The sequence below is a fragment of the Streptomyces sp. NBRC 110611 genome (genome assembly GCF_001590865.1).
In the GTDB taxonomy this organism is placed as follows: domain Bacteria; phylum Actinomycetota; class Actinomycetes; order Streptomycetales; family Streptomycetaceae; genus Streptomyces.
The window spans coordinates 1,774-59,326 of sequence record NZ_BBUY01000015.1 but is presented as its reverse complement, the minus strand read 5'-3'; the positions used below and the strand labels follow the sequence as shown (position 1 = coordinate 59,326).

The 57,553-nt window shown below is 70.6% G+C and carries 51 protein-coding genes, 3 tRNA genes and 1 pseudogene (1 of these 55 cut by a window edge); 32 read left to right on the top strand and 23 right to left on the bottom strand.

Annotated features, from left to right (window positions below):
- The 10 genes from AZE13_RS25375 to AZE13_RS25330 form a co-directional block, all read right to left on the bottom strand.
- On the bottom strand, nt 1-263 hold the start of the coding sequence (locus AZE13_RS25375) for an APC family permease (RefSeq protein ID WP_066936525.1). The gene continues 1,711 nt to the left of window position 1, outside the view; only the first 263 of its 1,974 coding nucleotides appear in the window; it begins with the start codon at nt 261-263; the stop codon falls past the left edge of the window.
- A gap of 267 nt (nt 264-530) precedes the next feature.
- Nucleotides 531-1,457 carry an oxidoreductase gene (locus AZE13_RS25370; protein WP_066936522.1) on the bottom strand — a complete coding sequence of 309 codons (927 nt, stop codon included), beginning with the start codon at nt 1,455-1,457 and terminating at the stop codon, nt 531-533.
- A gap of 72 nt (nt 1,458-1,529) precedes the next feature.
- On the bottom strand, nt 1,530-1,931 hold the full coding sequence (nirD, locus tag AZE13_RS25365) for a nitrite reductase small subunit NirD (protein WP_066936755.1): 402 nt from the start codon (nt 1,929-1,931) through the stop codon (nt 1,530-1,532).
- A 26-nt stretch (nt 1,932-1,957) separates the two neighbouring features.
- A complete protein-coding gene (nirB, locus tag AZE13_RS25360) occupies nt 1,958-4,600 on the bottom strand; it encodes a nitrite reductase large subunit NirB (protein ID WP_066936519.1) in 2,643 nt (880 codons plus the stop codon).
- A gap of 222 nt (nt 4,601-4,822) precedes the next feature.
- Nucleotides 4,823-6,910: a glycoside hydrolase gene (locus AZE13_RS25355; RefSeq protein ID WP_079124351.1), complete on the bottom strand. Its 2,088-nt coding sequence runs from the start codon at nt 6,908-6,910 to the stop codon at nt 4,823-4,825.
- Nucleotides 6,911-7,034: 124 nt separating this feature from the next.
- On the bottom strand, nt 7,035-8,225 hold the full coding sequence (locus AZE13_RS25350) for a DUF2306 domain-containing protein (RefSeq protein ID WP_258527987.1): 1,191 nt from the start codon (nt 8,223-8,225) through the stop codon (nt 7,035-7,037).
- Between the two features lie 256 nt (nt 8,226-8,481).
- On the bottom strand, nt 8,482-9,000 hold the full coding sequence (locus tag AZE13_RS25345) for a helix-turn-helix transcriptional regulator (protein ID WP_066936516.1): 519 nt from the start codon (nt 8,998-9,000) through the stop codon (nt 8,482-8,484).
- 234 nt (nt 9,001-9,234) lie between these two features.
- Nucleotides 9,235-10,491, bottom strand: coding sequence for a M20 family metallopeptidase (locus AZE13_RS25340; RefSeq protein WP_079124350.1), 1,257 nt, complete (start codon nt 10,489-10,491; stop codon nt 9,235-9,237).
- Nucleotides 10,488-10,781 (bottom strand): DUF397 domain-containing protein, encoded by a 294-nt coding sequence (locus tag AZE13_RS25335; RefSeq protein ID WP_066936513.1) that lies wholly within the window; start codon nt 10,779-10,781, stop codon nt 10,488-10,490. Before AZE13_RS25335 ends, AZE13_RS25340 begins: the two co-directional genes overlap by 4 nt.
- Complete coding sequence (locus tag AZE13_RS25330) at nt 10,778-11,608, bottom strand: helix-turn-helix domain-containing protein (protein WP_066936510.1); 831 nt, start codon at nt 11,606-11,608, stop codon at nt 10,778-10,780. Before AZE13_RS25330 ends, AZE13_RS25335 begins: the two co-directional genes overlap by 4 nt.
- A 166-nt stretch (nt 11,609-11,774) precedes the next feature.
- Between AZE13_RS25330 and AZE13_RS25325 the strand changes: the two genes are divergently transcribed.
- On the top strand, nt 11,775-12,020 hold the full coding sequence (locus tag AZE13_RS25325; RefSeq protein ID WP_147264718.1) for a hypothetical protein: 246 nt from the start codon (nt 11,775-11,777) through the stop codon (nt 12,018-12,020).
- On the opposite strand, the gene AZE13_RS25320 is transcribed toward AZE13_RS25325, so the two are convergent.
- A complete protein-coding gene (locus AZE13_RS25320; RefSeq protein ID WP_258527984.1) occupies nt 11,999-12,685 on the bottom strand; it encodes an aldo/keto reductase in 687 nt (228 codons plus the stop codon). The genes AZE13_RS25325 and AZE13_RS25320 overlap by 22 nt on opposite strands.
- 67 nt (nt 12,686-12,752) lie before the next feature.
- Between AZE13_RS25320 and AZE13_RS25315 the strand changes: the two genes are divergently transcribed.
- Nucleotides 12,753-13,541 carry a sulfite exporter TauE/SafE family protein gene (locus AZE13_RS25315; protein ID WP_066936502.1) on the top strand — a complete coding sequence of 263 codons (789 nt, stop codon included), beginning with the start codon at nt 12,753-12,755 and terminating at the stop codon, nt 13,539-13,541.
- An 84-nt stretch (nt 13,542-13,625) separates the two neighbouring features.
- Here AZE13_RS25315 and AZE13_RS25310 read toward each other — a convergent pair whose 3' ends face one another.
- The 3 genes from AZE13_RS25310 to AZE13_RS25300 form a co-directional block, all read right to left on the bottom strand.
- The gene (locus AZE13_RS25310) at nt 13,626-14,519 is read right to left on the bottom strand and encodes a class I SAM-dependent methyltransferase (RefSeq protein WP_079124348.1); all 894 of its coding nucleotides are present in this window, start codon (nt 14,517-14,519) and stop codon (nt 13,626-13,628) included.
- 80 nt (nt 14,520-14,599) lie between these two features.
- Complete coding sequence (locus tag AZE13_RS25305; RefSeq protein WP_066936499.1) at nt 14,600-15,010, bottom strand: RidA family protein; 411 nt, start codon at nt 15,008-15,010, stop codon at nt 14,600-14,602.
- Nucleotides 15,011-15,177: 167 nt separating this feature from the next.
- Complete coding sequence (locus AZE13_RS25300; RefSeq protein ID WP_066936495.1) at nt 15,178-15,543, bottom strand: cupin; 366 nt, start codon at nt 15,541-15,543, stop codon at nt 15,178-15,180.
- A 468-nt stretch (nt 15,544-16,011) separates the two neighbouring features.
- Here AZE13_RS25300 and cutA point away from each other — a divergent pair, with 468 nt between their 5' ends.
- Entirely contained in the window at nt 16,012-16,308 is a 297-nt protein-coding gene (cutA, locus tag AZE13_RS25295) for a divalent-cation tolerance protein CutA (RefSeq protein ID WP_066936744.1), read from the top strand.
- A gap of 709 nt (nt 16,309-17,017) precedes the next feature.
- Nucleotides 17,018-17,668 carry a trypsin-like serine peptidase gene (locus tag AZE13_RS25290; protein ID WP_258527983.1) on the top strand — a complete coding sequence of 217 codons (651 nt, stop codon included), beginning with the start codon at nt 17,018-17,020 and terminating at the stop codon, nt 17,666-17,668.
- A 47-nt stretch (nt 17,669-17,715) separates the two neighbouring features.
- Here the strand turns inward: AZE13_RS25290 and AZE13_RS25285 are convergent, their stop codons facing one another.
- Nucleotides 17,716-18,378, bottom strand: coding sequence for a vancomycin high temperature exclusion protein (locus AZE13_RS25285; RefSeq protein ID WP_066936492.1), 663 nt, complete (start codon nt 18,376-18,378; stop codon nt 17,716-17,718).
- Nucleotides 18,379-18,626: 248 nt separating this feature from the next.
- Between AZE13_RS25285 and AZE13_RS38375 the strand changes: the two are divergent.
- The 8 genes and pseudogenes from AZE13_RS38375 to AZE13_RS25250 form a co-directional block, all read left to right on the top strand.
- Nucleotides 18,627-19,037, top strand: a pseudogene (locus tag AZE13_RS38375) (gamma-glutamylcyclotransferase family protein); the annotation flags it as partial.
- 60 nt (nt 19,038-19,097) lie between these two features.
- Nucleotides 19,098-20,126, top strand: coding sequence for an adenosine deaminase (locus AZE13_RS25280; RefSeq protein WP_066936741.1), 1,029 nt, complete (start codon nt 19,098-19,100; stop codon nt 20,124-20,126).
- A gap of 66 nt (nt 20,127-20,192) precedes the next feature.
- Nucleotides 20,193-21,170, top strand: a complete 978-nt coding sequence (locus AZE13_RS25275; protein WP_066936489.1) for a sirohydrochlorin chelatase — start codon at nt 20,193-20,195, stop codon at nt 21,168-21,170.
- A 38-nt stretch (nt 21,171-21,208) separates the two neighbouring features.
- Complete coding sequence (locus AZE13_RS25270; RefSeq protein ID WP_398780224.1) at nt 21,209-22,705, top strand: deoxyguanosinetriphosphate triphosphohydrolase; 1,497 nt, start codon at nt 21,209-21,211, stop codon at nt 22,703-22,705.
- Nucleotides 22,706-23,121: 416 nt separating this feature from the next.
- Nucleotides 23,122-24,393: an NAD(P)/FAD-dependent oxidoreductase gene (locus AZE13_RS25265; protein WP_066936483.1), complete on the top strand. Its 1,272-nt coding sequence runs from the start codon at nt 23,122-23,124 to the stop codon at nt 24,391-24,393.
- Nucleotides 24,394-24,402: 9 nt separating this feature from the next.
- Nucleotides 24,403-25,482, top strand: coding sequence for a pyridoxal-phosphate dependent enzyme (locus AZE13_RS25260; protein WP_079124346.1), 1,080 nt, complete (start codon nt 24,403-24,405; stop codon nt 25,480-25,482).
- Nucleotides 25,483-25,619: 137 nt separating this feature from the next.
- Complete coding sequence (dnaG, locus tag AZE13_RS25255) at nt 25,620-27,545, top strand: DNA primase (protein ID WP_066936480.1); 1,926 nt, start codon at nt 25,620-25,622, stop codon at nt 27,543-27,545.
- Nucleotides 27,546-28,073: 528 nt separating this feature from the next.
- Complete coding sequence (locus AZE13_RS25250) at nt 28,074-29,510, top strand: RNA polymerase sigma factor (RefSeq protein ID WP_066936477.1); 1,437 nt, start codon at nt 28,074-28,076, stop codon at nt 29,508-29,510.
- A 106-nt stretch (nt 29,511-29,616) separates the two neighbouring features.
- Here AZE13_RS25250 and AZE13_RS25245 read toward each other — a convergent pair whose 3' ends face one another.
- On the bottom strand, nt 29,617-31,098 hold the full coding sequence (locus AZE13_RS25245) for an FGGY family carbohydrate kinase (RefSeq protein ID WP_181690439.1): 1,482 nt from the start codon (nt 31,096-31,098) through the stop codon (nt 29,617-29,619).
- A 189-nt stretch (nt 31,099-31,287) separates the two neighbouring features.
- Nucleotides 31,288-31,623, bottom strand: coding sequence for a hypothetical protein (locus AZE13_RS25240; protein ID WP_066936472.1), 336 nt, complete (start codon nt 31,621-31,623; stop codon nt 31,288-31,290).
- Between the two features lie 220 nt (nt 31,624-31,843).
- Between AZE13_RS25240 and AZE13_RS25235 the strand changes: the two genes are divergently transcribed.
- The 18 genes from AZE13_RS25235 (at nt 31,844) to AZE13_RS25150 (ending at nt 48,546) form a co-directional block, all read left to right on the top strand.
- Nucleotides 31,844-31,916, top strand: a tRNA-Asn gene (locus AZE13_RS25235).
- A gap of 5 nt (nt 31,917-31,921) precedes the next feature.
- A tRNA-Asn gene (locus AZE13_RS25230) sits at nt 31,922-31,994 on the top strand.
- A gap of 202 nt (nt 31,995-32,196) precedes the next feature.
- Nucleotides 32,197-32,273: transfer RNA gene (locus AZE13_RS25225), tRNA-Ile, on the top strand.
- A 665-nt stretch (nt 32,274-32,938) separates the two neighbouring features.
- Nucleotides 32,939-34,615 carry a nucleic acid/nucleotide deaminase domain-containing protein gene (locus tag AZE13_RS35825; protein WP_147264717.1) on the top strand — a complete coding sequence of 559 codons (1,677 nt, stop codon included), beginning with the start codon at nt 32,939-32,941 and terminating at the stop codon, nt 34,613-34,615.
- Nucleotides 34,616-34,702: 87 nt separating this feature from the next.
- Nucleotides 34,703-35,272 carry an SUKH-4 family immunity protein gene (locus tag AZE13_RS25215; protein ID WP_066936466.1) on the top strand — a complete coding sequence of 190 codons (570 nt, stop codon included), beginning with the start codon at nt 34,703-34,705 and terminating at the stop codon, nt 35,270-35,272.
- 71 nt (nt 35,273-35,343) lie between these two features.
- Nucleotides 35,344-36,180 carry a nucleic acid/nucleotide deaminase domain-containing protein gene (locus AZE13_RS25210; protein ID WP_066936463.1) on the top strand — a complete coding sequence of 279 codons (837 nt, stop codon included), beginning with the start codon at nt 35,344-35,346 and terminating at the stop codon, nt 36,178-36,180.
- Nucleotides 36,181-36,205: 25 nt separating this feature from the next.
- A complete protein-coding gene (locus tag AZE13_RS25205) occupies nt 36,206-37,981 on the top strand; it encodes a WD40 repeat domain-containing protein (protein ID WP_066936460.1) in 1,776 nt (591 codons plus the stop codon).
- Between the two features lie 271 nt (nt 37,982-38,252).
- Complete coding sequence (locus tag AZE13_RS25200; RefSeq protein ID WP_220127601.1) at nt 38,253-39,491, top strand: hypothetical protein; 1,239 nt, start codon at nt 38,253-38,255, stop codon at nt 39,489-39,491.
- A gap of 177 nt (nt 39,492-39,668) precedes the next feature.
- Nucleotides 39,669-40,301 (top strand): pyridoxamine 5'-phosphate oxidase, encoded by a 633-nt coding sequence (pdxH, locus tag AZE13_RS25195; protein WP_079124342.1) that lies wholly within the window; start codon nt 39,669-39,671, stop codon nt 40,299-40,301.
- Between the two features lie 26 nt (nt 40,302-40,327).
- Nucleotides 40,328-41,020: a B3/4 domain-containing protein gene (locus tag AZE13_RS25190; protein ID WP_066936454.1), complete on the top strand. Its 693-nt coding sequence runs from the start codon at nt 40,328-40,330 to the stop codon at nt 41,018-41,020.
- An 80-nt stretch (nt 41,021-41,100) separates the two neighbouring features.
- Entirely contained in the window at nt 41,101-41,832 is a 732-nt protein-coding gene (locus AZE13_RS25185; RefSeq protein ID WP_066936452.1) for a YggS family pyridoxal phosphate-dependent enzyme, read from the top strand.
- 116 nt (nt 41,833-41,948) lie between these two features.
- A complete protein-coding gene (locus AZE13_RS25180) occupies nt 41,949-44,039 on the top strand; it encodes an FAD-dependent oxidoreductase (protein WP_066936448.1) in 2,091 nt (696 codons plus the stop codon).
- Entirely contained in the window at nt 44,039-45,124 is a 1,086-nt protein-coding gene (gene trpD, locus AZE13_RS25175) for an anthranilate phosphoribosyltransferase (RefSeq protein WP_066936445.1), read from the top strand. Before AZE13_RS25180 ends, trpD begins: the two co-directional genes overlap by 1 nt.
- The gene (trpC, locus tag AZE13_RS25170; RefSeq protein WP_066936442.1) at nt 45,117-45,908 is read left to right on the top strand and encodes an indole-3-glycerol phosphate synthase TrpC; all 792 of its coding nucleotides are present in this window, start codon (nt 45,117-45,119) and stop codon (nt 45,906-45,908) included. Before trpD ends, trpC begins: the two co-directional genes overlap by 8 nt.
- A gap of 65 nt (nt 45,909-45,973) precedes the next feature.
- Nucleotides 45,974-46,597 (top strand): LysE family translocator, encoded by a 624-nt coding sequence (locus AZE13_RS25165; RefSeq protein WP_066936439.1) that lies wholly within the window; start codon nt 45,974-45,976, stop codon nt 46,595-46,597.
- 32 nt (nt 46,598-46,629) lie between these two features.
- Nucleotides 46,630-47,259 (top strand): phosphoribosylanthranilate isomerase, encoded by a 630-nt coding sequence (locus AZE13_RS25160; protein WP_066936437.1) that lies wholly within the window; start codon nt 46,630-46,632, stop codon nt 47,257-47,259.
- Between the two features lie 383 nt (nt 47,260-47,642).
- Nucleotides 47,643-48,134: a PepSY domain-containing protein gene (locus AZE13_RS25155; protein ID WP_107288432.1), complete on the top strand. Its 492-nt coding sequence runs from the start codon at nt 47,643-47,645 to the stop codon at nt 48,132-48,134.
- A gap of 232 nt (nt 48,135-48,366) precedes the next feature.
- Nucleotides 48,367-48,546, top strand: a complete 180-nt coding sequence (locus AZE13_RS25150; protein ID WP_258527980.1) for a hypothetical protein — start codon at nt 48,367-48,369, stop codon at nt 48,544-48,546.
- A 105-nt stretch (nt 48,547-48,651) separates the two neighbouring features.
- Here the strand turns inward: AZE13_RS25150 and murJ are convergent, their stop codons facing one another.
- Nucleotides 48,652-50,460 (bottom strand): murein biosynthesis integral membrane protein MurJ, encoded by a 1,809-nt coding sequence (gene murJ / locus AZE13_RS25145; RefSeq protein WP_107288431.1) that lies wholly within the window; start codon nt 50,458-50,460, stop codon nt 48,652-48,654.
- 245 nt (nt 50,461-50,705) lie between these two features.
- On the opposite strand from murJ, the gene AZE13_RS25140 reads away from it, so the two are divergent.
- A complete protein-coding gene (locus tag AZE13_RS25140; protein WP_066936428.1) occupies nt 50,706-52,136 on the top strand; it encodes an amino acid permease in 1,431 nt (476 codons plus the stop codon).
- Nucleotides 52,137-52,317: 181 nt separating this feature from the next.
- Here AZE13_RS25140 and AZE13_RS25135 read toward each other — a convergent pair whose 3' ends face one another.
- Nucleotides 52,318-53,301 carry a MerR family transcriptional regulator gene (locus AZE13_RS25135; protein WP_066936425.1) on the bottom strand — a complete coding sequence of 328 codons (984 nt, stop codon included), beginning with the start codon at nt 53,299-53,301 and terminating at the stop codon, nt 52,318-52,320.
- Nucleotides 53,302-53,353: 52 nt separating this feature from the next.
- Entirely contained in the window at nt 53,354-54,229 is an 876-nt protein-coding gene (locus tag AZE13_RS25130; protein ID WP_066936422.1) for a glycosyltransferase family 2 protein, read from the bottom strand.
- Between the two features lie 420 nt (nt 54,230-54,649).
- Between AZE13_RS25130 and trxA the strand changes: the two genes are divergently transcribed.
- Nucleotides 54,650-55,066: a thioredoxin gene (trxA, locus tag AZE13_RS25125; protein ID WP_066936419.1), complete on the top strand. Its 417-nt coding sequence runs from the start codon at nt 54,650-54,652 to the stop codon at nt 55,064-55,066.
- A 31-nt stretch (nt 55,067-55,097) separates the two neighbouring features.
- Here trxA and AZE13_RS25120 read toward each other — a convergent pair whose 3' ends face one another.
- The 3 genes from AZE13_RS25120 to AZE13_RS25110 form a co-directional block, all read right to left on the bottom strand.
- Nucleotides 55,098-56,129, bottom strand: coding sequence for a rod shape-determining protein (locus AZE13_RS25120; protein WP_066936415.1), 1,032 nt, complete (start codon nt 56,127-56,129; stop codon nt 55,098-55,100).
- Between the two features lie 314 nt (nt 56,130-56,443).
- Nucleotides 56,444-57,085: a hypothetical protein gene (locus AZE13_RS25115; protein WP_066936413.1), complete on the bottom strand. Its 642-nt coding sequence runs from the start codon at nt 57,083-57,085 to the stop codon at nt 56,444-56,446.
- A gap of 198 nt (nt 57,086-57,283) precedes the next feature.
- Nucleotides 57,284-57,553: MarR family winged helix-turn-helix transcriptional regulator (locus AZE13_RS25110; RefSeq protein ID WP_147264722.1), on the bottom strand; the 270-nt coding region annotated here is incomplete at its 5' end.

Sequence of the window (57,553 nt, the reverse complement as noted above, 5' to 3'; positions counted from 1 at the left end):
ATCAGCACGACCGACTCCGGTCCGTACGCCACGGAGGCCATGGCGTCGAGGGAGAGGGCGGCGAGGCCCTGGAGCGCGGTGAGCCGGTGGCGGGCGTCGGGCTCGGTGTCGGGCCCGGCTTCCGGGCCGCTCGCCGCGTGCGCGGCGGGGCTGACGGTATCCGTGTCCGTGGCCGGAGGGTTCGCCGCCTGCACGCCCTGGCGGGCGGTGGCGGTATCCGGCGGTTCCTCGGGCCCGCCACCGGGCAGAGACACCATGGTCATCGTTCGTCGTACCTCTCCGTACGGCACTGGGTGCCGAGCCGGACCGTCAGCGCGGGCGGCCCGGCTCAGCGGGAAGCGGGACTGCCAGCCCAGCGTGCGGGGCACGGAGAGCGCCGTCTTCGGGTCTTGGCGACCCTTTGGCGGGCGAAAGGACGTTCTTCACGAGATCCTGACGGGTGCCCGAGATCTCGACGGGTGCCGTGGCGCCGCTGCCTGCGTCCAGGGGCAGGCGCCTGTGTCCAGGGGCAGGAGCCGCCGGATCCAAGGTCAGGAGAAGTCGTAGCGGACGCCGGTGAGCTGCTCGGACGCCGCCCACAGGCGCTCACCGTTCGCGTCCTTCCTGGTCCAGGGCGCGCGGAAGGACGGGGCCGGGGCGCCGCGCAGTCCGGCGCGCGGGCCGATGAAGGCGTCCGGCCGCATGTGCGGGGCGGTGGCCGCGCAGAGGGTGCCCAGGGCGCCGCCGTCCGGGGACTGCGCGAGGAAGCGGTTGCTCAGTTCGATGACCCGTTCGGCGGCGGAGCGCCCCTCCATCCGCAAACCCGCGGTCTGCAGGTTCGTCGCGGCGTATCCGGGGTGCGCGGCGGCCGCGAGCACCTGCGAGCCGGCCGCGGCCAGCCGCCGGGCCAGCTCGTGGACGAAGAGGAGGTTGGCGCTCTTGGAACGTGCGTAGGCGATCCAGCGACGGTAGGAGCGCTCGCTGTTGAGATCGTCGTGGTCGAGGTCGGCGAGCGCGTGCAGGAAGCTGGAGACGGTGACGACCCGGGCCCCGGGGGTCGCCAGCAGCCGGGGCAGCAGCAGCCCGGTCAGGGCGAAGTGGCCGAGGTGGTTGGTGCCGAACTGCATCTCGAAACCGTCGGCGGTGGTGCGGTACGGCAGCGCCATCACCCCCGCGTTGTTGATCAGCAGGTCGAGGCGGTCGCCGGCGAAGTCGTCGAGGGAGGCGGCGAAGTGCCGGACGGAGGCCAGGTCGGCGAGGTCCAGCGGACGGAACTCCGCCTCGGCGGTGGGGACTTCGGAGCGCAGCCGGTCCAGCGCGGCGCCGCCACGCGCCTCGTTGCGGCAGGCCAGCACCACCCGGGCGCCGCGCCGTGCCAGTTCGCGCGCGGTGACGTAGCCGATGCCGCTGTTGGCGCCCGTGACGACCGCCGAGCGGCCGGTCTGGTCGGGGATATGGCTGGTGTTCCACCGGGTCACGCCTGCGCTCCTCCGTAGGGGGCAACCAGGGTACGCCTCGGGGCGCGCGCCGGCGGGCATCCGGGGCGTGCGTCAGCCGCCCTCCGCCGTACCCTGCGGCCGCGTCCGCACCCGTACGAGATACGTGGGTACCGACACCTCCGGATCATCCAGGCAGCTCCCTGTCTCAAGGTCGAAACGCTGCTTGAGCAGCGGTGACGCCACGAACGGACGGGTTGCGGCCGAGCCGGTCAGGCCGCGCGAGAGCACCTGGGCGCCGGTGAACGGGTCGCGGTTGCCGACCGCGTAGATCCGGCCCGCCCGGTCCCGGAACAGCGCGGCCTGGGCGCCATCCGGCAGGAGGGCGGCGACGCCGCGCCCCGGGATGAGCGCGTCCGGCCCGCAGACCGCGAGCCAGTCGCCGCTGGGGCACCGGATCTCCACCGCCGCAGTCGTAGTCGCGGCTGCAGTGGCGGTGGCAGCGAACTGAGGCATGTGGGTCACGTGTTGCGTCAGAGTCATCAGACAGCTGTCCCTTCCAGAGTGCGCACGGGCAGGGTCGGTCCGGCCAGCAGTGTCAGATCCGGCTTGACCTGGTCGCGTTCCGGTACGAAGCGGACCGACGGGTCCGGGGCGTCCGGCGCGTTGATGAACGAGACGAAGCGGGCCAGCCGCTCCGGGGCGGCCAGGGTCTCGGCCCATTCGTCCCGGTAGTGCGTGACATGGGTGGCCATCAGGGCCTCCAGTTCGTCGCAGAGCCCGAGGGAGTCGTGCACGACGACATCGCGTACGTGGGCGAGACCGCCCTCGATCCGCTCCAGCCAGGCGGCGGTGCGTTCCAGGCGGTCGGCGGTGCGGATGTAGAACATCAGGAAGCGGTCGATCAGCCGGATCAGTTCGGCGTCGCCGAGGTCCTGGGCGAGCAGGTCCGCATGGCGCGGGGTGGCGCCGCCGTTGCCGCCGACGTAGAGGTTCCAGCCATTCGCCGTGGCGATCACCCCGAAGTCCTTGGACTGGGCCTCCGCGCACTCCCGCGCGCAGCCGGAGACCGCGGACTTCAGCTTGTGCGGGGCGCGCAGCCCCCGGTAGCGCAGCTCCAGTTCGATCGCCATACGGACCGAGTCCTGCACGCCGTAGCGGCACCAGGTCTGCCCCACGCAGGACTTCACGGTGCGCAGCGCCTTCCCGTACGCATGCCCCGACTCGAAGCCCGCGTCCACCAGCCGCGCCCAGATGCGCGGCAGTTGATCGACCCGCGCGCCGAAGAGGTCGATCCGCTGACCTCCGGTGATCTTGGTGTAGAGGCCGAAGTCGCGCGCCACCTCCCCGATGACGATGAGCTTCTCCGGGGTGATCTCGCCGCCCGGGATGCGGGGCACGATCGAATAGGACCCGTTCTTCTGGAGGTTGGCGAGGAAGTGGTCGTTGGTGTCCTGGAGCGCCGCCTGCTCCCCCTGGAGGACGTAGCCGTCGGCGCCGACCGACGGGGCGAGCGAGGCGATGACCGACCCGACCGCCGGTTTGCAGACCTCGCAGCCCTCTCCGCCCCGGGCCTCCTCCCGTCCGCAGGCGTCGAGCAGCTCGGCGTAGGAGGTGAGCCGGCGGACGCGGACGATCTCGTAGAGCTCGGCGCGGGTGTGCGGGAAGCAGCCGCACAGGCTCTGGTCGCCGCTGTCCGGCAGCAGCTTGCCGATCATCTTGACGCAGCTGCCGCACCCGGTACCCGCCTTGGTGCACCGCTTGACCTCGGGGAGCGTCTCGCACGCCTGGATGGCGTCCTTGGCGACGTTGTGACAGCTGCAGATCACCGTGTCGCCGGGCAGCGCCTCCGGGCCGAGCGCCGCCGCGCCGCCGTCCGCCGCGACCCCGGCCGGCAGGACCAGCTGCTCGGGCGGCAGCGGGGGGACGGTGCCGGTCAGCGGCCGCAGCATGCCGTACGCCTCGGCGTCACCGACCAGCACTCCGCCCAGCAGCTCGCCGTCCGCGCCGATCACCAGCTTCTTGTAGACACCGCTGCGGGCGTCGGAGTACACCACGTCCAGACAGCCGTCGGCGGTGCCGTGCGCATCGCCGAACGAGGCCACGTCCACCCCGAGCAGCTTGAGCTTGGTGGACAGATCCGCACCGGTGAAGCCGGCGGGCTGCCCGGAGCCTCCGTCGAGTCCGGTGGCGACGCCGTCGAGTCCGGTGGCGACCCCGTCGGCCGCCACCCGCGCCATGTCGTAGCCCGGTGCGACCAGCCCGTACACCCGGCCGTCGGCGGCCAGCGCGCACTCGCCGATCGCGTACACCGCCGGGTCGTCGGTACGGCACTGCTCGTCGATGATGATCCCGCCGCGCTGCCCGACCGGCAGCCCGCACTCCCGGGCGAGCTGGTCGCGGGGCCGGACCCCGGCGGAGAAGACGACCAGATCGGTCTCGATGCGCGAGTCGTCGGTCAGCCCCATGGCGGTCACCGCACCCGAGTCGTCCGCGACGATCTCCTTGCCGCCGACGCCGGTGTGCACCTCCAGGCCCATGCCCTCGACGGTGCGGCGCAGCGCGCGGCCGCCGCCCTCGTCGACCTGGAGGGCCATCAGGCGGGGCGCGAACTCCACGATGTGGGTACGCAGCCCGAGCCCCTTGAGCGCGCCGGCCGCCTCCAGACCGAGCAGCCCGCCGCCGACCACCACACCGGTGCGGGAGTTCTTGGCGTACTCCTCGATGGCCAGCAGGTCCTCGACGGTCCGGTAGACGAAACAGCCCGCACTGTCCTTGCCCGGCACCGGCGGCACGAAGGGGTACGAGCCGGTGGCCAGCACCAGGGTGTCGTAGCGGACGGTCAGGCCCGAGCGGGCGGTGACCGTGCGGGCGGTGCGGTCGATGGCGGTGGCCGGGTCGCCCAGGTGCAGCTCGATGCCGTGCCGGGCCAGGAAGTCCGGATCGACCAGACTCAGCTCCTCCGGCGTCCGGCCGGAGAAGTACGAGGTCAGCTGGACCCGGTCATACGCCGGACGGGACTCCTCGCACAGTACGACCACCCGTGCGCGCCCGGTGACCCCTCGGTCGGCCAGCTCCTCGAGGAAGCGCTGGCCGACCATGCCGTGGCCTACGAGGACGATGGTCGGGGCGGTGGCCGGGGTACCTGGTGGTGCGGTGTCGGGGTGCGGGGGTGTGGTGGTCATGCTCGTCAGCGTGCGGCCCGGCTGTTACCCGCCCGCATCTGCGCTGTTTCCCGTGCGGAACGCTGCCCTCAGTACGGAGCCACGGGGGGTGTGAGGCGGGCCGGCCGCACCGGGGCGGGCATGGGAGGCACGGGGCCGAGGGCGGGCACGGGAGGCACGGGGCGGGCACGGGGCGGCCGCACCCGGCCCCTCGGCGCCGCCCCGCCCCGTGCCCGCGCGGTATCAGTGCAGCTTGGCCGGGCACAGGCGGCGCGGCGCCCGGTCCGCGCCGAGCTTGGCGTCCACGCAGCCGCCCGGCAGGCCCTCGTAGGTCCGGGTGCCGAAGTTGGCGGTGACGGTGAGGGCACCGTCGCCGAAGACCGTGCGCTGGACGGTGCGGTCACCCGTCAGCCACCGGAACGACGTCATCTGCTCGGCCCCCGCGGCGCGGTGCAGCGGGGAGAAGTACTTCTGCAGCGTGGCGAGTTCGGGCCCGTGCTGCTTCAGCGTCGGCCCGTCGAGGACGTAGTTGAGCGGCGTGTTGTAGAGCATGGCGAGCAAGGCGCGGGTGGTCTTCTGAGCCGGCAGCTTGTCGTACGACAGCTCCCACCGCTCGGCGTTGACGAGCGAGCCGTGCAGCGCCGTCTCGTAGAGCGGTACGCGGTACCGGGCGTCGTACATGGCGGTGGCGAGGTCGTCCGGCAGCTGCACCGGCTTGAAGAAGATCTTGGGTGCGGTCTCCGGGTAGAAGCTGCCCCACTTCTCCTTGTCCCGCTGCAGCGCCCACAGACCGTCGGCGACCGGGGTGCCCGAGCCGTGGTTGAAGGCGAGCACGGTGTTCGCCCAGGCCTGGGCGGACTCGGAGCCCAGGACGAGGTTCCGGGACAGCCGCCGCATCCGGGCGAGCCGGTTCTCGCGGTCGCCCGCCTTCGTCATCTCGTGTCCGGCGCCGTGATCGCGGAACAGCTCACCGGTCGCGTCGACATCGAGGAAGTAGCTGTCCGCCCCGTTGGCGATCATCTTGCGGGTGCGGTCGGCGAGGTAGTGCTTGCTCGGCTCGGCCCGCTCGAAGGCGCGTGAGCTGAGGTAGCAGCCGCGCGGCGGGTTGCCGAACCCGGGCTCCGGGGTGCCGTCCGCCCGCCGTATACAGAAGTCGGGGTAGACCCGGTCCGGCCAGGCCGAGGTCGGGCTGTCGGCGGTCTTGGGGTCCTGCCCGTTGGCGAACGTGTCGTACGGTCCGACGAGGTAGCCCGCCCGTTTGGCGGCCTGTACGGCCGCGGCGTTCATCGGGCCGGACTTCGGTCCGCTCCCGGAGTCGTAACCGAGCCACATCCGGTCCACGCCGAGCCGCTTGAGCTGGTCGATACCCGCGGCGGTACGGGCATCGCCCCACACATAGGCGTGGAAGGCGCCCAGCAGCTTGGCGTTGGCCGGGTTCCGGCGGATCTTCTCGCGCAGACTGCCGAGTTGGCCGCGCTGCGCGAGGTACGAGCGGTAGTCGACGGCGGGGGCGACCGGATTGCCGTCGGTGAGGGCGAAGGTGACCTCGTAGTCGCGGGTCCCCTCACCGGCGTCGAAGGCGTGCGCGGCGGTGGCGCGCAGCCGGCCCCCGGTGGAGGTGAAGTTCAGGGAGGTGCCGATGTCGGTGGGAGTGAGGTAACTGACCCCGTGCCCGCGCCCTCCGGACGTCGAGTATCCCCATAGGGGGAGGGCCAGTTCGGCACCCACGTCGACCGTCTTGCCCGCCAGCCCACTCTTCTCGGAGTTCCAGAACGCATCTCGTACGGGGATGTCCAGACCCGAACCACGCGGCAGCTGGACAGCCGAGGCGGCCCGGTCGGTACCGGTCACCGGCCAGTCGACCTTCCCGTCGCGGTCCGAGCGCAGCTGGATCCGCAGCCGCCCGCGCTCCGCACCGGCCGTCACGCTCAGCCCCTTGGCGGGGTAGCTCCAGCGCGCCCCCTCGGCCGTACGGGTCACCGGCCCCGGCTTACCGAGCCCGCCGCCGGCGGCCGGCCCGGACAGCTCCATCTGCTGACCGTCGCCGGTGCGTGCGGTCACCGCGAGGGTGGTGGTGTCGACGACGGCGGTACCACCGGAGACCGGCAGTTCGAGCCGGCTGCCCTCGAGGGTGCCGGCGGACGCGGCGTCACACCCGGAGACGCCGAGCGCGGTCGCCGTCAGGGCGAGGGAGGCGGCGAGCACACGGGTGGGGGTGCGGGCGGTTCGGATGCGGCTACGGCTGGCGCCGCCGGTCTTCCGCGAGTTGGGAACTTCGGGAATCCCGGGCTGCTCGGAAGCGTTGGAGGCTGTGGGGGCCTTGGATGTCATGGGGACTGGATAGTCCCGGGACTTAAGAGAGTTCTAAGAGGCTCTGAGAGGAGCTAAGGAGGAGCTAAGGGAGACACGGGCCGAGAGGCGAGAGCCGAGAGCGGAGAGCCGGGAGGAGTCCTCCTCAGACGGTCCCGGCAGCCTGGCGCGTACCGCGGTCGGCGGCGGCAGCGGCCGCGGCCGCCCTCTCCCGCCTGACCAGCTTGCGCCCGTACAGCACACGCAGACTGACCACGAAGGTCGCCGCGAACGCCAGCATCCCGCAGCCGATGGCGACTCCGGCGGTCAGCGCCGTCTGCCGGTCGAGGCCCATATAACGCTCGAACGCCAGCCCCGCGGCGGCCGAGAACACCGGAGCCAGACACAGCCCGGCCAGATGCAGCCGCCACTCCTCGCGCGCCCAGCTCCGCCCTTCCCGCCCCGCACGCCGCTGCCGGACGGCCATCACGCCATACGCCACCGCGTACGGGACCAGGTAACCGGCCAGCAGCCGCTGCCCCTCCGCGCCCCACCCCAGGTAGCACCGGACGATCCACACCACAGCCCCCGCGCCGGCGACGTGGGCCACGGCGAGCACCGGCGTCGGCACCCACGTCCCGGTCACCCCGGCGACCGTCCTCCGCTTGTCCAGCCCACGGGAGGCGAGCAACGCACCGAACACGACCACGGAGCCGAGGTGCGTGATCGCGATCCGGTTGATGTCCGCCATGGACAGACCCGGCAGCAGCGACGGCAGCACGCCCCATTCCAGGCGCAGCAGCGGCGCGGTCATCAGGAAGCCGTAGCACAGCAGCATCCACCGCTGGTGCAGATCGGGAAATTTCCCGAAGGCCGCGGCGATCCCGTACGTCACGCTCTGCACGGTGCCGACCAGGATGACGGCGAGTGCGATCCAGAACGCCGCCCCGCTGAACGCGTCGCCCGGCGCGGTGCGCACCAGATAGACCGCCGCCCCCGCCATGGAGGCGTACACCGTCACCGCGAAGACCACGCCCACGACACGGTGCAGCCGGACGCGCCGCCGCACCGCCGAGAGCAGCTGGACCGGTCCGAGCAGCATCAGCGCACCACCCAGGACCGAGTGCACGATCAGCGCCGCCAGGCTGTGCCCGTACGGCCCGATCCGGGTCGCGAGCGCATCGGCGACATAGCCCGGCGACACCGCGCGGGACAGCAGCCACTCGCCGAACGCCGGTGCGCCCCGTTGTGCATACGGCCACAACTCGGTCATCGCGATCGGCGCGTAGCCCACGCAGACGACCACCACGGTGATCGTGGCCACGCGGCCCCAGGAGACCTTGCTCGGACGGTGCACGGCGACTCCTTCGATCGCGGCCCTCGACCGATAACCGATAGCCGACGGCAGTCGGCAGCCGGTAGCCGATGGTCGGCAGTCAGTAGCCGGTAGCCGGTAGCCGATGGCCGGTGCCGGTAGCCAATAGTCCAGCCTGTACAGTCCGGATTGGACTATTGAGAAGGTAGGGCTGGTCCGTGGCCGTGGTCAACGGTCGTGCTGTGCTTGGTAATTGCCGTCCGCCGGGGAGAGTGTGCGGGGCCTGCGGTCGGTGGAATCACGCCCGGCGCTGCTCTGCCCACTGCCAGAAGTCCACCATCATCCGCTCATAACGGATCCCGAACTCCAGCGCCTCACGCTGACCCCGCGTCAGCAATTCCCCTACGCGCTCGGCGAGTTCCTCGTACTCCGCGAGCGCACGGTGGTGCTCGTCGAGCTGCACCGGAGCGAGCACCTCCGGCCGGGCCCCGAACCACAGCTTCAGGATGCCGCGTTCACGCGCCTCGACCGGTACGAAGGCGGGGTCGGCCAGCCACTCCTCCAGAGCCGCTCTACCGGTCTCCGTGAGCTTCATCATCCGGCGGTTGCGCCCGCCCTCCTGCCGGACCTCCGACAGCAGGCCCGCCGCCACCAGCCGGTCGCACTGCGCGTACACCTGTGCGTGCGGCATGGACCAGAACGGTGCCACCGTACGGGCGGCCTCGACCTTCACGTCGTACGGGCTGGCCTCACCGAGCTTGTCGATGATGCCGAGCACGAGGAACGAGGGCGTGGTCAACCGGCGGACGTCAGACATGCCGCGACCGTACCGCGCCCCGGGAACCCCCTCGCCCCGGGAACCCCCTCGCCCCGGGAATCCCCTCGCCCCGGGAGCCCCCCTCGCCCTGGCAATGCCTTCGTCCCGGGAATCCCTCCGCCCCGGGAACCCCTCGCCTGGGGAGCTTCTCGCCCCCGGAATACCCTCCGCACCCACCACGTTGTGGCCTGCAAGGGGCGCCCGCAACCCCTACGGGATCTGTTCGACCGTCCCCTACGGGGCGCCCCGCCCGCTCTCGTCCTGCTGTCGGACCTCGTCCTGCTGCCCGGTCTCGTCCCGCCGGTTCTGCCGCAGCCGCCGCACCGCCAGCTCCGCGTAGGCCGCCGTGCCGTCCGCCAGCACCGCGTCGTCGAACACGGCGAGCGGTGAGTGGTTGTTGGGGCTGGTCTCGGGATCGGCACCGGCCGGCGGCGAGCCGAGCATCAGCATCGCCCCCGGAACCTCGTCCAGGACCCGGGAGAAGTCCTCCGCGCCCGCCAGCGGATTCGGCATCGGCGCAAAGCGCTCCTCACCCAGCGCCTCCCGCACCACCCCGCCCGCGAAGTCCGCCTCCGTGTGGTCGTTGACGGTCACCGGGTACACCTCGATGAACTCCGCGTCCACACCCACCCCGTACGCCGCCGCGATGCCCCGGCACACCTCCACCGTGCCGTCCTTGACCCGAGCCTGGGCGGCGTCCGAGAAGCTGCGCACGGTCGCTTCGAAGGATGCGGTGTCGGGGATGACGTTCGACTTGGTGCCGGCATGGAAGGTGCCCACGGTCAGGACCACCGGGTCGAAGACGTCGAAGGTACGGGTGATCCACGTCTGGATTTCGGTCACCATCGCGCACGCCGCCTGCACCGGGTCCTTGGCGCGGTACGGCATCGAGCCGTGCCCGCCCGCGCCGCGTACGGTCACCCGCAGCACATTGGACGCGGCCATCGCCGGCCCGCCACGCGTCCGGAACTGCCCGCTGGCCATACCGGCCGAGATCACATGGATCGCGTACGCCGCCACCGGCCGCGTCCCGGACGCGTCCAGCAGCCCCTCGGCCAGCATGTGCCCCGCACCGTTGTAACCCTCCTCGCCCGGCTGGAACATGAACACCACATCGCCCGCCAGCCGGTCGCGGTGCGCGCAGAGCAGCTTGGCGGCGCCCGTGAGCATGGTGGTGTGCAGGTCATGGCCGCAGGCGTGCATCCGGCCGCTGTCGGCCGCGAAGTCCAGCCCGGTCCGCTCGGCGACCGGCAGGGCGTCCATGTCGCCACGCAGCAGAACGGCCGGCCCGGGCTGCCCGCCGCGCAGCACCGCTGTCACGGAACTCAGCGAGTCGCCGGTACGCACCTCCAGCGGCAGTCCGTCCAGCTCGGCCAGCACCGCTTCCTGTGTACGGGGCAGGTCGAGCCCGGTCTCGGGAATGCGGTGCAGCGAACGGCGCAGCCGTACGAGGTCGTCGGACAGGGCCCGGGCGTCATCGAGTAGGTTCATGCACCACTGAATGCCCCGCCCTTCACGGCGGAAACGAACGCGCCCCACTCACCAGCCGGAAAGACCAGCGCCGGCCCGTCCGGGGCCTTGCTGTCCCGGACGGGCACGAGGCCGAGCGGTTCCGCCGCGAGCGCCCGGGAGAATTCGAGGCACTGGCCGCCGTTGGCGTCGCTGTAGGAGGACTTGACCCAGGCGAAGTCGCGGGAGAATTCGAGGCAGTCCCCGCCGTTGGCGTCGCTGTAGGAGGATTTGATCCAGTGGGCGGTGGCCAGATCCAAGCCGGGGCTCATGCGTGGTACTCCTTCAGCAGGGTCTTGATCAGGGTCAGCGATTGCTCCGGGGCCAACGCGTGTGCCCTGAGCAGATCGTAGTCATCAAGGGCGGCGTCGACCGCTTGTGCGGAGTCGTACATCCTGCCTCCTACCCGGGTCTCGGTGTAGAGCACCGTGGGGGAGTCGGTGAAGCGCAGCACAGTGAAGGGTTTCGTGGACGCGGCCGGGGCTCCGGCGGAGAACGGCATCACCTGAAGGTTGATGTGCGGGGACGCGGCAGCCGTCAGCAGGAACTCCAGCTGACCGGCCATGACTTCGGCGTCGCCTACGACCGTTCGCAGGCACGCCTCGTTGAGGATGGCCCACAGAAGCGGCGGTGTGTCCCGTTCGAACACCTCACGACGCCGTATGCGTGCGGCAACCTTGCCCTCGATGACCTCCGCTTGCTCCTGTGAGAAGTACCCCTGGAAGATGGCCCGCGCGTACGCCTCCGTCTGGAGAATCCCCATCACGAGGTTCGCCGAGTAGTCCAGGATCCGTGACGCCTTCCGCTCCAGGTTGAGGTACGGGACGAACCACGACGGGTGGTCGCCCTCGTCGATCCTCCGGAGCATCTCTGCGAAGAGGTCGCCGGTCCCGAAGGCGACATCGCAGCCTTTGGCGAACTTGTCACTGGGCCTGGGCAGCATCTTCCCGGCCTCGACCCTGCTGACGTACGCCTCGGAGTAGCCCGCCGCTCTGCCTAGGTTCTTCTGCGTCAGTTTGCGTGCCAGGCGTACCTGCTTGACGTCGCGTCCGAAGCGCTGGAGTGGGTTCAAGTGCTGGTGTGGTGTCGTCTCGTCCAAGGCTGTGACCTCTTGCCATGTGTTCGCGTCCAGCGTTACGGCAGGCAGTGGACTTGCAAGCTGCCGCTAAAGCGCCGCCATCCTATTGGCCGTCGCGTTGTCCACGTGACCGAATGGCTACCTCCGGTAGCGCCGAATTTCCCTGCGGATGGACGGAGTTGAGGACATGGGTGACACGAGCGGCATGGGCGATACGGGCGACGACGCTGCGGTGGTGCGGCTCCTGGCTGTCGACATCGAGGCGGAGCGGATCAGCTATGCCGCCGCACTCATCAAGGAGGCGCGGGCAATCCTCGACGGGCGGAAGTGGACGGTCGGGGAACTTCAACTGCTCGCCGTCGAGCTGACCGAAGCGCTCGCCGAGATGCACCGGATCGCGAAGGGGCGAGGTCAGGCTGTGCCCGGTAGCTGATCCAGTTGTGAGAGATCCGCCGCCGACAGGGCGATTCCGGCTGCGGCCAGGTTTTCGTCGAGGTGGGCGGGCGAGCCCGTACCGGGGGTGGGCAGCAGGGCGGGGGAGTGGTGCAGCAGCCAGGCCAGCGCGATCTGGCCGGTGGTCGCGCCGTGCCGGGCCGCGAGGGTGCTGAGCACCGTACCCGCATCCGCGTCCGCGTCCTTGGCTCCTCCGCCCTCGCCTCCGTTCTGGGGCCCGTGCCCGCCAGCGGTCAGTGAACCGTTGCCCAGCGGGAACCATGGCAGGAAGGCGGTACCCCGCTGCTCGCACAGCTTCAGTACGTCCTCCGAGGCGCGGTCCAGCAGGTTGTAGCGGTTCTGTACGGACGCGATCGGCGCCAGCTCCTGGGCCTGTGTCAGCTCTGCCGCGCTGACCGAGTCCAGCCCGATGTGGCGGATCTTCCCCTCCTGCTGGAGCTCCCGCAGCGTGCCCAGCTGGTCGGCCATCGGCACTCCGTGGTCGTAACCGGGGCCGACGAGACCGCCGGTGCCGAACCCCAGCCGTCGGACCGGCAGTTCCCCGCCGAGCGGGAAGCCCGTACGTCCGGCCGGCGCGCCCACAGGAGGCGTACCTACCGTAAGGGCGTCGACGGGCGTGTCCGCGGTCTCGGGATCCGCGGTCACGGGATTAGCGGTCACGGGATTCATGAAGACCGAGTCTAGGGCGCTGCGGGGTTCGTAAGATCATGCGGTGCCTGTCGACATATCGCTGTTCACTCTCACCCTGCTCTGCCTGGCCGCGCTCGCGGCGGGGTGGATCGATGCCGTGGTGGGCGGTGGTGGACTGTTGCTGCTCCCTGCCCTGTTGCTCGGTCTGCCGCAGGTGCCCGCCGCGTACGTGCTCGGGACCAACAAGTCCACCGCCGTCGTCGGCACCGCGGCCGCCGCGGTCACTTACGTCCGCAAGGCGCCGATCGACCTGCGTATCGCGCTGCGTATCGGACTTGCCGCGGTCGCCGGTTCGCTGGCCGGGGCGTTCTTCGCGGCCGGTATCAACAGCGAGGTGCTACGTCCGCTGATCATGGCCGTGTTGTTGGCCGTGCTCGCGTTCGTCGTCGTCCGTCCCGCCTTCGGGACCGCTCCCGCGCCGTCGGGGCCGGTCTCCCGGCGGCGCGTGCTGACTGCCGTCCTCGTCGCCGGCCTGGGAATCGGCTTCTACGATGGCCTGATCGGGCCCGGGACCGGTGCGTTCCTGGTCATCGCGTTCGCCGCCGTACTGCACATGGATCTGGTCTCTTCGTCCGCCACCGCCAAGATCGTCAATGTCTGCACCAACCTGGGCGCGCTGACGATGTTCGCGATCCAGGGCACTGTGCTGTGGCAACTCGGTGCGCTGCTCGCGCTGTTCAACCTCGTCGGAGGGATGGTCGGCGCAAGGATGGCACTCAAGCGGGGTGCCGGGTTTGTGCGGGGGGTGCTGGTGGTCGTGGTCGTCGCGCTGCTGTGCAAGCTGGCGTACGACCAGTGGATCGCGGTCTGACCTGGCCCTGGCCGTCAGAAAGCGGTGGTCGGAGCACGGTCGTCAGCACGCGGTGGCCGGAACACCGTCGTCAGCACGCGGTGGTCAGAACGCGCAGTGGTACATCCGGCCCATGTCCCGCACCGCGGGGATCTTCGCGGCCGTGCGGGCCATCAGACGGTGGGCCGCGGGGAGTTTCCCGACCTCCGGCGTCTCCACCATGCTGAGGTTCTCGACGATCCTCAGCCGCGGGCTGAGCCGGGCGATGCCCTCGGCGTCCGTGCCCCAGTGCAGCCGGGCACCGGTCCTCATCACCACGCGGTTGAGCCACTGCGCGCGGATCGCGAACGGGCTGAAGGCGTCGAAGGCCAGCTCACCCCCGGGGGCGTGGGCCATCAGCCGGCGGAGCAGGGACGTACCCTCCTCCTCGGTCAGGTACATCAGGAGCCCCTCCGCCACGATCATCGTCGGCTGGTCCGAGGGGATCTGCGCCACCCACGCCGGGTCGGTCACCGATGACGGGATCGTGGTGTACCCGGCCCGCTGCGGGAGAAGCTTCCGGCGAAGCTCGATGACCTCGGGGTAGTCGATGTCGAACCAGCGCACCCCTGGCCCCGGATCGAGCCGGTATATCCGGGTGTCGAGGCCGCAGCCCAGATGCACCACCGTCGCGTGTTCGTGACGGGCCAGGAAGCGCGCCGTCCAGATGTCCAACTGCCGGGCGCGCAGGGCTACTCCGGCGGCATCGCCGGGGCTCAGCCGTAGCTTCCGGAAGTCGTAGTGGAAGTCGTGGTGGAGCCGCCGGACGGTGTCCACCGCTGTGCTGTCGCCCAGTATCGGCTGCTCGGCGCGGCTGTCGAGCGCGCGGCCGTAGAGCGTGGCGAGAAGGGTCTCCTTCTCCTTGGTGAGGTGCAGGGTGTGCGCCTCGGTGTTGGTGATTCCCGTGGTGGCCGACGTGTTCGGTGTGTTCGGTGTGGTCCTGCTCCCCGTACCGTTCATACCTCACAGCCTACGCAATATTCAGAAAAATGTGAAGACTCGTGAGAGGGAGGGGGAGAGTGTGGGAGTGCTGCGTCGGCTCAGGAATCGAGGACGGCGGCGATCGCTTCGATCTCCACGAGCTGGTGGTCGTAGCCGAGCACGGTGACGCCCATCAGCGTGCTGGGGACGTCGTGATCACCGAACGCGTCCCGGACCACTTCCCACGCCGTCACCAGGTCTTCCTGCCGAGCGGACGCGACGAGGACGCGGGTGCTGATGACGTCGTGCAGCGCGGCACCGGAGTCCGCCAGGGCGGTCCGCAGGTTCTCCACGGCTTTGGCCGCCTGCCCGGCGAAGTCCCCGATCGCGGCGGTCGAGCCGTCTTCGTTCAGCGGGCACGCCCCGGCGAGGAATATCAGTCGGGACTCGGCGGGGGCTGTAGCCGCGTAGGCGTACTCGGCCACATCGGACAGGGAGGCGGAGCGGATCAACGTGACGGCACGGGGCATGGGTGTGTGTTCCTCTCGCGTCGTGCTCGAGTCGTGTGTGCGCCCATGACCTTGTCAAAGGTCCGCACGGCGTTCGACGCAATTTCCGGGTGCCCCTATCTCCCCTGTCTCGTCTATCTCCTCTATCTCTCTTGTCTCTCCTCTCTTCCTTGTCTCCGCTATCTCTCCTATCTCCCTGCTGCGCCCGTCGTGACCACTCCGCGGACCCGTGCGGACACCTCCGTGACGGCCGTCATCAGTACTGCCGAGTCTTCGAGGGCCTTCAGTCCGTGCCGTTCGTGCGGAATCATGGCGACCTGACCGGCCTTCAGTTCCTGGCCGCCGCCGGGCCCGGTCAGGCGGACCCGGCCATGAAGTACTTGCAGGCTCGACGCGGGTGGCGCGTTGTGTTCGTCCAGCACGGTGCCCGCGATCAGTGCGATCACGGTCTGGCGCAGTGGGCCGTCGTGCAGGAAGAGGTGAGCGCTGCGCCCGTGGGCAGAGGCCCTGGCATCGTCGAGCTGATGGCGGGCGAGCGCGTTGAGGTCGTCCATGGTGCTGCCTTTCGCATGCGGACGGTGAGCGCGCCGGCGCCCGGCACCGGCCCCGCGATCCAGGCTGCCGGGCGGGCCGCGCCACCGCCTCCGGCTGCTGAGCTCCCTTCCATCGTTGCCGCTGTGCGGGCGGATGCAACCGGGGAATCCGGACGCGGTGGATGCGAGCGGGCATTCCGGATGTGGCGGATGTGGCGGATATGGCGGGTGTGCGGCGGGCGGGATTCCGGGCAGGGCGTCCGGGTGGCGTGCCGGTGAAGGCTCGGCCCGTCACTTACGGGATGATCATCATGGCCGTACGATGCGGGCGTCTCGTCCGTCCCCCCACGTGAAGGATGCGCAACCGTGGCCGACCCCACCGCCCTCAGTGATCCGTCGGGTCCCTCCCCCTCCCCCGGGCCGCACGGATTGCCCGGACCGTCCGAGGCGCGCGGTCCGGCCGGACCGTCGGCCGGATTCCTGACCGTGATGACGACCATCGACAGCGAGGAGAAGGCCGAGCGGCTGGCCCGTGGCGCGATCGAGGGCAGGCTCGCCGCCTGCGCCCAGATCAGTGCGCCGGTGACCTCGGTGTACCACTGGGACGGCGCGATCGAGACCAGCCGGGAATGGCAGGTGCTGTTCAAGACGGCGCAGGCGCGTTACGCGGAACTGGAGAGCTATCTCCTGCAGGCGCACGACTATGACACCCCCGAGATCATCGCCACCCCGATCACCCGAGGTGGCAGCGGCTACCTGTCGTGGGTCGCAGAGGAGACGAGCTGACGTGGTACGACGCAAGGCTGGGCAGGAGCTGGGGCTGGGGCCGGGGCCGGAGTCGAAGCCGGCATTGGGGCAGGGGCAGGTTCCGGGGCCGGGACCGGGGCCGGGGCGGACCCGGCGTCGCTGGGGCAAGGCCGCGACGGCCGTACTCGGCATGGCGATGTGCCTGGCCATCGCTCCCGTCGGCCACGCCGTCGAGGGCGCCCGCGGCGCCGCATCGGACAGCGGCCGCCCCAGCCCTCCACCCCACCCGGACAACGGGAAGTGGACCAGTCGGGACGCGGCCGCGTACTGGACCGCCAAGCGGATGGCGGCCGCCGCACCGGCCAGGAGCGAGGACCCCTCGGGCCAGTCCGCGGACGTGTCAGCCGGGGATGGCGCGTCGGGGCAGCCTGACGCCGCGTCTCCCGGGGGCGACACTCCGGGGCAGTCCGCGGGAGCGTCGGCCGGGGATGGTGCGCCGGCGCTGCCTGACACCGTGTCCCCCGGGGACGGGACGACTTCTGCGGGCGATACTTCGGGTCAGTCGGGTCAGTCGGGTCAGTCGGGTCAGTCGGGTCAGTCGGGTCAGTCCGACCCCCCGTCGGCTGGGAGCGACACCCCAGGTCAGTCCGACGCCACTCCGCCTGCGGCCGGTTCGCCGGCCAAGCCGCATGCCGGATCCCAACCCCAGGCCGCTGCCAAGCACTTCGACGGAGTACCGTCCGTCGGGGTGCTGTTCTCCGTGGACAAGGACGCCCGGGCCCACCACTGCACCGCAAGCGTGGTGCACAGCCCGCAGCGCAACCTGATCCTCACCGCTGGGCACTGCGACCTGGGCTCCCGCGCCGCCTTCGTCCCGCAGTACCGATCCGGCGCGGCGACCCAGCCCTACGGGGTGTGGGCGATCACCGAAACCTTCGCCTACCCCGACCGGGGCACCACCGGCACCAAGTCCGACCTCGACTTCGCGTTCGCGACCGTCGCACCCTCCGTGGAAGGCCGCTCCCTCGAAGAGGTCACCGGCGGCAACGTCCTTGCCCAGACACCCGGTTACGTCAACGACGTCACCGTCATCGGCTACCCGACCGTCCGCCACGACCCGGCCGACCAGGCCGTACGCTGCGCCACCCGCACCGCCCGGCTGTCCGGGACTCACCAACTGAGGGTGGATTGTGCCGGTTTCTACGGTGGTACCTCGGGCGGCCCCTGGCTGACCGACTTCAACGAAGAGACCGGGACGGGCCGGATCATCGGCCTGATCGGCGGCCTCCACGGAGGCGGTCCCAAGGGACGGAACAACCACCGGATCTCTTACAGCCCCTACTTCGGAGGGAAGATCCTCAGCCTCTACAGCCGCGCGACCCGCGCGCCGAAGAGCTGATCGGCTCCCACAGGGGTGGCGGGGCGCGCGCCCGGGCCGGCCGGCGGCTACCGCAGCGCCTCCGCCACCCCCTCCTCGCGCGGGCCGAGGAAGTGCGGATCGGGTTGCAGCAGCGCTTCGGCCGCCGCCTTTCCGGCCGCGAAGATCTCCCGTACGCCGCCGTACGCCCAGGTCACATCGTGCCGGGCGGCGACCCCTACGCCGTACGCGTCGATGCCGGCCGCCGTGCACAGTGCCAGCGCACGCCGGATGTGGAAGCCCTGGCTGACCAGCACCGCCCGATTTACACCGAAGATCCGGTGGGCGCGGCTGCAGGAGTCCCATGTGTCGAAGCCCGCATAGTCGTTGACGACCTTTCGGGCCGGGACCCCGCGTCGTACCAGGTAGTCGCGCATGGCGTCCGGCTCGTCATAGTCGTGCCGGCTGTTGTCGCCGGTGACCAGGACCGCACGGACCGTGCCCCGGTCGTAGAGCTCGGCCGCCGCGTCCAGCCGGTGGGCGAGGTACGGGGACGGCTGGCCGTCCCATAGGCCGGCGCCGAAGACGATGGCCACCGGGGCGGTGGGCGCGTCGGTGACGGTGCGCAGCCGTGGGGCCGCGGTGACGTGCAGCCAGGTGGCGGGCGCCAGTGCGAGCACGGTGGTGGCCACCACGACCTGATAGGCGCGGCGCCGGCCGCGCCGGGTCCGTGGCAGATGTGGCAACCGCATTCCTTGTCCCCCTGTCCCCCCGTTCGTACCGCCGTACCGCCGTACCGCCGTACCGGTATGCCGTGCTGATTCGGCAGTGATCGTTTCTCGCAGGCTGCGACGCCCCCCGGCCGATGATGGTTGCAGGCGCGACTGACATCGTGGCGCAGGAAACACCGTGTCCGGGACCCGTGCCCAAGACCGTGTCCGGGACCCGTATCCGGGCCTCGGAACAGGTCCCGGAACCGCCCTGAGAGGACCGCATCACCATGACCACCGCTCGTGAGCCTGAGCGCCTGCCGTTCTTCGTCTACGGCACGCTGCGTCCCGGCCAGGTCAACCACGCCTGGGCGCTGCGCGGCCGGGCCGTCCGGGAGGAACCGGCCCGGATCGGTGGCGCGCTGCTCTTCGACGGCCCCGGATACCCGTACGCCATCGCCGGGCCCCCGGACGCGGTGGTGCACGGCACCCTCGTCGAGCCGGGCGACGCCGACTACGACGCGGTGCAGGCGACGCTGGACCGGCTGGAGGGCTATGTCCCCGGTGCTCCGGAGAATCTCTACGAGCGAGTGGTCACCGAAGCCGCGTGCCCGGACGGGCGGACCGTTCGGGCCTGGGTCTACCTGGCGGCCGAGCCGCTTGCCGCCCGGCTGCGGGCCGGTGGCACCCTCATCCCGGGCGGCGACTGGCTGGACGGCGACGCCCGGCGTCCGTCGCTGCTCCCGGCAGAGCCGGGCCCGCTGCCCCCGGCAGAGCAAGGCCCGCTGCCCAAAGCGGAGCTGCATCTGCACATCGAGGGCACCCTGGAGCCCGAGCTGGCCTTCGCGCTCGCCGAGCGCAACGGCGTTGCCCTGCCCTACGCCACCGAGGACGAGCTGCGCCGTGCCTACTCCTTCGAGGACCTGCAGTCCTTCCTCAACCTCTACTACGCGCTGATGGCCGTGCTGCGCACCGAGGACGACTTCACCGACCTCGCACATGCCTACCTCGCCCGCGCCCGGCACCAGGGCGTTCGGCACGCCGAGATCTTCTTCGACCCGCAGGCGCACACCGCACGCGGCGTCCCGGTCGGTACGGTCATCGGCGGCCTGGCCCGCGCACTCGACACCGCCCAGGAGCGCTACGGGATCAGCACCCGCCTGATCATGTGCTTCCTGCGCGACGAGAGTGCCGACTCCGCCCTGGAGACCTTCGAGGCGGCCCGCCCGTACCTGGACCGGATCACCGCCGTCGGCCTGGACTCGGCCGAGGTCGGGCATCCGCCGGCCAAGTTCGCGGAGGTCTTCGCGCTGGCCCGGGAGGCCGGTCTGAAGTGTGTGGCGCACGCGGGGGAGGAGGGGCCCGCCGGCTATGTGTGGCAGGCCCTGGACATACTCGGCGTGGACCGGATCGATCACGGGGTGCGGTGCATGGAGGACGAGCGGCTGGTGGCCCGTCTGGTGGCGGAGCAGGTGCCGCTCACCCTGTGCCCGCTGTCGAACGTACGGCTCCGGGTGATCGATGACCTCGCCGCGCACCCGCTGCCCGCGATGCTGGACGCCGGGCTGCTGGTGACCGTCAACTCCGACGACCCGGCCTATTTCGGCGGCTACGTGGACGACAACTTCATCGCCGTGCGGGAGGCCCTGGGCCTCGATGACGCGACGCTGCGCACGCTGGCCCGGAACTCCTTCCGCGCCTCCTTCCTGGACGAGGACACCCGCGCGAGGTACCTGCGGGAGGTGGACGCGCACGAGGCGGCCGCACCGGCCCGTCGGCCGGGCTGGTAGCCGTACGGAACATGGATGTCGTCGCGGGGAAACGGTGCCGCAACGCTCGGTTGCCACGCTCAGTTCATGAGGGCGCCGATACCACACCCACACTCCCCGTCCCCGTCTCTGTCGCCATCCTCGGCGCCGCTCGGCGGCGGGGACCTGGCTGCCGCAATCACCGTCCAGCTCAGCACCCAGCTCCGCAGGGTCCGGCTGCACGGCTTCCGCCATACGGGGCCGGCCGCCCCCACCCGCGATACGGGACGCGCCGCCTCCACCCGCGATACGGGGCCCGCCGCCCCCACCCGCGATACGGGGCCCGCCGCCCCCACTCTCGTCGCGGTGGCCCACGGCAGCCGGGACCCCCGCGCGCTGCCGGCTATCCGCGCCCTGCTCGACCGGGTCCGCGCCCTCCGCCCCGGACTGTCCGTACGGCTCGGGCACATCGAACTCGACCGGCCGTTGCTCGCCGACACCCTCGGCGAGCTGCGCGGCGAGGCCGTCCTCGTACCGCTGCTCTTCGGCCACGGGTACCACGTCACCCACGACCTGCCCGCCGCGCTGGCCGGCGCGCCCCATCTGACCGGCCGGATCGCCGAGCCCCTCGGACCGCATGCCCTCCTCGCCGAGGCGCTGTACGGCAGGCTGCTGGAGGCCGGGGCCGCGTCCGGCTGGGGCACCACGGCCGTGATCCTGGCCGCCGCCGGTTCCCGTGCCGCCCGCTCCGCCCAGGACACCGAACGCACCGCGCAGCTGCTCTCCGCCCGGCTCGGCGGCCTCCCCGTCCTGTCCGCCTATGCGTCGGCCGCCGCCCCCACCGTCGCCGAAGCCGTACAGGCGCTGACCGCTCGCGGCCACCGGCGGATCGCGGTCGCCGGCTGCTTCACCGCACCCGGCCACTTCGCCGCCCAGTGCGCCGCCGCCGCTCCCGGAGTCGCCGCCGCACCCCTGGGAGACCACCCCGCGCTGGCCCGTCTGGTACTCCACCGCTACGACCAGGCGCTCATCACGCGTACCGGATCCGGCTCCGAGAGCGTCAGGGCGGCTACCGTCGCTGTATGACGGGCAGCACATCATCCTGCACACCATCGGGGTCCGACATGCCACGGGGATCCGGTACGCCATCGACTCCTCGGACACCACCGGGTCCAGGGACACCAGGATCGGGGGCTCCGGGGCCGGGGGCTTCTGGACGAGGGACACCAGGACTGGGGACACCAGGACTGGGGACTTCTGGGCCGGGAACTACGGGACCAGGGGCACCAGTGGGCGACTCCGCCGCCATCCCCGCCACTCCCGCCGTCCCCGCCATCCCCGGCTACACCCCGGCCGATACCGAACGCTGGGTCCCCGAGCCCGACAAACGGCCCGGGCGTACCGCCTTCCAGCGCGACCGCGCCCGGGTACTGCACTCCGCCGCGCTGCGCAGACTGGCCGGCAAGACCCAGGTCGTCACCCCCGGGGCGCACACCCCCGCCTGGGACGCCAGCCCGCGCACCCGGCTGACCCACTCCCTGGAGTGCGCCCAGGTCGGCCGGGAACTCGGTGCCGCCCTCGGCTGCGACCCGGACCTGGTCGAGACCGCCTGTCTGGCGCACGACCTCGGACATCCGCCCTTCGGGCACAACGGCGAGCAGGCGCTCAACGAAGTCGCCGCGCCGTGCGGCGGCTTCGAGGGCAACGCCCAGTCGCTGCGGCTGCTGGCCCGTCTGGAGCCCAAGCGGTTCGTGCCCGCCCCGGACGGTACGACCGTCAGCGTCGGGCTGAACCTCTCCCGTGCCGCCCTCGACGCCGCCACCAAGTACCCGTGGCCGCGCGGCGCGCACCCCACCGACCCCGCGTCCCGCAAGTTCGGGGTCTACGAGGACGACCTGCCGGTGTTCGAGTGGTTCCGGCAGGGCGCGCCCGACGGGGCGCAGAGCTTCGAGGCGCAGGTCATGGACTGGTCCGACGACGTCGCGTACTCGGTGCACGACGTCGAGGACGGGCTGCACGCCGGACACCTCGACCCCAACCTCCTGCTCGCCGACGCCGAGCGCGCCGAGATCTTCGCGGTCGCCGCGGCGCGCTATGCGCCCGGCGCCGGACCCGAGGAGCTGGCCGCGGCGCTGGACCGCCTCCTGGAGCAGGAGTGGTGGCCGCACGGCTACGACGGCTCCGCGGTCGCACAGGCCCGCCTCAAGGACGCCACCAGCCAGCTGATCGGCCGGTTCTGCCTGGCCGCGGAGGGTGCGACCCGGGCCCGGTGGGGCACCGGACGGCTCACCCGCTACCAGGCGGAGCTAGTGGTTCCGGCCGAAACACAACTGGAATGCGCCGTTTTGAAGGCCGTCGCCGACCGGTATGTGATCCAGCGGCCCGACCAGGAGGCGCTCCGTGCCGATCAGCGCGTCGTCATCGCCGAACTGGCGGAGGCGTTGCTCGCCCGGGCCCCCGACGGCCTTGATCCACAGTTCCGTTCACTCTTCGACGCGGCTCCCGACGACACCGCCCGCATGCGTGCCGTCATCGACCAGATCGCGGCCCTGACGGACGCCTCGGCGCGCTCTCTGCACGCGCGTCTCACCCGACGCCCTGGTAACGCGAAGGCCAACTGAGGGAGACCCTTAGGGGTAAGCCCTCTTCCCCCCTCACGCTCCGTGCGGGACGCTCGGAGCCGGCCGCGCCCCAATGGCGCTGTACGGGAGCCTTCCCGGCACCGGACGAGAGCCGTGCCGGTGCCGGACGGGAACCCTCACCACCCCTGATGGGAACCCCGACAGGAACCTTGACGGGAACCTTGACGGCGCCACGTACATCTACAGGAAGCACCGGAGGTGCACCGGACGTACACCGGGACGACGTCGGAAGGACGCCGGGAGGGCATCAGGGATACCTCGGGGACACCTCGGGGGAACGGGAAGGGACGCGGGAGGAGACGGGGGGAATCACGGGGGAGTGAGACACGGGGGGCGTTTACGGACGCGGCCGCGGACGGCCGCGGACGTACGGCACCGCAACGAGGAGGAAGCAAGTGGTCGACGCACACCAGACGTTCGTCATCGTCGGGGGTGGCCTGGCCGGAGCGAAGGCAGCGGAGACGCTCCGCTCGGAGGGCTTCACCGGACGGGTGATCCTCATCTGTGACGAGCGCGACCACCCCTATGAGCGCCCCCCGCTGTCCAAGGGGTACCTGCTCGGCAAGGAGGAGCGCGACAGCGTCTTCATCCATGAACCCGCCTGGTACGCCAAGGCCCAGATCGAGCTCCACCTGGGCCAGCCCGCCGTCCACTTGGACCCCGTCGCCAAGACCGTACGCCTGGGTGACGGTGCCCTGATCGTCTACGACAAGCTGCTGCTGGCCACCGGCGCCGAACCGCGCCGCCTGGACATCCCCGGTACCGGCCTGGCCGGGGTGCACCACCTCCGCCGCCTCGCCCACGCGGAACGGCTCCGCGGGGTCCTCGCCTCCCTCGGCCGGGAGAACGGGCAGCTCGTCATCGCCGGCGGCGGCTGGATCGGCCTGGAGGTCGCCGCCGCGGCCCGTACCTACGGTGCCGAGGTCACCATCATCGAAACCGCCCCGACCCCGCTGTACGGCGTCCTCGGTCCCGAACTCGGCGGCCTGTTCACCGAGCTGCACCGCGAACACGGCGTCCGCTTCCACTTCGGTGCCCGCCTCACCGAGATCGTCGGCCAGGACGGCATGGTGCTCGCGGTCCGTACCGACGACGGCGAGGAGCACCCCGCTCACGACGTGCTCGCCGCGATCGGCGCCGCCCCGCGCACCGCCCTCGCCGAGCAGGCCGGGCTCGACCTCGTGGACCGCGAGGGCTCGTCGGGCGGCGGCATCGCGGTGGATTCCGGGCTCCGCACCTCCGACCCGTACATCTACGCCGCCGGTGATGTCGCCGCCGCCGACCACCCCCTCCTGGACACCCGCCTGCGCGTCGAACACTGGGCCAACGCCCTCAACGGCGGCCCGGCCGCCGCCCGCGCCATGCTCGGCCAGGCCGTCAGCTACGACCGCGTCCCGTACTTCTTCTCCGACCAGTACGACGTCGGGATGGAGTACTCCGGCTACGCCCCGCCCGGCTCGTACGCGCAGGTCGTCTGCCGTGGCGACGTCGCCAAGCGGGAGTTCGTCGCCTTCTGGCTCGCCCCGGACGGCCGCCTGCTGGCCGGGATGAACGTCAACGTCTGGGACGTCACCGAGACCATCCAGGGTCTCATCCGGTCCGGCCGCCCGATCGATCCCGCCGCGCTGGCCGATCCGGAGGTTCCGCTCGATTCACTGCTCCCGTAGCGTGCGCGTATGACGACGAGCCCCACTGGCCCGCTCAGCCCCACGGGGCCTGCCGGTCCCGCCGGTCCCGCCGATTCCACCGGACCCAGCAGTGCCACCGGCCCCGGCGGTTCTGGCAGCGGCATCCCGGACCTCATCACCTTCGACGACGTCCGGGACGCCGCCCGGCGGCTGACGGGCGTGGCCCACCGCACGCCCGTACTGTGCTCCCGCACCCTCGACGCGCTGGTCGGCGCCGAGGTCCACCTCAAGTGCGAGAACTTCCAGCGGGTCGGCGCCTTCAAGTTCCGCGGCGCCTACAACGCCGTCTCCCGGCTGTCCCCCGAGCAGCTGGCCCGCGGCGTCGCCGCCTACTCCTCCGGCAACCACGCCCAGGCCGTCGCCCTCGCCGCGCGCGAGCTGGGCAGCCGTGCCGTGATCGTCATGCCCGAGGACTCCCCGAAGTCCAAGATCGACGCCACGGCCGGATACGGCGCGGAGATCGTCCGCTATGACCGCTACACCGCCGACCGCGCCGCTCTTGCCCATCAGCTCGCCGAGGAGCGCGGCCTCGCCCTCATCCCGCCGTACGACCATCCGCACGTCATCGCCGGCCAGGGCACTGCCGCCCTGGAACTGATCGAGGAGACCGGCCCGCTCGACGCGCTGCTGGCCCCGATCGGCGGTGGCGGGCTGATGGCCGGCTCGGCCGTCGCCGCCACCGCTCTGGCCCCCGGTATCCGCATGATCGGCGTCGAACCGGAGGCCGGCGACGACACCTTCCGCTCACTGGCCGCCGGCCACCCCGTCACCATTCCCGTCCCGCGCACCATCGCCGACGGCCAGGCCGTCGCCGCCCCCGGCGCCCTGACCTTCGGCATCAACCAGCGTCTCCTCGACTCGGTGGCCCTGGTCAGTGACGACGAGATCCGCGCCGCCATGGCCTTCGCCTTCGAACGCCTCAAGATCGTCACCGAGCCCAGCGGTGCCAGCGCCCTGGCCGCCCTCCTCGCCGGCCGCCACCGCCTCACGCCGCTCCCGCCCCGCATCGGCCTGATCATCTCCGGCGGCAACATCGGCCTCGACCGCTTCCTGGAGCTGATGGCGTAGCCGCCCGGCCGGCGGGAACCGGGCATGGGCGGGCGGCTGGCCGGCGCGGCCGGGCGTCGGCGGTCGGCCGACCGGGCCGGGAGGGCGGGGGAGGGCGGTCGGCGGGGACTGTCGTACCCCCACCGTAGAATTCTTGCGTGGCAGGCAGGATCAACGATGACGATGTGAAGGCGGTGCGGGACGCGGTCCCGATCGACGCCGTCGTATCCGAGTATCTCCAGCTCCGCAACGCCGGCGGCGGCAACCTCAAGGGCCTCTGCCCCTTCCATGACGAGAAGTCCCCGTCCTTCCACGTCAGCCCCGCGAAGGGCCTCTACCACTGCTTCGGCTGCCAGGAGGGTGGCGACACCGTCGACTTCGTCATGAAGATCGACCACCTCTCCTTCGCCGAGACCATCGAGCGGCTCGCCGCGCAGGCCGGTATCACCCTCCGCTACGAAGAGGGCGGCTACACCCCCGGCCGCCAGCAGGGCGAGCGCACCCGCCTGGTCGAGGCCCACAAGGTCGCCGCCCAGTTCTACGCCGAGCAGCTCGACAGCCCCGAGGCCGAGATCGCCCGCCGGTTCCTCGCCGAGCGCGGTTTCGAGCAGGCCGCCGCCCAGCATTTCGGCATCGGCTACAGCCCGGCCGGCTGGGACCACCTCACCCGCTTCCTGCGCGGCCGTGGTTTCACGGACAAGGAACTGATCGTCTCCGGGCTCTCCCAGGACAGCCGCAGCGGCAAGCCCATCGACCGCTTCCGCGGCCGCCTGATGTGGCCGATCCGGGACATCGCCGGCGAGGTCGTCGGCTTCGGCGCCCGTAAGCTCCGCGACGACGACAACGGCCCCAAGTACCTGAACACCCCCGAAACCCCCATCTACCACAAGTCCCAGGTCCTCTACGGCATCGACCTCGCCAAGAAGGAGATCGCCAAGACCAACCGCGCGGTCGTGGTCGAGGGCTACACGGACGTGATGGCCTGCCATCTCGCCGGTGTCACCACCGCCATCGCCACCTCGGGCACGTCCTTCGGCGAGGGCCACATCAAGATCCTCCGCCGCCTGCTGATGGACAACTCCGGCTCCGAGGTCGTTTTCACCTTCGACGGCGACGCCGCAGGGCAGAAGGCCGCTCTGCGCGCCTTCGAGGACGACCAGAAGTTCGCCGCCCAGACCTCCATCGCCATCACCCCCGGCGGTATGGACCCCTGCGACCTGCGCCTCGCCAAGGGCGAGCAGGCCGTCGCCGATCTCGTCGAGTCCCGTACGCCCCTCTTCGAATTCGCCCTCCGCCAGGTCGTCTCCCGCCACAACCTCGACACGGCCGTGGGACGGGCCGCCGCCCTGGACGAGGCGGCCCCCATCGTCGCCAACATCAAGAACAGCTCCATTCAGCACGAATCCGCCGTCCAGCTCGCCGGCATGCTCGGCATCCTGGACACCCAGTTCGTGGTCAAGCGCGTCGCCCAGCTCGCCCGCTGGGCCCGCGAGCGCGGCCGCGACGGCGGTGGCGCCCCGCAGGGCAGGCAGCAGCGCCGCGCCCCGGCTGCCCCCGAGGCCGAGCACGCCCGCCCCGCCCCCGGCCCGCGCGGTCCCGCCCTCAACCTCCGCAGCCCCGCCCACCGCGTCGAGCGCGAGCTGCTCAAACTCGCCCTGCAGCGCCCTGACCTGGTCTCCCCGGCCTTCGACGCGTACGGGGCGGACGAGTTCACCGCGCCGCCGTACGCGGTGGTCCGCCAGTGCATCGAGGAGGCCGGCGGCACCACGGCCGGCGCCGCCGACAGCGACTATGTCGCCCGGGTCCGCGAGGCCGCCCCCGACGACACCGTCCGCGCGCTGGTCACCGAGCTCGTGGTGGAACCGCTGCACACCCGCCGCGAGCCCGACGAGGCCTACGCCGGCGTCCAGTTGGTCGCCGTCCGGCTGGCCGCCGTGAACCAGCGCGTCACCGAGATCCGCGGCACCCTGCAGCGCCTCGGCCCCCGCGCCGACCCCGACCAGCTCGCCGCCGTCCAGAACGAACTCTGGATCCTCCAGCAGTACGGCCAGTCCCTCCGCGAACGCGGCTACGCCGCCTTGTAACGCCGCATCCACCGCCACATCTCGCGCCAGTCACGGTCTGCGCGGCCGCGGCCTGCGCGGCATGGTCTGCTGGGGAACCGCCCCTCAGCTCACCGGGAACACCGACCAGGCCCCGCCGTGTTGAGCCCGTTGAGCTCGTGAGCCCGTTGAGCCACCGGGAATACCTCCGGACCCCGCCGCGTTGAGGCCCCGCAGGGGGCGCTCGCATCCCCTAGGGGATCTGTTCGACCGCCCCGTAGGGCATCGCCCGGAAGTTCCCCTGACCTTCCCTCGGCCTTTCCCCAGCCTTCTCCTGATCTTGCCGCTGGCCTTTCCCGCGCGGACGCCCTTACCGCCCCGCCCAGCCACCCCGCCCAGCCACCCCGTAACACCCCGCGGTAGCCGTCCGGTCACGGACCGGACTCAAAAAGTGGTCGCACGCCCCTCGTGGCAGGAGTGTGTCGTACTCCACACTGAGAAGCGGTGCCTGAGTCCTCGGAGCGCGGCGGGTCCGGTCGTACGCCACCGGAAACCCCCGCGGAACCGCTCTTGACGTACGGGACGGACGGCGGCTCGGCCGCAACCGTACCCGGCCTTTCTGCCGCCTCAGCAGCGATCACCCTGGAGGTCGCCCCCGTGCAGACCCAGACCCTCGCCGACGCGTCGGCCGCCCCCCAACCGGCCGGCGAGCAGCTCGCGGAACCCGTCACGGAGCCGGCCACGCGGCCACTCCTCGGCCCGGCCGCCGACCCCGTCACCGTGCCGCAGCAGGCCGAACCGCCAGCCGCCGAGATGCTCCCGGAGGAGATTTCTCGGGAACGGGAGGGAGAGCGGAAGCGGGAGCAAAGCCAGGGGGCTGAGCGGGGATTGGTGCTCGTACCGGATGCGGGCACGGATGCGGATACGGATACGGATACGGATACGGGACTGGGGGCGGATGCTGGTGCGGAGTCGGAGTCGGAGTCGGAGTCGGGGGCGGGGGCGGAGGCGGAGGCGGAGGTGGAATCCGGGCAGGGGGTGCACGCGGAATCGGATCCCGGTCCCGAGCCGCCGCCTCGTGCCGAGCCTGGCGGCGGCCCGTCCTCCGACCTCTTCCGCCAGTACCTCCGCGAGATCGGGCGGATACCGCTGCTCACCGCCGTCGAGGAGGTCGAGCTCGCCCGACGTGTCGAGGCCGGTCTCTTCGCCGAGGAGAAGCTCGCCAACACCCCTGATCTCTGCTCCCAACTCGCCTACGACCTGGACAGGTTGGTGGTCCTCGGCCGGATGGCCAAGCGCCGTCTGATCGAGGCCAACCTGCGCCTGGTGGTCTCCGTCGCCAAGCGCTACGTCGGCCGTGGACTGACCATGCTCGACCTCGTCCAGGAGGGAAACCTCGGACTGATCCGCGCCGTCGAGAAGTTCGACTACGCCCGCGGCTACAAGTTCTCCACTTACGCCACCTGGTGGATCCGTCAGGCGATGTCCCGCGCCCTCGCCGACCAGGCCCGGACCATCCGCGTCCCGGTCCATGTCGTCGAGCTGATCAACCGCGTCGTACGGGTCCAACGGCGGATGCTCCAGGAGCGCGGCTACGAACCCACTCCGGAGGAGGTCGCCGCCCACCTCGACCTCACCGAGGAACGCGTCAGCGAAGTGCTGCGGCTCGCCCAGGAGCCGGTCTCGCTGCACGCCCCCGTCGGCGAGGAGGAGGACGTCGCCCTCGGCGATCTCATAGAGGACGGCGACGCCGCCTCACCCGTCGAGTCCGCCGCGTTCCTGCTGCTCCGCGAGCACCTCGACGCGGTCCTGTCCACCCTCGGCGAACGGGAACGCAAGGTCGTGCAGCTCCGCTACGGCCTCGTCGACGGCCGCCCCCGCACTCTGGAGGAGATCGGCCGGATCTTCGGTGTCACCCGTGAACGGATACGGCAGATCGAGTCCAAGACGCTCAGCAAACTCCGCGATCACGCCTTCGCCGATCAGCTCCGCGGCTACCTGGACTGAGCGGGACGGGACCGGCGGACCGGGCCGGGCCGGGACTGGTCCGGGGCGGGCAGGAGACCAGGTCCGGGCCGGGGGCGCAGGGCCAGGGCAGGCCGGCCCCGCCGCCTCACGCCTCCCGCGTGAACGCCCCCGGGTGGGCCTCGTCGCGCACCGCCGCGTACTGCTGGCGCACGGCCTGGCCGACCGGCAGGTCCTCGCCCGGTTCGAAGGTCTGACTCGCGGCGGCCGGCCACTGCGGCGGGTCGATCCAGGCGGCCCCGCCGCCCGGCCCGGGATCCGTCCCGGCGGCCGGCGTGAGCGTACCGTGGGCCACCCCCCACGCCCAGGCCGCCTGCCGCGCCGCCCCCAGCGCCGCGTACTCCGCCGGCTGCGGCACCACGACCTGCACGCCGAACAGGCCGGGGGCGATCGCCTGCACCGCGCCCAGCTCCGCCGCCGCGCCCAGCAGGAACACCCGGCGTACCGCCACGCCCCGGCCGCGCAGCACGTCCAGCGCGTCCGCGAGCCCGCAGAGCATGCCCTCCACGGCCGCCCGTGCCAGGTGCTCCGGCTTCATGCTCTCCCGCCGCATCCCGTGCAACGACCCCGCGGTGTGCGGCAGATGAGGCGTCCGCTCGCCCTCCAGATAGGGCAGCAGCACCATGCCGTACGCACCGGGCGACGACTTCAGTGCCAGCTCGGACAGCCCCTCCAGGTCCGTCCCCAGCATCTCCGCCGCACCGCGCAGCACCCGTACGGCATTGCTGGTGTGCACCACAGGCAGGTGCCGGCCGGTGGCGTCCGCGAACGAGGTGATCGTGCCGCTCGGGTCGATCAGCGCTTCGTGATGAATCCCGAACACCGATCCGGAGGCGCCCAGGGACACCACGGCGTCCCCCTCCCCGACGCCGAGGCCGAAGGCGGCCGCCATGGTCTCCCCGGTGCCGGCGGAGATCAGCAGCCCTTCCGGGGTGAAGCCGGCGGTCCCCGACGGGCCCAGCACCTCCGGCAGCCGCACCTGGCGGCCCAGCGCCAGCTCCACCAGTTCCGGCCGGTACGCGCCGGTCGCCGCCGACCAGAAACCGGTCCCCGAGGCCGCGCCCCGGTCCGTGGTCCGCCGCGCCGGCCGCCCCAGGAGCTGCCACACCAGCCAGTCGTGCGGCTGCATGACCTCGGCGATCCGGACCGCGTTCGCCGGCTCCGTACGGGCCAGCCAGCGCAGCTTGGTCACCGGGTGCGCCGCCTGCGGCACCGCCCCCATGGCCTGCGCCCACGCGCTCCGCCCGCCCAGCGCGTCCACCAGATCCGCGGCCGCGCTCTGCGCCCGCCTGTCGTTGCCCAGCAGCGCGGGCCGTACGAGGTTGCCCTCCGCGTCCAGCGTCAGCAGCCCGTGCTGCTGCGCCGAGACGCCGATGGCCTGCACGCCTTCGAGCAGGCCGTTGCCCGCCGCCTCGCCGAGTGACATCAGCCACGCCTGCGGATCGGCCTCCGGCCCCTTCTCGACGGGGTGCGGCGCGTACCCCTGTCTGATGACGGCGCCCGTGTCCGCATCGCAGACGACGATCCGTGTGCTGTCGGACGAACTGTCCAATCCGGCGACTATCCCCATGGCCTCAGATGATGCCCCATGGGACGCATGGGGGAGGAGTCAGGGTTTGCCCGGCGAGGACGCCGGAGAGGCCGTCGCGCAGGTGATCATGGAGGGCACCGTCATGGGAGCACGTCACGGGGGCACGTCATGCGGGGCACGTCATGGGGGGACGTCACGGGGCACGTCATCCGCGTCACCTCATGGGTGTCACGTATTGCTGGTGCCCCAGTCGTTCCCGTTGTTCCCGGTGTTCCCGTGGTTCGGGCCGGTCCCGTGATTCACGCGCTGTTCGCGCAGCGAGCGGACCCGGTCGCGGACGGAGCCGGGCACATGGTCGCCGACCTTGGCCGACACCTTCCCGTACGCCTTCGACACCACATCGCGCCCGGTCAGTGCGACGGACTCGGCGCTGTTGCGGACCGCCGGATTCTGCGCGACCCGCTGGGTGGCCTTGCGGAGCTGCTCATACCGCTCCCGGCCGGCCCGTGCCCCGAGCACGTACCCGGTGGCCAGTCCCGCGATGAACGTGAGCCGGTAGCGCATCGCTCCACCTCTCCCTCTGGTCGGTCCCGTCCGGTGCCCCTGCGCGCCGGACGCCGGGCGGTGCCGCCGCGCCTACCCTCCGGGGCCGGGGGTCACCCGAGGTGACCTGAGCCGATACCGATTGGCGGAGCACCCCCCTGCTTGCGCTAATGTATGTCTCGCAGCGAGCGCCTGCCGTCCGGATACCCGGAGGACAGCGCATTCGAGGCACGCAGAGCAGTCCCCTGTAGCTCAATTGGCAGAGCAGCCGGCTGTTAACCGGCAGGTTACTGGTTCGAGTCCAGTCGGGGGAGCTCATTCCCTTGTAGCTCAATTGGCAGAGCAGCCGGCTGTTAACCGGCAGGTTACTGGTTCGAGTCCAGTCGGGGGAGCTCAGAGGACGAGGACCCCGGGAGGGGTCCTTTTTCTTGTGCCGGGGGCCCGGTTTCCCGCTCCGGGGAACCGAAACCCTGGTGATCGAAGTCCTCTTGGGCAGCCAACGTCGCCCGACGGCGGCCCGCACGGGCAGCAGATCGTATGAGCGGCTATGCTGCGGCAGACGGCGCGCACAAATGTGCGCGACGCGCCGTGGAGGGGGCGGTAGCTCAGCCGGTTAGAGCAGCGGACTCATAATCCGTCGGTCGTGGGTTCGAGTCCCACCCGCCCCACCATGCGGTGATGCCGCAGGAACGCTCTGGCCAGTTACCTTGCTGGTCAGAGCGACTGCGGCAGGATCTTGGCAGTCCTTCCTGATCATGCGCTCGGTGATGTGGGGAAACAAGCCGCAACGCCGAAGTCCGGCAAATCGGACAATTGGCTTTTGTGGGCGACGGTCCTGGTGTCGCGGCCGTCTGCGTGCCGGCCCCGTACCTGGGCATGGCCCACGCGATGCCGAAGTCGATGATCCGCGGGCCCTGTGCGGCTGCCAGGACGCCGGACGGCTTCAGATCGCGGTGCACCACGTCCGACCGGTGTAGCACCCTGTGTAGCTGCTCCAGCCCGGTGGCGAGGGAGGCATCGAGGGCGTGCACCGCCGTCGGCCGTCGGCCGGAGTGCCTGGGCCGGTGCGGCGACCGGACAGTGCCGTGACGACCGGAGAGGGGGCGCCGGCGGTCGGAAGGTCGCTGCCGTCGCCAGATGGTGCGTGACGGGGGAGCCGTCCAAACTTCCAGGCCGTCACGCCACCCTTTTCCTGCCCTTTTCCTGCGTGATCGTTGCGGCTCGCGTGCTGCAGGGTGCGTGCGTGCCACGGCCCAAATGTCCCTTGAGGAACCGTCAACTGGGTGACAGCGTCTACCTCGTTGTGCGGGATTAATGGACGGGGGGCTCGTTTCGCGTGGGTGTTGTGCTACCGGGCTGGGCGGATGAGATTCTCGACATCATCGGCGTTTCGTGGCCGAATGTGGATGAAGACGATTACCGCGATATGGCTGATGCGCTGCGGGAGTTCGCGGATGACATCGATGGTGGTGCGAACGAAGCGCATCAAGCCATCCAGAGCCTCGTTGGCTCGGCGGGCGGTTCGCTGGGGGTGGAGGCGCTCAACGCCCACTGGAGCAAGATCAACGGGAAGCATCTGAAGGGGCTCGCCGAGTGCGGGCGCCTGGCCGGGACAGCCATGGACGGCGTGGCTGTGCTCATCGAGGGCGCCAAGATCGCCGCAATCGTCCAACTCGGCATTCTCGCCGCTGAGGTGGTCGCCGCTCAGGTCGCGGCGCCCTTCACATTCGGCCTGTCCGAGTTGGGGGCGCTGGCCGGCACTCAGGCCACCCGCCTGGCGGTACGCAGGATCATCAAAGAGGTCTGCCAGCAGGTCGTCGAGCAGGTGGTCAGTGCCGCCCTGACCCCTGTCGAAGAGGCTCTTGGCGCGATGGTCGGCGACTTGGTGGTGCAGCTCGGGGCCAACGCCCTTGGTGCGCAGAAGGGCGTTGACCTCGGCCATGCGGCCCAGGCGGGCAAGGATGCCGGGAAATCCGCCGCTACCGGCATGCAGCTGCTGAGTGCCGGCGGCGGGAGCGGCGGGAGCGGCGGGGGAGGGGGAGGCGGCGGCGGTGGTGCCGGCGGCTTCACTTTCGATCCTGACGCCCACGACAAGGCCGTCACGGGACTGAAGAGTGCCGGTGGCACCTTCCGTGACAAGGCCGGTGGCAAGCTCGGCCGCGCCAAGAGCCATCACGGGCGTACCCGCGGCAAGGACGTCATCGCCAACGCCGCCGCTCCGATGATCGACAAGGTCATGGACGGACTGGAGAAGGGCGTCAAGAGGACGGCTGCGCATCTCGACGAGGCCATGACCGGTGGCGTCAAGAAGATGGCCAAGAACCATCGCGACAACGATGACGAGACCGCGCTGTCGATGGCCAAATTGCGCAAGCGTGACGACGGCACGCCCATGTACCTGCTGGGCGACGACGGATCCGTCCAGCGTCTTCGTCCTGACGGGAAGAAGGAAAAGCTCACCGACGAGGACAAGCAGCGCATCGGCCTGAAGTTCAACGGAGACAACGTCGGCCGACCCCAGGAAGGCGAACCCCTCGTCAAACTGGACCCGCAGGGCACCAAGCCTCGGCCGCGCCAGCCGTCCAGAAGAGTTGAGCCCGGAGGCACGCAGTTGTCACGAGCCACTCAGCTGGCTCGGCATTCGAGCGACGCTTACGGCCCCAAGCCGGGGAAGCCGGGCACTCCCAACAACTATGCGGCAGTGAGGATGGACGGTGCAGGCGGTCACGGCGACTTCATCATGGTGGGAAGAAGCAGCGGTTTTCGTCACTCCGAGAGGATCGTTGGGTTTCCTGTCCTCCGTGACGGTCAAGAGGGGAGGATGCGGGAGCTCTATACGGAGCGGGGGCCGTGCACGTCCGGTCCGAGATGTGCGGAGTGGATGAACGAGCGACTCTCGCACGTCGACACCACTCACAGCTTCGATTATCCGGAAAATGATTCCAAGCCGGCAAGAAAAGCCATGAACGACGACGTCAAGGCATATCTGTCCCGCTTGAGGGCCAACAAGTGATGCGTCGATGCCATCCAGGGAAGTTACATACCAGCCGAGTGATAAACTCGGTTTGCTCTCATCACGTGTTACAGGTAAGGACACAGCATGACGCCGCCCGTTGACCGGACAACACTTGAAGGCGAGTTCAGCTCGGAGGAGTTGCTCACGCTGCCCGAGGGAATGCTTGACGGGATCGAGCACGCAGCGAGTGTGGACTTCCTGCGCAATGTGGGACTCCCGGTCCGCGCCAATCCCTGGTTCGACCTGATCGACCGGTCCCGTCGGGAGCTCAAGAAGGTGGGCGCCTGCTACGAGGACATGGGGGACCGGTGGACCAACCTCCCGGACAATGCGGCGAACTGGGTTCTCCTCGGCATGATTCCTTACGATGACATCGCCTTGGATGGCGCTACGGGAGTCGTTTACTGTCTCCCTTCGGATGAAGACGAGGTGTATCCGCTCAACAAGGATCTGCACTCCTTCGCTCACTTCCTCTATCTGCTGGCGCTGGAGCGGCCGAACTATGACGAGGAACTGGAGCAAGAGCTCGACCCTGAAGGGGCGGAGCAGCGTCTCACCGCGCAGATGAGGCAGATCGATCCGGCGGCTCTCGATGTACCGCATTCACGCTGGCACGATATTCTTGAATGGGTTTCCGATCCCGACGCAAGGTAATGCGGAATGCTGCGGCTTTGAGATGAATACTGCGGCTTTGAGATTGCGTGCAATCGATCTAGGAGTTATCCATGGCGGCCCTTGAGGGCGAGATGCGGCACTTCGGTCAGGCGGCCGTCGATCCGATGAGTACGCCGGGCAGCGTCCGCCGGCTTGAGCAGGTGGCCGTCCCCTGGCAGGTGGGCCCCTACTTCTCCACCACTGCCGACGCCCCTGTCGTGCTGGGCTCCTACGCGGAAGCCGTCGGCCGGGAGGTGGCCTCGGAGGAGCATCGGCTGCTGGCGCGGCTCGGCACCGATCGCGGGACCGAGTTGTGCAGCGACTCGCACGGTGTCGTGCGGGCTGTGCTGCTCGACTACGACGAGCCGTCGCGCTATGTGAATGCCTCCCCGGAAGCCTTCGCGCAGTCCCTCCTCGTGCTGGACCAGGCCCTGCGGGCGATCGTCGGCGCGGATCAACCCCGGGTCGCCGCGCAGGCGTTCGCGGACGCGGAGCAGCGCCTGCGCGACCTGGACCCCACGGCCTTCGCCGACCGCGAGAGCTGGTGGCCGCTCGTCCTGGACGATATTCGCGACACCGCCGGCAGCGAGTGGTACGCCGCGATGGAGTATGTCGGCGCGGATGGGCAGAAGCAGATCGTCACCCGGGCCGGAGCCATCGGCCTCCATCCGGAGGAGCGGCTGTGGTCCGCGCTGAGCGGGGCGGGCGTCGAGGCGGACCAGATCGTGAAGGTGCACACCGAGTTGGAGCCGTGCTTCATGCCCGGCCACTACTGCTCACTGTGGATGGCGCAGACGTTCCCCGACGCCGAGCTGACCCACAACTTCCCCTATGGCGAGACCGCGGAGTCCCGCGCCGAGGGGCTGCGTCTGCTCGCCGAAGCCGCAGCCCAGCCCCCTCAGCAGTAGACGCACACGACGGGATGGCCGCACAGTGACGATCACCGGCAGTACTCAGGCGCCCGATCCCGCGCAGTGGCCGCCGCCGGCCGCGGAGCGTTCGGCCGCCGGCCGAACCCTCATCGAGTGGGCCGCCACGACCGGCGCCGGTCTGCCGCGGTTGTGCCTGCTGCGGGGCGGCCGCTCCAGCGGCAAGAGCCACCTCCTCGCGTGGTTTCTCACCGGCGCGGCTTCCCATCCCGCCACCACAGCCCACGCCACCGTCCCCGCCCAGGGCCTGATCACCGACGCGGTCGCCTGGGAGATGGGACGCCAGCTCGGCTACGGACCCGTACCGCCGCATCGCCTGCTGGAGCGCGTGGCCGCCGATCAACGGCCGCTGCTGCTCCTGCTGCCCGACCTCCACCTCGCCGGCCGCGGTCCCTCCGACCAGCCGGCCGGTGATCCGCAGACCATCGTCGACGCGTTCGTCCTGCCTCTCCTGCAACTCCCCCACGTCCGCGCGGTGGTGGAGACAGGAGAGACCACACTCCTCGCCGACCAGGAACATCAGGAAATCGACCTCGGCGCGCTGCCGTTCCCCGGCATCGAACGCCCCGACGACATCCCGATCGGTTTCGCCGCCCTGCGTGCCACCATTCCGGCAACCGCCGACGGCAGGCCCATCTGGTCGCAGGCACCTCACCCGTCCCTGGTGCGCATACTCGACGCCGCCATCGACGCGGGCGACAGCAGGGCCGTTTCCTCCCTGCTGGCCGATCCGGGGTTCTTGCTCCACGGCCCGGCCGCCGCCATCACCGCCGCGCTGCGCAGCCCCGCCACCGCGGCACCGGCCGGTCTTCGTCCTCTCTGGGAACGGGCGGCCCCGCAGCTCTCCGCCGTCGAGCACAGCGTTCCCGAACGGGCAGCCCTGCTGCACGCCGCCGCCCTCGGGGTCAGCCACAGCCTGAGTGAGTACCTGCGGCCCCTCGCGGAACAGCACCAGTGGAGCGCCGTCTGGGCACAGCACGGCCGGCCCACGGCGGCTCAGGTCCATCTCCCGCAGGGTGGCGGGCTGCTCTTGTCCGATCTCCTCGGCCGACTGTACGTGCATGATCCGGCCACGGGACACCGGACGGGAACGCTCCCTGCACCGGCTGCCCTGCGTCCCTGCGGTATCGCGGCATCCAGCTCCGACGCACTGCTGATTCTCGACGAGACCGGGCCGCTCCACGCCGTCACCGCCGACGAGGACGGACCGGCCGCCACCGTGCTCGGGCACATCGCCTCCCACCACGGACAGGCGTCGCTCACGGCGGACTCCCACCGGCCCACAGCCATCGGGGGCTGTCCCCACTCGTCCTTGGCGGCCATCGGCGACGCCTACGGAGCTGTGCACCTGTGGTCGCTCGGCGAGTACCGTCCGATGCCCCGGTCCTGCCGCCTGCACACCGCGCCGGTCACGGCCGTGGCCTGCCTGCGGGGTCCCGAGGACGATCTGACCTTCGTCATCAGCGGTGCACTCGACGGCTCCCTTCGCCTCTGGGAAACCTCCCAGGCACCGATGGAGAACCCCCTCGATCAACGGCCGGCACTGATCACCGCCCTCGCCGCCGCCAGTACGCCGGCCGGCCCCGTCCTCGCCGCCGCCTGGAACGACCAGGAGATCCACCTGTGGCACCTCCTGAGCGGAACAGTCCGCGTACTGCCACTTCTCTCCCGCTGCACCTCCCTCGCCTTCACGCCCACCGGGCAACTGACGGTCGGTGGCCCGGACGGATTCCACGCGATACGACTCGACCTCGGCCAACTCTGGGCCCAGGCCCACTGACTTCGGCTGGTCAACGCCCGTCCGGATACAGAACATTGCAGGTATGTGAACAAGCCAGCTGGTCGGTTTCCGGTCAGCGTCTTCGAGTTTTTGTTGCCGCACCCCTCGGCGACTGCTAGGAATTAGCGCGATCCAGCCATGGTCGAGCCTGCACGGAAAGTTAGTTGAATTGTGCACGGGGGGAGCTTCTGCATGGCACCACTGTCTTCGTCCGTCGGTTCCCCCTGTTGTGTTGCCGGTCGCGAGCACACACAAGAAGGGGAGTTCCGTCTTGACTGCACTGTCCCATTCGTGGCTGCGTAAGATCGACTTGAAGCTCATCGCCGATCAGGTGGGAACTCCGGTTTTCATCTACAGCGAAGCCCAGTTCCGCAAGAATCTGGCCCGTGTGCGAAGAGCCGCGGACGACGCGGGACTGGGAGGCCGGGTCGAGTTCTACATTCCGTTCTTCCCGAACTCGAACCCGCACCACCTCGCACCGCTCAAGGAAATGGACGGCTTCGGTGTCCTGGTGCAACTGCCCAGTGAGTACCGGATTCTGCGCGCCCATGGGTTCGACAAGTTCATTGTCTCCCCGGGGCACGTCTCCGACCAGGAGATATCTTTCTGGGACAACACGCGATGTCCCACCTTCCTCGCCAGCCTGGACGAGGTGACGCACGCCCTCGTCACCCGGGCACCCTCGATCAGTGTCCGCATCGACTCCCTCGACTCCGGAAAGCCCGGCATCAAGTACGGGGAGCTGGACCGGCTCACCGCGCTCCTGAAGGAGTACGGACGCGAGCTCGACTGCGTCGAGGTGTACTGCGGCAGCGGCAACTCCCTGGACGACATGGTCCGCACCGTCGAGGAGATGTTCGAGGTCTTCCAGCGGCACTTCCCCACCGCCCGGGGCATCAACTTCGCCGGCGGTCACGGCTTCGACTACGACGCCCATGCCGAGGCGGACAAGCACTTCGACTGGGCCCGCTACTTCGGCCGGCTCGCCGACGCCGCCCGCCGCATGGGCATCCCCGAGGACGTGACGTTCCTCTTCGAGCCCGCACGCGACGTACTGGCCGATACGGGCGCCCTGCTGATGTCGGTGGAGCGCTCCGTCATCACCACGCCGGTCTCGTCTCTCGTCGTCACCAACGGCTGCCGCATGCTCATGCCCTCGGCGCAGCTGCGCAACCGGGGGCACAACACGGCATTCCTCGACCAGGACATGCGCGAGATCGTCAGCGAGAAGGGCGTCAGCGCCGCGGTCCGCGGCCGCACCATCCTCCGTAACGACTACCTCCTGCCCGGGGAGGTGCATGTCCCGGAAGGAGTGGATGCGACGAGTTACCTGGTCATTCTCGACACCGGGGCCTACTGTGCCACCCAGCACATGGAATTCCTCAACGTTCCGCCGGCCGCCGAAGTCCTTGTGAACAGCGACGGGTCGATGGACCTGATCACGGCCGCCGGTGATGAGCTCGACAAATGGCGCAACCTCCTCGCCGAGAAGCAGCCGGTCAAGAACTGATCACCGGGCCCGGGCGGTTTCCCGCAGTTCCGGAGGCCGCCCGGACGCCCATCCGTTCCCGCACCGGATTTCCCGCACCCGGATTTCTCGCACCCGGGTTTCTCGTATCCGGGTTTCTCGTATCCGCGTTTCTCGGGCCGGCCGGGGTGTGCCCCGCCGGCCAGGCAGGAGTTTGCCGTGTCCATACCCCGCGACGGGCTGCCGGAGCACGCCGCCGGTACCGCCGACGAAGACGCTCCGTTCACGTTGTTCGGGCAGTGGCTGGCGGAAGCGTCGGCCAGTGAGCTGAACGACCCCAATGCGATGGCCATCGCGACCACCGGTGCCGACGGGCTCCCGGATGTCCGTATGGTGCTGCTCAAACACCACGACTCCCGCGGATTTGTGTTCTTCACCAACACGGCCTCGGCCAAAGGCCGCGAACTCGCGGAGAACATGCAGGCCTCGGGCGTACTGCACTGGAAAAGCCTCCGGCGCCAGGTGCGTTTTCGCGGGCCGGCCGAGTTCGTCACCCCGGACGAATCCGATGCCTACTTCGCCTCGCGTGCGCGCGACAGCCGGATCGGCGCGTGGGCCAGTCGGCAGTCCGGCCCGCTGGCCGCCCGCAAGCTGCTCGAGGATGCCGTAGCGGCGCAGGCGAAGCGCTTCGAGGGCCGGGAAGTGCCCCGTCCCGAGCACTGGACGGGCTACCGCGTGCGGCCCGTTTACCTGGAGTTCTGGTCCGATCGGCCGTTCCGGCTCCACGACCGGGTCGTTTTCACCAGGATGAGTCCCCAGGGGCCCTGGGAACAGGGGCGCCTCTACCCCTAGCGGAAGCCAGAGAAGGGTTCGACAGCATGTACTTCACCCACGCCGACGAGATCTGGTCCGGCCACCGGAACCTGCGGGCACTGACCGCCACGGTCACCGGGGTCAGCTCGGCAACGACGGACGAGGCGTTGCTCGGCCGGCTCGCCGAACGGGTCGAGCGGCGGCAGAGCGGTGCGGCCGAGGCCGAGATGCCGGAGATCGCGGCATGGCGTGAGGCCTTCTCGCGCATGGGCCTGAAGCCGACCCAGTACCGATGCGCGTCGGAGGCACTGCTGCGCCGGTACCGCAAGGACAAGAGCCTGCCCAGCTTCCACCCGCTGGTGGACTACCTCAACCATGTCTCCATGGCCTTCGCCATCCCCATCGCGGTGTTCGACACCGAGAAGATCGGCGAGGGGATCACCGTGCGCCCGGCCACGGGGACGGAGAAGTACGAGACGTTCCAGGGGGAGGTCGAGCACCCCGAGCCGGGCGAGGTCGTCTTCGCCGACCCCGACGGGAACGCCCACTCCCGCCGCTGGACCTTCCGGCAGTCCGCGCGCTCGGTGGTCTCGAAGGCCAGCGATTCCGTGCTGATCGTCGCGGAGGCACATCACGCACCGGCCGCGCGGGACCTGGCCGAGATGGAAACCGAGCTGACGGCGGGGCTGGCCACGCTCGGCGTCAGCCTGGGCGCGTCCACTCTCCTCGCCGAGGACCACCGCCGGCTCGACTTCTGACCGCTTGCCGCCCGTCCCGCAGCGGGGCGGGCGGCGTACCGCCCCGGGGAGAACCGCCCCCGGGAGAAGGGGATTTCAGCGTGAGTACGCCTGGTTGTACCGGCATAGCCGACGGCCTGACCCGAGTCCGGGAACAGATCGCCGCCGCCTGCGCGCGCTCGGGCCGCGCACCCGAAGACGTACGGCTGATCGCCGCCTGCAAGACCTTCGGTGACGACGCCGTACGCAGCGCCATCGCCTGCGGCCAGTTGGCATTCGGCGAGAACTACGTACAGGAGGCCAAGGCCAAGTGGCCCGCGCTCAAGGCGGATCACCCCGGCACCGAACTGCACCTGATCGGGCCGCTGCAGTCCAACAAGGCCCGTGAGGCCGTCGCCCTGTTCGATGTCATCCACTCCCTGGACCGGCCGTCCCTCGCCAAGGCCCTGTCGCGCCAGTGCGACGCCCAGGAGCGGCGGCCCGCGATGTTCGTCCAGGTGAACACCGGGGCCGAGCCGCAGAAGTCCGGTGTGCTGCCCCAGGAGGCCGATGCGTTCATCGCGTCCTGCCGTGACGTCCACGGGCTGAACATCACCGGCCTGATGTGCATCCCGCCGGCCGGCGAGCCCTCCGAGCCGCACTTCGGCCACCTCGCCAAGATCGCCGCACGCAATGGGCTCACCGGGCTGTCCATGGGCATGAGCGGCGATTACGGCGCGGCCATCGAGCACGGGGCCACCTGCGTACGGGTGGGCTCCGCCATCTTCGGGAACCGGACCTATCCGGCCCCGCCCAGTGACGGCCCCCGCCCAGTGACGGCCCCCGCCCAGTGACATCACCTGCCCAGTGCCCCCGCCCAGTGACATCCCCCGCCCAGTGAAGCCCCGGCACCGCCGTGGACACCCCCAGCCCCGCCGTGCGTGGGACCGGCCCGAAGGGAACCGTGACGTTGTCCCGCCCAGCCCGCTTCGACCTCCTCTTCACACCGCTTCGGATAGGCCCCGTCACCACGAAGAACCGCTTCTACCAAGTCCCGCACTGCAACGGCATGGGCCGGGCGCACCCCTCTCCGATGGCCGCCATGCGCGGCGTCAAGGCCGAGGGTGGCTGGGGGGTGGTGTGCACCGAACAGTGCGACATCCACTACTCCGGCCAGCACCAGCGGGAACTCCGCCTCTGGGACGAGCAGGACATCCCCGCCCTGGCCCGGGCCACCGAGCAGATCCACGAGCACGGCGCCCTGGCCGGCGTGGAACTGGCCCACAACGGCGGGCACGTGGCCAACCTGGAATCCCGCGCCGTACCTCTCGCCCCCAGCGTGGAGGCCACCCGCAGCCTCCTTCCCGGCAGCGCCCGGGCCATGGACAAGAACGACATCAGGGCCTTCCGGCGCTGGCACCGCGAGGCCGCGCACAACGCCCGGCGCGCCGGGTTCGACATCGTCTACATCTACGCCGGGCACAGCATGACCCTGCCCATCAACTTCCTCTCCCGCAGCCGGAACAAGCGCACCGACGAATACGGCGGCAGCCTGGAGAACCGCGCCCGGCTGCTGCGTGAACTGATCGAGGACACCAAGGAGGCGGTCGGCGACACCTGCGCGGTGGCCGTCCGTTTCTGCGTCGACGAGATGATGGGCGAGCGCGGCATCACCGCGGACGGCGAGGCCCATGACGTCATCGAACTCCTCGGTGAGCTCCCCGACTTGTGGGACGTCAACATCGCCAACATGGGCCACGACGGCGCGACCGCCCGGTTCGAGCAGGAGGGCTGGCAGGAGAAGTACGTCAAGTTCGTCAAGAGCGTCACCACCAAACCCGTCGTGGGCGTGGGCCGCTTCACCTCGCCCGACACCATGGTGTCCATGATCCGGTCCGGCACCCTGGACCTGATCGGGGCGGCCCGCCCCTCCATCGCCGACCCGTTCCTCCCCACCAAGATCGAGCAGGGACGGTTCGACGACATCCGCGAGTGCATCGGCTGCAACATCTGCCTGGCCTACGACTCCATGGGCGCGCCCTTCCGCTGCACCCAGAACCCCACGACCGGCGAGGAGTGGCGGCGGGGCTGGCACCCCGAGACCATCCCGCTCAAGGACACCGACGACACGGTCCTCGTCGTCGGCGGCGGGCCCGCCGGCCTCGAAGCGGCCCGTGGCCTGGGCCAGCGCGGCTACGAGGTGATCCTCTGCGAGGCCGGCCGGGAACTCGGCGGGCGCGCCACCCGGGAAGCGCGGCTGCCCGGCCTCGCGACGTACGGCCGGGTGCGGGACTGGCGCGTCGGACAGCTCAAGCGCATGAAGAACGTGCAGGTGCTGCCCGGCAACCACGTCACGGCCGAGCTGGTCCTGGAGGCCGGGTGCTCGCTCGTGGCCGTCGCCACCGGAGCGGCCTGGCGGCAGGACGGCGTCGGGCGCCACCACCGCGACCCGATCCCCGGACTGGGCGGCGTCCCGGTGTTCACGCCGGACGACATCATGGACGGCCGGCTCCCCGAGGGCCGCGTCGTGATCTACGACGACGACCACTACTACATGGCGACGGTCATCGCCGAACGCCTCGCGGACGCCGGATGCGCGATCGTCTTCGTGACCCCGGAACCCGTGGTCGCGGCCTTCACCCAGTACACCGCCGAGCAGAAGCGCGTCCAGCGCCGCATCATCGAACGCTGCGCCGCCGTGCACACCTCCACCACGCTGGCCCGCGGCGTACCGGGCACCGCGTATCTGGCCTGTACGTACACCGGCCGGGAGACCGCGGTGCCCGCCGACGCGGTGGTGCTCTCCACCGGCCAGATCCCCCGGGACGCCCTGTACCGGGAACTGACCGGGGTGGGGACCAGCGCCCTGGAAGCGGCCGGAGTGCGCCGGGTCGTCCGGGTCGGTGACGCCCTCGGGCCCGGGATCATCGCCGCCGCCGTGCACAGCGGGCACCTGTTCGCCCGCACCCTCGACACCGGCCTGACCGACCGGACCCCCTACCGGCGGGAGAACGTCACGCCGGACTGGGACCAGCCCTTCCCTGGGAAAGGGGCCGCCTGATGGGCACATTCAGGGAATTCCTCGCGAAGACCGCCGACGGCCACCCGCTCACCAGGCAGGAGGCCGCCGAGGCCTTCACCGCCATGACCTCCGGGGAGGCGACCCCCTCGCAGATGGGCGCGTTCCTGATGGCCCTGCGCGTCCGGGGCGAGACCGTCGACGAGATCACCGGCGCCGCCACCAGCCTGCGGCGCAGGATGCACGGGGTGACCGCGCCACCGGGCACGGTCGACATCCTGGGTACCGGGGGCGACTCGTCCGGTTCGTACAACATCTCCACCTGTGCCGGACTCATCGTCGCGGGCGTCGGCGTCCCGGTGGCCAAGCAGGGCAACCGTGCGCTGTCCTCGCGGTCCGGCTCCACCGATGTGCTCGGTGCGCTGGGCGTACGGACCGCGCTGACCCCGGCCGAGGTCGAGCACTGCATCGCGGCGGCGGGCATCGGCTTCATGCACGCCCCCAACCACCACCCCGCTCTCCGGCACGTCGCCGCCACACGGGTCGAACTCGCCACGCGTACCGTCTTCAACCTCCTCGGGCCGCTGCTCAATCCGGCCGGCGTCGCACACCACCTCGTCGGCGTCTACTCCCGGCACTGGGTCGAGCCGCTGGCCCGGGTGCTGGGTGAACTGGGCTCTGCCCGCGCGCTGGTCGTGCACGGCTCGGACGGTCTCGACGAGGTCACCACCACCGGGCCCACGTACGTCGCCGAACTCGCCGACGGCGCGGTGAAGACCTTCGAGATCACCCCGGCGGAGGCGGGCATTCCGCTCGCTCGCCCCGAAGACCTGCGCGGCGGCGACCCCGCACACAACGCGGCGGCTCTGCGGGGGGTGCTGGAGGGAGTCCGGGGCCCGTACCGGGACATCGCCGTCCTCAACGCCGCCGCGGCTCTCGTCGCCGCCCGTCGCGCCGGCGACTTCCGGCAGGCCGCCGAGCTCGCCGCGGCCTCGATCGACTCCGGAGAGGCCCGCTCCCGCCTCGCCGCCCTGGTAGCCGCATCCCACGGCACCCACACCACCGACACCGCCCACGGCACCGACACCACCCGCACCGCGACCACCCCGAGGACATCCCATGAGTGACCTGTTGACCCGCGTCACGGCGTACAAGCGCGAGGAGATCGCGGCGGCGAAGGCAGCACGGCCGCTCGCCGCACTACGGGCCCAGGCCGAGGCGGCCGAGCCCCCGCGGGGCTTCCTCGCCGCCATCGAAAAGCGCCGGGCCGATGGGGAGTACGCCCTGATCGCCGAGGTCAAGAAGAAGAGCCCCTCCAAGGGGCTGATCCGCGCGGACTTCGACCCGCCGGCCCTGGCCCGCGCCTACCAGGCGGGCGGAGCCGCCTGCCTCTCCGTCCTCACCGACACCCCGTCGTTCGACGGCGGCCCGCACCACCTCGCCGAGGCCCGCTCCGCCACCGGCATCCCCGTCCTGCGCAAGGACTTCATGCTCGACCCCTACCAGGTCGTCGAGGCCAGGGCCTGGGGTGCCGACGCCGTCCTCCTGATGCTCTGCCTCGTCGACGACGACACCGCGGCCGCCCTCGAAGGCACGGCGCGCGAACTCGGCATGGACGTTCTCGTCGAAGTCCACCACGCCGGGGAGCTGGAACGCGCGACCCGCCTGCGGTCCCGGCTGATCGGTATCAACAACCGCAATCTGACCACCATGGAGACCACCCTGACGACGGCCGAGAACCTGGCGCCGAGGGTGCCCCGGAACCGCGTCGTGGTCGGCGAGAGCGGATTGCGCACTCCGCAGGATCTCCGGCGCATGGCCGCCGTGGGCATCACCACGTTCCTCGTCGGCGAAAGCCTGATGCGTGCCGACGATGTCGAGTCCGCCACCCGGGCGCTCCTGGCACAGTAGTCGGCCTGACCCATCGGCCCGACCCATCGGCCTGACCTATAAGTCAGTCAAAGGAGCAGCCATTCATGAGTGTTGAGTTCCTGATCACGGCGTTCATCATTGTGGTCTCACCCGGAACGGGTGCCGTGTACACCGTGGCCACCGGCCTGACGCGTGGACTGCGGATGTCGGTGGTGGCGGCTTTCGGCTGCACCCTCGGCATCGTCCCGCACCTGGCGGCGGCGATCGCCGGCCTCGCCGCCATCCTGCACACCAGCGCCCTGGCCTTCGAGAGCTTCAAGTGGGCGGGCGTCGCCTATCTGCTCTATCTCGCCTGGCAGACCCTGCGGGAGAAGGGCGCGATGAAGATAGACACCGAGGGCGACGACGCGAAGAAGGACAGGTCGGCGGCCGGAGTCACCGGCACCGCGATTCTGATCAATTTCCTCAACCCGAAACTGTCCATGTTCTTCCTGGCGTTCCTGCCCCAGTTCGTCCCGGCCACCAGCACGGACACCTTCCCGCGGATGCTTCAGCTCTCGGCCGTGTTCATGGCGATGACGTTCGTCGTGTTCGTGATCTACGGTGCCTTCGCGTCGGCCGTACGGGACCACATCATCACCCGCCCGAAGGTGCTCGCCTGGATGCGGCGCACCTTCGCCGTCGCTTTCGTGGGCCTCGGCGTCCAACTGGCCCTCGCCAGCCGGTGATGGCCGGCACGGAGAACCACCCGGAGGGGCCTGTGGGGCAGCGTCACCTGTTCATCAAGCTCTGCGGGCTGAAGACCGCAGAACACGTGGACGCGGCGGTCGAGGCCGGGGCCGACGCCATCGGCTTCATGTTCGCCGACAGCCCCCGCCGGGTCGATCCCGCCACCGCTGCCCGGCTCGTCCGACGTGTCCCGTCCTCCGTGATGACCGTGGGCGTGTTCCGCGACCAGCCGGTGGCGGACGTGCGTGCGCTGGCCGACCTCACCGGTGTGCGGGCCGTCCAGCTCCACGGGCGCGAAGGGCGGGGTTGCTTCAGCGCACTACGGCAGGAAGGACGCACCCTCATCCGGGGCACCTCCTACCGGGAGCCGCTGCCCACCTGCGGTCAGATGGGCGAGGACATCCTGCTCCTCGACGCGCCCACACCCGGCGCCGGTATCCCCTGGGACTGGACGGGCACGTCCTTCCGGGCACCCGGCGCCGCCTGGCTGCTGGCCGGTGGCCTCACACCGGCCAATGTGGCGGACGCCGTCCACGCCACCCGTCCCTGGGGCGTCGATGTCTCCAGCGGCATCGAGAGCATCCGGGGGACCAAGGACCCTGCCCTGATCACGGCATTCGTCACAGCCGCCCGCGCCGCCGCCGGGGGAACTCTGCACTGAGTGCCGATGCCCTCGGCGACCAGCTCGAAGCGCGGCGCGCCTGAGCATCGAGGACAGCCCCGAAGGGCCGCGCGGGAGGAGGCAGTGAGGCGAATGTGTGGGGCGCGCGGGTGAATCGGGGCGGGGCGATGTCATGGCGCCTGTCCTGCGGAGAGGCTGGGGGTATGCGATATGGATCTGTGGAGCCCGGCGGCCGGTGTCACGGCCGGGGACGAGCTGTCGGTGTCCTGTGTGCTGTCGCCGCGTCGCTGACGCTGGTGAGTGGCTGCGGGCAGGAGGACGAAACACGTGCGTCGGCCCCGTCGGCCCCGGCGGCTCCGAAGACGCAGGATGCCACCGGCTCCCCGGCGGGGGCGGCGAAGTAGCCGACGGCGACCGGCCGGATGCTGACCGACGACCAGGCCGAGCGCAAGGACATGATCCCGGCGGTGAAGGTCGGCTGGGACAAGGGCGCGCGGGCGGCGATGGAGAAGGTCTCCGGCGGCAAGCTGGTCGAGATTCAGCTCACGCGCTCTGGCGGCGGTCCGGAGTGGGACGCCGAGGTGGCGGCTGCGGATGGCACGGCGCATGACGTGCGGGTGGATGCCGTCACCGGGAAGGTGACCCGGTCCCGGGCCAAGTCCGGCCAGGACGCCGACGACAAGGCGGAAGTCGCCGGCCGGCTCCGTAAGGCCAGGATCTCCCCGCAGCAGGCGGCCGCAGCCGGCACCGACCGGAAGAAGGGCACCGTCACCGCCGTGGAGCTCGAAGGCTCCGACCGCGGTGCCACCATCTGGTCGGTCGATGTGGTCACCACCGACGACTGGCACAAGACCACGTTCGACGTCGACGCCGCCAACGGGCGAGTCCTGCGCGAGGACGTGGACCGCGACTGAGGGCGGCCAGGCGCACGCGTGGGGCGCGCAATCGTCGTCCGCGCCACGAAGTGCATCACCAAGTCGGCCAATTCCCTAGGTAGAAATGGCTGGTTCGGGCATCCTCCCCACTCAGGGAAGTGACGTCGGAGGGGGCGGGACGCGAGTGACTGACCAGTCTGCGGAGAGGGGCCGACGGTGTTGTGCGGCGGACGCCGCCGATCCGACACCGTGTGAGGGGCCGCTCGCAGCAGTGACGGTCGTCACCGGCGACGGACAGGAGATCACCGGCTGCGTCCAGCACAGTGCCCGGCAGCTGGCCTCGCGGAAGGGCGCGCGGCTGCATCCGCTGGCGGCCCTGTTGCCCTGGGCGGTGGACATCTACTGCCGCGCGGCCGAGCTCGTACCGTTCCCCTGGGAGATAGGGATGTAGGGGTGGGAGACAAGGATGGCGGGGGTGCAGGAGAGGTGAGGGACGCAAGGCAGTTGGGGATGCAGGGGAGCCACAGGGCTGCCGGCCCCGTCGATGCGCGGTGCCTCAGCGGCCGAGGCGGCCGCGGAGCATCCCGAACAGGGCGTCCAGCTCCGGTAGCCGCATAAGGCGGGCCAGGGCGAGGAAGACGCCGAGCAGCACGACGGCGCCGACGACTAGCGCCGCGAGCGACGCCCAGGCGTTGCTGCCCAGAGCCGTGGTCAGGGCGAAGGCGGCACCGCCGCCGACGAGCGCGGCCGGAGCCGCGGCGCCGGTCAGCCGGGCGTAGGTGCGCAGCACACGCGAACCGTCCAGATCGCCGCCCAGTCGCTTCCGCAGCCGGCGCCAGGCCACCACGACGCCCGCGGCGAAGGCCAGACCGTAGGAGGCGGCCATACCGGCCACGGCCCAGCGCGGCGGCAGCAGCGTGAAGCACAGCCAGGAGGCGCCGGCGTTCACCAGGGCGACGATGACGGTGTTGTAGAAGGGCGTGCGCGTGTCGTCATACGCGTAGAAGCCGCGCAGGACGACGTACTGCACCGAGTAGGGGATGAGGCCGAGGCCGAACGCCATGAGGACGTGGCCGATGCCCCGGGCGCCGGCGGCATCGGTGCCGGCGTAGAGCAGGGTGGCCATCGGCACGCCCAGGGCCAGGAACGCGAAGGCGCAGGGCACGATGGCGACGGCCGAGGTCCGCAGCCCGTGGGAGATGTCGTCGCGGACGGCCGCCGCGTCGCCGCTCTGGGCGGCATGGGCGATCCTCGGGAGCACGGCGGTCATCACCGACACGGTGATGATGGCCTGTGGCATCTGCCACAGCTGGAAGGCGTAGTTGTAGGCGGTGATGCCGGAGCCGGTGTATCCGGCGCGGTCGGCGAGGGTGCCCGCCTTCGTGGCGAGCGCGATGACGACGCTCTGGCCGAGCTGGTTGGCGAGCACGAAGAGGAGCGTCCACTTCGCCAGGCCCATGGCCCTGCCCAGGCCGTGTCCCCGGAAGTCGAAGCGCGGGCGGAGCGTGAAGCCGGCGTCGCGCAGGTACGGCAGCATGGCCAGCGCCTGCACGGTGAGCCCGAGCAGGGTGCCCAGGCCGAGGAGCCGTACTCCCTCGGGGGTGATGGTCGAGGAGCCGACGCCCGAGTCGCTGAAGCCGCCGAAGGCCCAGATGAAACTGCCGAAGGCGGCGATGATCACGATGTTGTTGAGGACCGGGGTCCACATCATCGCGCCGAAGCGGCCACGGGCGTTGAGGATCTGCCCGAGCACCACATGGACGCCCATGAAGAACATGGTGGGCAGGCAGTAGCGGGCGAAGGCCACGGTGACCGCCATCCGCTGCGGGTCGGCGGCGATGTCCGGTCCCAGCAGGCGGATCAGCAGCGGAGCCGCCGCCACACAGATCACCGTGACGCCCGCGAGGACCACCACGACCAGCGTGAACAGCCGGTTGGCGTACGCCTCGCCACCGTCCTCGTCCTTCTTCATGGCCCGTACGAGCTGTGGGACGAACACCGCGTTCAACGCGCCGCCGCCCACCAGCACGTAGATCATCGTGGGCAGGGTGTTGGCGACCTGGTAGGAGTCGTTGAGCGTGCTGAGACCGATCGCGGCGGCCATCACCAGGGTTTTCAGAAACCCGGTGATACGCGACACGATCGTGCCCGCCGCCATCAGGGCGCTGGACCTCAGCAGACCCGACGCGCCACCCCGGCGCTTCGGTTCGGGGGCCGCGAGCGGCGACGGGCTGACGGGGGTCCCGGCCGGTCCTGACGGTCCGGCCGGTCCGGCCGGAGTGCGATCCGGTCCTCCGGGTCCGGCCGGAGCGCGGAGCGGGAGGGTGTCATCCGTCCTTCGCACCTGAAACTCACACTCTTTCATCGAGGTTTCGCGCCAAAGCGCGCCAAAGCGCGTCAGAGCTCTCATCAAGGCCCTGACGGACGGGCCCGGCCGCCGGTTCTCCCATGGCGACGAGATCTTCGCCACAAGATCATCCATTTGTGCCGACGCCTTCACTGCACGTAATCGAAAGGTCCGAATGGCGGGCGTTCACGTCATACGCGCACCGGGTCCCCTCAGACTCTTGAGGCTCACCGAACGTCTCGATCACTTAAGCAGGCGCGATCATGAGTCGGACAATCACCCGGTCAACCGAGGACTCCCCGCAAGCTGTGCAGCAAGCCGTACAGCAAAACGGCGAGTCCGCGTTGTCGCATGGCCTCAAGCAGCGCCATCTGTCGATGATCGCGCTCGGCGGGGTCATCGGCGCGGGGCTCTTCGTAGGCTCCGGCGTCGGCATCGCCGCGGCCGGTCCGGCCATCGTCCTGCTCTTCGTGGGTACCGGCGCGCTGGTCATGCTGATCATGCGGATGCTCGGCGAGATGTCCGCGGCCCGGCCCTCCACCGGCTCGTTCTCGGTGCACGCCGAGGAGGAACTCGGCATCTGGGCGGGGGCCACCTCGGGCTGGATGTACTGGCTGATGCTGTGCGCGGGCGTGGCCGCCGAGGCCACCGCGGCGGGGAAGATCATGCACGCCTGGGTGCCGTTCATCCCCGATTACGGCTGGGTGGCGATCTTCATGGTGCTCTTCTGCGCCAGCAACCTGACCGCGGTCAAGAACTTCGGCGAGTTCGAGTTCTGGTTCTCCGCGATCAAGGTCACCACGATCGTCGCCTTCCTGGTGCTGGGCGTGCTCGGCATCCTCGGGGTGTTCGGCAGCCCGCCCGGTACGAGCAACCTCACCGATCACGGCGGCTTCTTCCCGACCGGCGCCGCCGGACTCGCCTCCGGCCTGCTGATCACCATCTCCGGATTCGCGGGGCTGGAGACCGTCACCATCGCGGCGGCGGAGTCCGACAACCCGAGCCGGAACGTGGCCCGAGCCGTCCGCACCGCCGTCTGGCGCATCGCCATCTTCTACATCGGTTCCATGGCCGTGGTCGTCACGCTGGTGCCGTGGAACAACCCGAAGGTCGCCACGGCCGGCCCGTACATCACCGTGCTCGACCGGCTCGGTATCCCGGCAGCCGGCACGATCATGCAGATCGTGGTGCTGGTGGCACTGCTCTCCGCCATGAACGCCAACATCTACGGCTCGTCGAGGATGGCGTACTCCCTGGTCAACCGGGGCCAGGGGCCGCGCTTCCTGAGCAAGGTCAGCCGGGGCGTGCCGGTGCCGGCGGTGCTGGCGTCCTGCGTGTTCGGCTTTGTGGCCGTGATCCTCGGGATGATCTGGCCGACCACCGTGTTCGCCTGGCTGCTGAACATCGCCGGCTGCTCGGTGCTCGTCGTGTGGTCGATCGTCTGCCTCACCCAGCTGAAGATGCGCCGCCGTCTGGAGCGCGAGGCACCCGAGCTGCTCTCGGTGCGGATGTGGGGCTTCCCCTATCTGACCTGGCTGGCGCTCGCCGGCATCCTCGGCGTCTTCTGCGTCATGGCCGCCGGCACGGACGGCCGTCATCAGCTCCTCGGCACGGCCGTCGTGGTCGCGGCCCTGGCGGGCGCGGGCCATCTCAAGCAGCGCCGCGACCGGCGGGCCGCCGTCGCCGCCTCCTGAGGCCGTCCTGGGGCCGTCCGTCTCCTGAGCCGTTCCCCTTCTGAGGCCCTTCTGAGGCCCTCCTGAGGCCGTCCGCCGCTCGGCGACGGACGGCCTCAGGCTCATTCGGCCCGCCGGTACCTCCTGGCGGGCCGAATGAGTTTCTCTCGGAGAGCGTGCGGAGGTCGTGCGGAGGGCGTCGCTACTTCTGGTTCCGACCGGCACGCACTCCGGCAAGCAGCCATGCGACGGCCGGGCCCATTCCGGGGTCGGCGGGGTCGACAAGATCGGCAGGATTGGCAGGGTCGGCAAGCTGACCGTTGATCACCGCGATCAGCTGCCAGTACCGCTCGTAACCCGATTCCTGGCCGATCTCCAGGCGCTCCAGAAGCCACGTACGAAACTCCGACCCGTCCTCGCGTCCGACGAGCCGCGCGCATGCGCCGACGATCCGGTCGACGATCTCTCGGGCCGCTTCGGAGCCGGGCTCGACTCCGGCGTCGCGTGCCGTGGCGGTCCGCTCCCGGATCAGCTCGGCCAGCCGCCGCGCGGCGTCGTCGTCGAACGGCCCGGCGTCCGCACGGGCCTGCACCTGGTCGGCGGCGGCGCGGCGCATACGGGCGCGGAAGCCGTCGTCCTGCACCAGTTCCGCCAGCTCGACCCAGGCGCTGAGCTGCTCCGGCGTCGGGTCGTCGGGCAGCTCGGGCATCGCGGTGCGCATCATGGTGAGGAACTCGGCGTCGAGTTCGAGGCCGCCGAAGGTGTGGTCGATGAAGTCGTGGACCAGGCGGCGGCGCTCCTGATCGGAGAGTCTGGCGAGTCTGTGCATGAGTTCCATCTCCTCTGGTGTCGACCCGTGTCCGGCCACGGCTCGCAGGACCGCCTGGCGCAGTCGCAAGGTACGGATCTGTACCTCCAGGGCCTCGACGTGCGCTGCCGCGACCTCGGCGACGGTGACCTCGCGCCCCAGCACCTGCTGGATCGTCGCGATGTCGATACCGAGGCCGCGCAGCGTACGGACGAGACCGAGACGGGCCTGCGCCTCAGGGCCGTAGAGCCGGTATCCGGCGGGTGTGCGGTCGGTCGGCGGCACCACTCCGGCATCTGACCAGAACCGGATGGTCTTGACGGTCAGACCGGTCAGCCGGGCCAGTTCGCCGATGCTCAGGAGTGCGTCGTCGTCCATGTCGCCACCTTGGGGTCTCCACTCACGGGAGAGTCAAAAGAGCCCCGCACGTCTAGATGACGGGCGGCCGCCCCAGCCGCGTCATCCGCCACACCGTCCGCCACCGCATCGGCCGTCGCCGCCCGCAGGGAGTCCGCACCCCTTCGGCGAAGCCGGCAGCCCAGGCGCGCAGGCCCGCCGCCGAGCGGCTGCGGACGACCGTGAGCCCGGTCCATACGCCCAGATAGAGCGGCACCAGCACCGCCGGGAGGTGCCGCTTCGCCAGCCACACCCGGTTCCTGGCCACCATCCGGTGGTAGACGGCGTGCCGGGTGGGCGATGTGTACGGGTGCTGGAGGACGACCTCGGGCGCGTACCGGATGCGCCAGCCGTCGTCCAGGGCCCGCCAGGCCAGGTCGGTCTCCTCGTGCGCGTAGAAGAAGGCGTCCGGCCAGCCGCCGATGCGCTCCAGCATCGGTACGGACAGCGCGTGCCCGCCCCCGAGGAACGTCGTCACCAGACCGCCGCGCTGCGGATCGCCGACCCGTAGGCGCGGTACGTGCCGGCGCTGGGTGCGACCGAGCTCATCGGAGATCCGGAAGCTCACGATCCCCAACTTCGGGTCCTGTGCGTACAGTTCCGCGAGTCGGCTGAAGACATCCGGACTGATCAGCAGCCCGTCGTCATCCAGATCGACCACCACATCGACGTCGCCGAGTTTCCGCAGCTCCTCCAGAGCGACGTTCCGGCCACCGGAGACACCCAAGTTCTCACTCAGCTCGACCCCGATCGCGCCGTGCGGCAGCGGTGGCAGCGGCGAGCCGTTCCCGACGACCACGATATGCACCGGCTGAAGATCCTGCTTGGCGACCGAATCCAGCAGCGCCTGCACTTCGGCGGGGCGATTTCCCATGGTCAAGATGGCGACGCCTACGCGCAGATGAGGCACAGGTGAACACTCCGTTCTTGGCAGTCCGCGTCCCGATGCTAGTGCCGGCGGGGGCGGCCGCCCTCCACCGTGCGGGCCGCGGGTGCATCCGTAGGGTGGCTCCGCGGAGCGCGGTTCCATGGAGGACGACTGACTGTGAGGACGGAGGGCGGGGGCGGAGGACGAGGGCGGAGGGCGGCTCCGCTGAATATGACTCCATGGAATACGGCTCCGGGGATCAGGAGCGGGGAATAGGAATGCCCTCACGGGGCAGGGGAGCCGGGTGGTCCGTTACGCGGAAGCAGACACGGTGCGGAATACCGCAGCTGTTGCCTCTGTTTTCGCATCCGGGGATCACAGGAAAAGCGATCCAGTACATCGCACACCGCACACCGCACACCGCCGACATCATCGGCATCACCGACCTACAGGGACACGTATATGGCCACGGTGGAACTCACCAAGGACAACTTCGACGAGATCGTCTCCGGCAAGGATTTCGTCCTGATCGACTTCTGGGCCGAATGGTGCGGTCCCTGCAAGCAGTTCGGCCCGATCTTCGAGCGCGCTTCCGAGAAGCATGACGACCTGATCTTCGCCAAGGTCGACACGGAGAACCAGCCTGAGCTGGCGCAGGCCTTCCAGATCCAGTCCATCCCGACGGTCATGATCGTCCGGGACAACATCGCGGTGTTCGCCCAGCCCGGTGCCCTGCCGGCGGACGCCCTGGAGGACGTCATCGGCCAGGCCCGCGGGCTGGACATGGACGAGGTCCGCGCCTCGGTCACCGCGGCCCAGCAGGAAGAGCAGGGCGAACAGGCCCAGACCGGAGGCCCAGTAGCCGGACCGGGCCAGTAGGGACACACCGGCGCCGGCCTTTGCCGCCGCCCTACGGTGCCATCGGATCGAGGTGCAATGGCTGCACCTTGCCCTCGATCATGGCGCCGAGTCCCATGACGGCGCAGGTGTCGGGGCGGTCCGCGGTGTGCACCGGCATGGTGGTGGCCTGATGGATCATCTGCTCCAGACCGGGGATCAGCGCACTGCCGCCCGCGAGCATGATGCCGCGCTCCGCCAGATCGGCCACCAGATCGGGCGGGCAGCGGCGCAGTACCGCCCCGATGCCGTCGAGGATCGCGGTCAGCGGAGTGGTGATGGCGTCCAGCACCCGCTCGGTGTCGACATGCACCGAGCGCGCCAGTCCGCTGACCACGTCCCGGCCGTGCACCTCGGTGGAGCCCGGCGTACGCCCGTCGCCTCCGGAGAGAACCAGATGCAGCGGGCGTACGGACTGGCCCGCCAGCATCAGCTCGTGGTGCAGCCGCAGGTGCTGGACGACGGCGTGGTCGACCACGTTGCCGCCCACCGGCACGGTCTCCGCGGCCACGATCGAACCGAGCGACAACACCGCCACCTGCGTCGTCCCCGAGCCGCACACCACGATCATGGACGCCTCCGGCTGCTCCACCGGAAGCCCGGAGCCGACCGCGGCGGCCACCAGGGTGTCGACCAGCTCGACCCGGCGCGCACCGAGCCCGGTGAGCGTCTCCACGGCCGCCCGCTGGGCCAGCGGCTCACTGCCGTACGGGAGGCACACCGCGGCCCGCGTCGTCGGCCGGCGACGCCACGACTTGCGCAGCCTGTCGCCGACCAGGGTGCGCAGCAGCCGCTGGGCCATGTCGATGTCGACGACGGTGCCGCTGGAGACCGGGCGCACCACCCGGATGTAGTCCGGGGTACGGCCGTCCATCAGCTCGGCCTGGGCGCCGACGGCCAGCAGTGCCCCGGTGCGGGTGTTGACGGCGGCGACGGTCGGTTCGTCGACCACCAGCCCCTGGTTCTTCACATACACCCGGGTCCGGGCCGCGCCGAGGTCGACGGCGGCCGAGCAGCGCCGCAGTTGGGCGAGGCTGATGGTCATGGGCGATTCCTCCCCGATGGGCCGGTACGGACGGAGCGCTCGCGCGGCCCGTTCGCACGGCCGCTCGTTGCGCCATCCTCTGAGCGGGCACGGCGGTCCGCCTGCCGAGAGGGTCCGGCTGGGGGATGCGGAGAGGGAGGGCGAGGCGAACGGGTGAGTGAGCGATCGGCGCTCAGGACCGGAACGGGGACGACGAGAACGAGCGCGGTAACGGCCTCCATCGGGGGGACTGGAACCGCCCTCCACCGGGGGAGCGGGAACTGCCCTCCACCGGGTGAGCGGGCACGGCCGTCCACCGGGGAGCGGAACCGCCCTCAATCGACCCGGCGCTGGTACAGCCCCCAGGTGAATTCCGTGACGATGTCCTGCGGGCTGCCGTCGGGACCGGGCGCCGTGCAGGCCAGGCGCCAGCGGGTCGGGGCGCTGCCCTCCATCGGGCGGGCCGGTGCGAAGGCGCGGGCGACCTCGTCGACGGTGCAGGACCAGGGGGTCAGGTCCGCGGTCGTCCGCAGCTCGGGGCCGTGCGCGCCGGGCGCCCGGACGAGCCAGGCGTTCCAGACGGTTCCCCGGGCAGCGGTGAGCACCTCGAACCGCAGATCGGGCCAGAGGGGCACCGGCCAGGTCAAGGCCTCACATCTCAGGTCGCCGATCCGGCGGGCGGTGACGGCCTCGGGGGCGCCCAGCAGCGCGCGGTACGGCTGGACACCGCCCGCCCCCGGGGCGCGTATACGGGCCTGCCAGCGACGGTTGGCCTCCCGCATCTCGGCGCGGGAGACACCGAGTTCGCGCAGCGCGTCCTCGACCGCACCGGGGTGGTGGTCGGCCATTCGGCGCAGCAGTACGAGCTGGAAAGCGACCGGTCCCGGTGGGCCGGCAGCCGGTCCTGAGCGGTCGGCAGGGGCGCCGGGCCCGGTGGGGTGACCGGCGGACGGGTCATGGTCAGTGGTGGGATCCATGAGGGACATGGTCGTGTACGGCGGACGCTTCGGGAGGGCACGCTTCAGGAGGTCGCGTTTCGGGAGGGCACGTGTCGGGAGTCTCCCTCGGCCGCGGCCATCCCCGCGTACATCGGGTACGAACCGGAGCGGCCCCGGGCCCGGCCTCGGGCCCGGACGCGGCCCCGGGCCCAAGCCCAGGCCCAGGTCCGGATCGGCTTACTCGGGCGTGACGCCCAGCATGCGTTGCAGCAGTTGCTTGAGCAGGGTGCGCTCGGCGTTCGTCAGCTCGCCGAGGGGTTCGCGGGCGAAGTGCAGGGACGTGCGCAGCGCCTCGGCCGTACGTGCGCCCTCGGCCGTCGGGGCGGCAAGCTTGACGCGGCGGTCGGCCGGATCGGGCCGGCGCTCGACCAGTCCACGGGATTCCAGGCGGTCCACGATGCCGGTGATGTTCGACGGCTCGCACTTCAGGCGCTCGGCGATCTTGCG

Excerpts from the sequence above, each read along its gene's own strand:
- nirD (WP_066936755.1), bottom strand. The coding sequence starts at position 1,931 with ATGCCTCAGTTCGCTGCCACCGCCACTGCAGCCGCGACTACGACTGCG.
- nirB (WP_066936519.1), bottom strand. The coding sequence starts at position 4,600 with ATGACCACCACACCCCCGCACCCCGACACCGCACCACCAGGTACCCCG.
- AZE13_RS25355 (WP_079124351.1), bottom strand. The coding sequence starts at position 6,910 with ATGACATCCAAGGCCCCCACAGCCTCCAACGCTTCCGAGCAGCCCGGG.
- AZE13_RS25345 (WP_066936516.1), bottom strand. The coding sequence starts at position 9,000 with ATGTCTGACGTCCGCCGGTTGACCACGCCCTCGTTCCTCGTGCTCGGC.
- AZE13_RS25340 (WP_079124350.1), bottom strand. The coding sequence starts at position 10,491 with ATGAACCTACTCGATGACGCCCGGGCCCTGTCCGACGACCTCGTACGG.
- AZE13_RS25335 (WP_066936513.1), bottom strand. The coding sequence starts at position 10,781 with ATGAGCCCCGGCTTGGATCTGGCCACCGCCCACTGGATCAAATCCTCC.
- AZE13_RS25325 (WP_147264718.1), top strand. The coding sequence starts at position 11,775 with ATGGGTGACACGAGCGGCATGGGCGATACGGGCGACGACGCTGCGGTG.
- AZE13_RS25310 (WP_079124348.1), bottom strand. The coding sequence starts at position 14,519 with ATGAACGGTACGGGGAGCAGGACCACACCGAACACACCGAACACGTCG.
- AZE13_RS25305 (WP_066936499.1), bottom strand. The coding sequence starts at position 15,010 with ATGCCCCGTGCCGTCACGTTGATCCGCTCCGCCTCCCTGTCCGATGTG.
- AZE13_RS25300 (WP_066936495.1), bottom strand. The coding sequence starts at position 15,543 with ATGGACGACCTCAACGCGCTCGCCCGCCATCAGCTCGACGATGCCAGG.
- cutA (WP_066936744.1), top strand. The coding sequence starts at position 16,012 with ATGACGACCATCGACAGCGAGGAGAAGGCCGAGCGGCTGGCCCGTGGC.
- AZE13_RS25285 (WP_066936492.1), bottom strand. The coding sequence starts at position 18,378 with ATGCGGTTGCCACATCTGCCACGGACCCGGCGCGGCCGGCGCCGCGCC.
- AZE13_RS25275 (WP_066936489.1), top strand. The coding sequence starts at position 20,193 with ATGAGGGCGCCGATACCACACCCACACTCCCCGTCCCCGTCTCTGTCG.
- AZE13_RS25270 (WP_398780224.1), top strand. The coding sequence starts at position 21,209 with ATGCCACGGGGATCCGGTACGCCATCGACTCCTCGGACACCACCGGGT.
- AZE13_RS25260 (WP_079124346.1), top strand. The coding sequence starts at position 24,403 with ATGACGACGAGCCCCACTGGCCCGCTCAGCCCCACGGGGCCTGCCGGT.
- AZE13_RS25245 (WP_181690439.1), bottom strand. The coding sequence starts at position 31,098 with ATGGGGATAGTCGCCGGATTGGACAGTTCGTCCGACAGCACACGGATC.
- AZE13_RS25240 (WP_066936472.1), bottom strand. The coding sequence starts at position 31,623 with ATGCGCTACCGGCTCACGTTCATCGCGGGACTGGCCACCGGGTACGTG.
- AZE13_RS25215 (WP_066936466.1), top strand. The coding sequence starts at position 34,703 with ATGACGCCGCCCGTTGACCGGACAACACTTGAAGGCGAGTTCAGCTCG.
- AZE13_RS25210 (WP_066936463.1), top strand. The coding sequence starts at position 35,344 with ATGGCGGCCCTTGAGGGCGAGATGCGGCACTTCGGTCAGGCGGCCGTC.
- AZE13_RS25190 (WP_066936454.1), top strand. The coding sequence starts at position 40,328 with ATGTACTTCACCCACGCCGACGAGATCTGGTCCGGCCACCGGAACCTG.
- trpD (WP_066936445.1), top strand. The coding sequence starts at position 44,039 with ATGGGCACATTCAGGGAATTCCTCGCGAAGACCGCCGACGGCCACCCG.
- trpC (WP_066936442.1), top strand. The coding sequence starts at position 45,117 with ATGAGTGACCTGTTGACCCGCGTCACGGCGTACAAGCGCGAGGAGATC.
- AZE13_RS25165 (WP_066936439.1), top strand. The coding sequence starts at position 45,974 with ATGAGTGTTGAGTTCCTGATCACGGCGTTCATCATTGTGGTCTCACCC.
- AZE13_RS25155 (WP_107288432.1), top strand. The coding sequence starts at position 47,643 with ATGCTGACCGACGACCAGGCCGAGCGCAAGGACATGATCCCGGCGGTG.
- murJ (WP_107288431.1), bottom strand. The coding sequence starts at position 50,460 with ATGAAAGAGTGTGAGTTTCAGGTGCGAAGGACGGATGACACCCTCCCG.
- AZE13_RS25140 (WP_066936428.1), top strand. The coding sequence starts at position 50,706 with ATGAGTCGGACAATCACCCGGTCAACCGAGGACTCCCCGCAAGCTGTG.
- AZE13_RS25135 (WP_066936425.1), bottom strand. The coding sequence starts at position 53,301 with ATGGACGACGACGCACTCCTGAGCATCGGCGAACTGGCCCGGCTGACC.
- trxA (WP_066936419.1), top strand. The coding sequence starts at position 54,650 with ATGGCCACGGTGGAACTCACCAAGGACAACTTCGACGAGATCGTCTCC.
- AZE13_RS25120 (WP_066936415.1), bottom strand. The coding sequence starts at position 56,129 with ATGACCATCAGCCTCGCCCAACTGCGGCGCTGCTCGGCCGCCGTCGAC.
- AZE13_RS25115 (WP_066936413.1), bottom strand. The coding sequence starts at position 57,085 with ATGGATCCCACCACTGACCATGACCCGTCCGCCGGTCACCCCACCGGG.